Annotated in this window: 58 protein-coding genes and 1 pseudogene (2 of these 59 only partly in view); 15 read left to right on the forward strand and 44 right to left on the reverse strand. The window is 68.9% G+C overall.

The window, feature by feature from the left end:
* The 16 genes from GGQ61_RS17715 to GGQ61_RS17790 all read right to left on the reverse strand — a co-directional run.
* Positions 1-146, reverse strand: partial view of a hypothetical protein gene (locus tag GGQ61_RS17715; RefSeq protein ID WP_183775797.1) — the start only. It extends 403 nt beyond the left edge of the window; only the first 146 of its 549 coding nucleotides appear in the window; its start codon is at positions 144-146; its stop codon lies off the left edge, out of view.
* Positions 147-159: 13 nt separating this feature from the next.
* Complete coding sequence (locus tag GGQ61_RS17720; protein ID WP_183775799.1) at positions 160-657, reverse strand: GcrA family cell cycle regulator; 498 nt, start codon at positions 655-657, stop codon at positions 160-162.
* Between the two features lie 129 nt (positions 658-786).
* Positions 787-1197: an antirestriction protein gene (locus tag GGQ61_RS17725; RefSeq protein ID WP_183775801.1), complete on the reverse strand. Its 411-nt coding sequence runs from the start codon at positions 1195-1197 to the stop codon at positions 787-789.
* 79 nt (positions 1198-1276) lie between these two features.
* Entirely contained in the window at positions 1277-2005 is a 729-nt protein-coding gene (radC, locus tag GGQ61_RS17730) for a RadC family protein (protein ID WP_183775803.1), read from the reverse strand.
* A complete protein-coding gene (locus tag GGQ61_RS17735; RefSeq protein ID WP_183775805.1) occupies positions 1998-2366 on the reverse strand; it encodes a DUF7007 domain-containing protein in 369 nt (122 codons plus the stop codon). The genes radC and GGQ61_RS17735 overlap by 8 nt, the downstream gene beginning before the upstream one ends.
* A gap of 141 nt (positions 2367-2507) precedes the next feature.
* The gene (locus GGQ61_RS17740; protein ID WP_183775807.1) at positions 2508-4472 is read right to left on the reverse strand and encodes a DNA cytosine methyltransferase; all 1965 of its coding nucleotides are present in this window, start codon (positions 4470-4472) and stop codon (positions 2508-2510) included.
* The gene (locus GGQ61_RS17745; protein WP_183775809.1) at positions 4472-4792 is read right to left on the reverse strand and encodes a hypothetical protein; all 321 of its coding nucleotides are present in this window, start codon (positions 4790-4792) and stop codon (positions 4472-4474) included. Before GGQ61_RS17745 ends, GGQ61_RS17740 begins: the two co-directional genes overlap by 1 nt.
* A 115-nt stretch (positions 4793-4907) precedes the next feature.
* On the reverse strand, positions 4908-5204 hold the full coding sequence (locus GGQ61_RS17750) for a DUF4326 domain-containing protein (protein WP_183775811.1): 297 nt from the start codon (positions 5202-5204) through the stop codon (positions 4908-4910).
* Positions 5189-5680, reverse strand: a complete 492-nt coding sequence (locus tag GGQ61_RS17755) for a hypothetical protein (protein ID WP_183775813.1) — start codon at positions 5678-5680, stop codon at positions 5189-5191. The genes GGQ61_RS17750 and GGQ61_RS17755 overlap by 16 nt, the downstream gene beginning before the upstream one ends.
* A 90-nt stretch (positions 5681-5770) precedes the next feature.
* Positions 5771-6103: a zinc finger domain-containing protein gene (locus GGQ61_RS17760; RefSeq protein ID WP_183775815.1), complete on the reverse strand. Its 333-nt coding sequence runs from the start codon at positions 6101-6103 to the stop codon at positions 5771-5773.
* Positions 6100-6636 (reverse strand): hypothetical protein, encoded by a 537-nt coding sequence (locus GGQ61_RS17765; RefSeq protein WP_183775817.1) that lies wholly within the window; start codon positions 6634-6636, stop codon positions 6100-6102. The genes GGQ61_RS17760 and GGQ61_RS17765 overlap by 4 nt, the downstream gene beginning before the upstream one ends.
* 68 nt (positions 6637-6704) lie before the next feature.
* Positions 6705-7691, reverse strand: coding sequence for a phosphoadenosine phosphosulfate reductase domain-containing protein (locus GGQ61_RS17770; RefSeq protein WP_221221117.1), 987 nt, complete (start codon positions 7689-7691; stop codon positions 6705-6707).
* Entirely contained in the window at positions 7684-7923 is a 240-nt protein-coding gene (locus GGQ61_RS17775; protein ID WP_183775819.1) for a hypothetical protein, read from the reverse strand. The genes GGQ61_RS17770 and GGQ61_RS17775 overlap by 8 nt, the downstream gene beginning before the upstream one ends.
* Before the next feature lie 36 nt (positions 7924-7959).
* A complete protein-coding gene (locus tag GGQ61_RS17780; protein WP_183775821.1) occupies positions 7960-8940 on the reverse strand; it encodes a hypothetical protein in 981 nt (326 codons plus the stop codon).
* Between the two features lie 344 nt (positions 8941-9284).
* Positions 9285-9716 carry a type II toxin-antitoxin system PemK/MazF family toxin gene (locus tag GGQ61_RS17785; RefSeq protein WP_183775823.1) on the reverse strand — a complete coding sequence of 144 codons (432 nt, stop codon included), beginning with the start codon at positions 9714-9716 and terminating at the stop codon, positions 9285-9287.
* Positions 9713-9967 carry a hypothetical protein gene (locus GGQ61_RS17790; protein ID WP_183775825.1) on the reverse strand — a complete coding sequence of 85 codons (255 nt, stop codon included), beginning with the start codon at positions 9965-9967 and terminating at the stop codon, positions 9713-9715. The genes GGQ61_RS17785 and GGQ61_RS17790 overlap by 4 nt, the downstream gene beginning before the upstream one ends.
* 550 nt (positions 9968-10517) lie before the next feature.
* Between GGQ61_RS17790 and GGQ61_RS17795 the strand changes: the two genes are divergently transcribed.
* On the forward strand, positions 10518-10886 hold the full coding sequence (locus tag GGQ61_RS17795) for a single-stranded DNA-binding protein (RefSeq protein ID WP_183775827.1): 369 nt from the start codon (positions 10518-10520) through the stop codon (positions 10884-10886).
* Positions 10887-10948: 62 nt separating this feature from the next.
* On the opposite strand, the gene GGQ61_RS17800 is transcribed toward GGQ61_RS17795, so the two are convergent.
* Together GGQ61_RS17800 and GGQ61_RS17805 are read right to left on the reverse strand one after the other, a co-directional pair.
* Entirely contained in the window at positions 10949-11413 is a 465-nt protein-coding gene (locus GGQ61_RS17800; protein WP_183775829.1) for a hypothetical protein, read from the reverse strand.
* 239 nt (positions 11414-11652) lie between these two features.
* On the reverse strand, positions 11653-15909 hold the full coding sequence (locus tag GGQ61_RS17805; RefSeq protein WP_183775831.1) for a bifunctional class I SAM-dependent methyltransferase/DEAD/DEAH box helicase: 4257 nt from the start codon (positions 15907-15909) through the stop codon (positions 11653-11655).
* A gap of 198 nt (positions 15910-16107) precedes the next feature.
* Here GGQ61_RS17805 and GGQ61_RS22750 point away from each other — a divergent pair.
* The 3 genes and pseudogenes from GGQ61_RS22750 to GGQ61_RS17820 all read left to right on the forward strand — a co-directional run.
* A pseudogene (locus GGQ61_RS22750) lies at positions 16108-16203 on the forward strand (hypothetical protein); the annotation flags it as partial.
* An 84-nt stretch (positions 16204-16287) separates the two neighbouring features.
* Positions 16288-16632 (forward strand): DUF7673 family protein, encoded by a 345-nt coding sequence (locus tag GGQ61_RS17815; RefSeq protein ID WP_246371047.1) that lies wholly within the window; start codon positions 16288-16290, stop codon positions 16630-16632.
* 105 nt (positions 16633-16737) lie between these two features.
* Positions 16738-16965: a hypothetical protein gene (locus GGQ61_RS17820; protein ID WP_183775833.1), complete on the forward strand. Its 228-nt coding sequence runs from the start codon at positions 16738-16740 to the stop codon at positions 16963-16965.
* A 14-nt stretch (positions 16966-16979) separates the two neighbouring features.
* Here the strand turns inward: GGQ61_RS17820 and GGQ61_RS22320 are convergent, their stop codons facing one another.
* From GGQ61_RS22320 to GGQ61_RS17840, 5 genes are all read right to left on the reverse strand, one after another.
* Positions 16980-17135 carry a hypothetical protein gene (locus GGQ61_RS22320; protein WP_246371049.1) on the reverse strand — a complete coding sequence of 52 codons (156 nt, stop codon included), beginning with the start codon at positions 17133-17135 and terminating at the stop codon, positions 16980-16982.
* A complete protein-coding gene (locus tag GGQ61_RS17825; protein ID WP_246371051.1) occupies positions 17114-17386 on the reverse strand; it encodes a hypothetical protein in 273 nt (90 codons plus the stop codon). Before GGQ61_RS17825 ends, GGQ61_RS22320 begins: the two co-directional genes overlap by 22 nt.
* A 69-nt stretch (positions 17387-17455) precedes the next feature.
* Positions 17456-19471, reverse strand: a complete 2016-nt coding sequence (locus GGQ61_RS17830) for a ParB/RepB/Spo0J family partition protein (RefSeq protein ID WP_183775835.1) — start codon at positions 19469-19471, stop codon at positions 17456-17458.
* Between the two features lie 104 nt (positions 19472-19575).
* On the reverse strand, positions 19576-20463 hold the full coding sequence (locus GGQ61_RS17835; RefSeq protein ID WP_183775837.1) for a toprim domain-containing protein: 888 nt from the start codon (positions 20461-20463) through the stop codon (positions 19576-19578).
* Positions 20464-20583: 120 nt separating this feature from the next.
* Entirely contained in the window at positions 20584-20811 is a 228-nt protein-coding gene (locus tag GGQ61_RS17840) for a hypothetical protein (protein ID WP_183775839.1), read from the reverse strand.
* A 428-nt stretch (positions 20812-21239) separates the two neighbouring features.
* Here GGQ61_RS17840 and GGQ61_RS17845 point away from each other — a divergent pair, with 428 nt between their 5' ends.
* Positions 21240-21566 (forward strand): DUF736 domain-containing protein, encoded by a 327-nt coding sequence (locus tag GGQ61_RS17845; RefSeq protein ID WP_183775841.1) that lies wholly within the window; start codon positions 21240-21242, stop codon positions 21564-21566.
* 121 nt (positions 21567-21687) lie between these two features.
* Here the strand turns inward: GGQ61_RS17845 and GGQ61_RS17850 are convergent, their stop codons facing one another.
* The 7 genes from GGQ61_RS17850 to merC form a co-directional block, all read right to left on the reverse strand.
* Positions 21688-23109 carry an IS1182 family transposase gene (locus tag GGQ61_RS17850; protein WP_172274881.1) on the reverse strand — a complete coding sequence of 474 codons (1422 nt, stop codon included), beginning with the start codon at positions 23107-23109 and terminating at the stop codon, positions 21688-21690.
* Between the two features lie 143 nt (positions 23110-23252).
* Entirely contained in the window at positions 23253-24596 is a 1344-nt protein-coding gene (locus GGQ61_RS17855; RefSeq protein WP_172274878.1) for a dihydrolipoyl dehydrogenase family protein, read from the reverse strand.
* Positions 24581-25360, reverse strand: a complete 780-nt coding sequence (locus GGQ61_RS17860) for an alkylmercury lyase family protein (RefSeq protein WP_172274875.1) — start codon at positions 25358-25360, stop codon at positions 24581-24583. Before GGQ61_RS17860 ends, GGQ61_RS17855 begins: the two co-directional genes overlap by 16 nt.
* 34 nt (positions 25361-25394) lie before the next feature.
* The gene (merA, locus tag GGQ61_RS17865) at positions 25395-27035 is read right to left on the reverse strand and encodes a mercury(II) reductase (RefSeq protein ID WP_172274872.1); all 1641 of its coding nucleotides are present in this window, start codon (positions 27033-27035) and stop codon (positions 25395-25397) included.
* 12 nt (positions 27036-27047) lie between these two features.
* Complete coding sequence (gene merP / locus GGQ61_RS17870; protein ID WP_172274869.1) at positions 27048-27326, reverse strand: mercury resistance system periplasmic binding protein MerP; 279 nt, start codon at positions 27324-27326, stop codon at positions 27048-27050.
* A gap of 12 nt (positions 27327-27338) precedes the next feature.
* Entirely contained in the window at positions 27339-27689 is a 351-nt protein-coding gene (gene merT / locus GGQ61_RS17875; protein WP_183775843.1) for a mercuric ion transporter MerT, read from the reverse strand.
* A gap of 34 nt (positions 27690-27723) precedes the next feature.
* Positions 27724-28149 (reverse strand): organomercurial transporter MerC, encoded by a 426-nt coding sequence (gene merC / locus GGQ61_RS17880; protein ID WP_172274863.1) that lies wholly within the window; start codon positions 28147-28149, stop codon positions 27724-27726.
* Positions 28150-28290: 141 nt separating this feature from the next.
* Between merC and GGQ61_RS17885 the strand changes: the two genes are divergently transcribed.
* Both GGQ61_RS17885 and GGQ61_RS17890 read left to right on the forward strand, forming a co-directional pair.
* Positions 28291-28692 carry a MerR family transcriptional regulator gene (locus tag GGQ61_RS17885; protein ID WP_172274861.1) on the forward strand — a complete coding sequence of 134 codons (402 nt, stop codon included), beginning with the start codon at positions 28291-28293 and terminating at the stop codon, positions 28690-28692.
* Between the two features lie 424 nt (positions 28693-29116).
* Positions 29117-29458 (forward strand): hypothetical protein, encoded by a 342-nt coding sequence (locus GGQ61_RS17890; RefSeq protein WP_183775845.1) that lies wholly within the window; start codon positions 29117-29119, stop codon positions 29456-29458.
* A gap of 116 nt (positions 29459-29574) precedes the next feature.
* Here the strand turns inward: GGQ61_RS17890 and GGQ61_RS17895 are convergent, their stop codons facing one another.
* The 13 genes from GGQ61_RS17895 to GGQ61_RS17950 form a co-directional block, all read right to left on the reverse strand.
* Positions 29575-31002, reverse strand: a complete 1428-nt coding sequence (locus GGQ61_RS17895; protein ID WP_183775847.1) for a DnaA N-terminal domain-containing protein — start codon at positions 31000-31002, stop codon at positions 29575-29577.
* 1118 nt (positions 31003-32120) lie between these two features.
* On the reverse strand, positions 32121-32369 hold the full coding sequence (locus GGQ61_RS17900) for a DUF2274 domain-containing protein (RefSeq protein WP_183775849.1): 249 nt from the start codon (positions 32367-32369) through the stop codon (positions 32121-32123).
* 47 nt (positions 32370-32416) lie between these two features.
* Positions 32417-33676 (reverse strand): TraB/TrbI/VirB10 family type IV secretion system protein, encoded by a 1260-nt coding sequence (locus tag GGQ61_RS17905; RefSeq protein WP_183775851.1) that lies wholly within the window; start codon positions 33674-33676, stop codon positions 32417-32419.
* Positions 33677-33680: 4 nt separating this feature from the next.
* Positions 33681-34616 carry a P-type conjugative transfer protein TrbG gene (gene trbG, locus GGQ61_RS17910; protein WP_183775853.1) on the reverse strand — a complete coding sequence of 312 codons (936 nt, stop codon included), beginning with the start codon at positions 34614-34616 and terminating at the stop codon, positions 33681-33683.
* A complete protein-coding gene (gene trbF / locus GGQ61_RS17915; RefSeq protein ID WP_183775855.1) occupies positions 34613-35296 on the reverse strand; it encodes a conjugal transfer protein TrbF in 684 nt (227 codons plus the stop codon). The genes trbG and trbF overlap by 4 nt, the downstream gene beginning before the upstream one ends.
* Positions 35297-35310: 14 nt before the next feature.
* On the reverse strand, positions 35311-36621 hold the full coding sequence (gene trbL / locus GGQ61_RS17920) for a P-type conjugative transfer protein TrbL (protein WP_246371056.1): 1311 nt from the start codon (positions 36619-36621) through the stop codon (positions 35311-35313).
* A 254-nt stretch (positions 36622-36875) separates the two neighbouring features.
* A complete protein-coding gene (trbJ, locus tag GGQ61_RS17925) occupies positions 36876-37607 on the reverse strand; it encodes a P-type conjugative transfer protein TrbJ (RefSeq protein ID WP_183775859.1) in 732 nt (243 codons plus the stop codon).
* Positions 37600-37953, reverse strand: a complete 354-nt coding sequence (locus tag GGQ61_RS17930) for a hypothetical protein (protein WP_183775861.1) — start codon at positions 37951-37953, stop codon at positions 37600-37602. The genes trbJ and GGQ61_RS17930 overlap by 8 nt, the downstream gene beginning before the upstream one ends.
* Positions 37953-40424, reverse strand: coding sequence for a conjugal transfer protein TrbE (gene trbE / locus GGQ61_RS17935; RefSeq protein ID WP_183775862.1), 2472 nt, complete (start codon positions 40422-40424; stop codon positions 37953-37955). Before trbE ends, GGQ61_RS17930 begins: the two co-directional genes overlap by 1 nt.
* Positions 40425-40519: 95 nt before the next feature.
* Entirely contained in the window at positions 40520-40783 is a 264-nt protein-coding gene (locus GGQ61_RS17940; protein WP_183775863.1) for a VirB3 family type IV secretion system protein, read from the reverse strand.
* The gene (locus GGQ61_RS17945; protein WP_183775864.1) at positions 40783-41130 is read right to left on the reverse strand and encodes a TrbC/VirB2 family type IV secretion system protein; all 348 of its coding nucleotides are present in this window, start codon (positions 41128-41130) and stop codon (positions 40783-40785) included. Before GGQ61_RS17945 ends, GGQ61_RS17940 begins: the two co-directional genes overlap by 1 nt.
* 648 nt (positions 41131-41778) lie before the next feature.
* Positions 41779-41901, reverse strand: coding sequence for a hypothetical protein (locus GGQ61_RS22525; protein WP_281372729.1), 123 nt, complete (start codon positions 41899-41901; stop codon positions 41779-41781).
* Between the two features lie 113 nt (positions 41902-42014).
* A complete protein-coding gene (locus tag GGQ61_RS17950; RefSeq protein WP_183775865.1) occupies positions 42015-42473 on the reverse strand; it encodes a MerR family transcriptional regulator in 459 nt (152 codons plus the stop codon).
* Positions 42474-42731: 258 nt separating this feature from the next.
* Here GGQ61_RS17950 and GGQ61_RS17955 point away from each other — a divergent pair, with 258 nt between their 5' ends.
* The 6 genes from GGQ61_RS17955 (at position 42732) to GGQ61_RS17980 (ending at position 50576) form a co-directional block, all read left to right on the forward strand.
* A complete protein-coding gene (locus GGQ61_RS17955; protein WP_183775866.1) occupies positions 42732-43103 on the forward strand; it encodes a hypothetical protein in 372 nt (123 codons plus the stop codon).
* 37 nt (positions 43104-43140) lie between these two features.
* A complete protein-coding gene (locus GGQ61_RS17960) occupies positions 43141-44406 on the forward strand; it encodes a TolC family protein (protein ID WP_343056187.1) in 1266 nt (421 codons plus the stop codon).
* Positions 44403-45602, forward strand: coding sequence for an efflux RND transporter periplasmic adaptor subunit (locus GGQ61_RS17965; RefSeq protein ID WP_183775867.1), 1200 nt, complete (start codon positions 44403-44405; stop codon positions 45600-45602). Before GGQ61_RS17960 ends, GGQ61_RS17965 begins: the two co-directional genes overlap by 4 nt.
* A gap of 14 nt (positions 45603-45616) precedes the next feature.
* Positions 45617-48865, forward strand: a complete 3249-nt coding sequence (locus tag GGQ61_RS17970) for an efflux RND transporter permease subunit (RefSeq protein ID WP_183775869.1) — start codon at positions 45617-45619, stop codon at positions 48863-48865.
* Between the two features lie 66 nt (positions 48866-48931).
* A complete protein-coding gene (locus tag GGQ61_RS17975; protein ID WP_183775870.1) occupies positions 48932-49270 on the forward strand; it encodes a DUF190 domain-containing protein in 339 nt (112 codons plus the stop codon).
* Positions 49271-49310: 40 nt separating this feature from the next.
* The gene (locus tag GGQ61_RS17980) at positions 49311-50576 is read left to right on the forward strand and encodes a sodium:proton exchanger (protein ID WP_183775871.1); all 1266 of its coding nucleotides are present in this window, start codon (positions 49311-49313) and stop codon (positions 50574-50576) included.
* Positions 50577-50715: 139 nt separating this feature from the next.
* Here GGQ61_RS17980 and GGQ61_RS17985 read toward each other — a convergent pair whose 3' ends face one another.
* On the reverse strand, positions 50716-52653 hold the full coding sequence (locus tag GGQ61_RS17985) for a cytochrome c/FTR1 family iron permease (protein WP_183775872.1): 1938 nt from the start codon (positions 52651-52653) through the stop codon (positions 50716-50718).
* A 161-nt stretch (positions 52654-52814) separates the two neighbouring features.
* On the opposite strand from GGQ61_RS17985, the gene GGQ61_RS17990 reads away from it, so the two are divergent.
* Entirely contained in the window at positions 52815-53687 is an 873-nt protein-coding gene (locus tag GGQ61_RS17990) for a cation efflux transmembrane domain-containing protein (RefSeq protein ID WP_183775873.1), read from the forward strand.
* A gap of 69 nt (positions 53688-53756) precedes the next feature.
* A protein-coding gene (locus GGQ61_RS17995; protein WP_246371058.1) for a class I SAM-dependent methyltransferase crosses the window boundary here: on the forward strand, positions 53757-54617 show its beginning. 1353 nt of this gene lie beyond the right edge of the window; only the first 861 of its 2214 coding nucleotides appear in the window; its start codon is at positions 53757-53759; its stop codon lies off the right edge, out of view.

Consider the following 54617-nt stretch of genomic DNA (forward strand, 5'->3'; position numbering starts at 1 on the left):
AGCGCGCCCTGGCGATCGATCTCCGCCAGCCACGCCGCGAGGGTGGTGAAGGGCGGGACGATCATGCCGCTGCCGGGCGCCCGTGCCGGCGCGGCGGCCGCCACGGGCTCTTCCTGCGCGTACCGCAGGAGCGGGGAGGGAAGCATGGCCCAACCCCGCTCAGATCAGGCCGGCCAGGGCGCGGCGGACGACCGGGTCCCGGTCGGCGCGCCAGGCCGTCCCTGGACGGACGCCCTGGGTTTCGTGGGCAGTGCAGTAGCGCCCGTCGGCATGACGACCGCAGAAGCTGAAGTCCGGGCTCTTCGGATCGCCGATCGGCCACTTGCAGGCATGGACGCCGAGCCGCGCCATGTCGGTGACCAGGCCGGGCCCCTCGGGGGCAGAGGCCGGGGCCGCCACGGGCGGACGCGGCGGCGCCATGACCCGCGAGGGACGAGCGGCCGCGCGGCGGGGACGGGCAGGCCGAGGCGGGCTGACGCGCGAGGGGCGGCCTGGCGCCGACGGAGCGCCCCGGCCGCCAAGGCCCAGCCGATGGACCTTGCCGATGACGGCGTTGCGGGTGACGCCGCCGAGCTGCTTGGCGATCTGCGACGCCGACAGGCCGTCGAGCCAGAGCGTGCGCAAGGTGGTGATGCGGGGTTCGGACCAGCTGGTCATGGGAAGGACCTCCAAAGGCTCGGGAGCGAGCCCACCCCGCCGGTCCCTTCCTCCGTCCTCGGGCCCGCGCACCTCCGTTCGGGCAGCACAACAAGCGCCCCGACGCGGAGACGGGGCGCTCGGGAATGTTCAGTCGATCGCCTGCAGGATCGCCGAGCATTCGGCGTGCCCGGCCGCGTAGCGGTAGAGCCGCTCATAGCCGTCGGCGAGCCGATCGGAGCCATGGCGGAACGACAGGTGCGAGAAGGCGAAGAGGGTGACGATGATCCCCGCCGCCTCGGCCGAGACTTCGCCGCCGAACATCGTGATGTCCGGCTCGATGCGGAAGCGCGGCTTGGAGGTGGGCGCCATGAACAGCGGCGCCCCGCTGCGCTCGTAGAAATCCCACGAACCGCCGCCGTACTCGGCGGGGCTCAGCCGTTCCATCAGCGAATAGACCGTGTGCTCGCCGACAATCATCAGCGGCAGGCCGAAGAGTTTGGGTAGAAAGCCCTCGCGGCGCTCAGGCGCAACAAGGGTGGCCGGGGGTCTGGTGGTCATGATGAGGGCTCCGAACACGGCGCGGGGGCACATCCCGACGCGCTCGCCCGCTCCGGTCCCTTCCTCCGCCTCCCGCCGCCTACATCAGCCCCTGGGCCCGGAAGCTCAGCACCTGGTCGCCGGCGACGATGAAGTGGTCGAGGACGGCGATCCGCAGGACGCGGAGCGCCGCCACCACCTGCTTGGTCATGTCGATGTCGGCGCGCGACGGCGCCGGGTCGCCGGAGGGGTGATTATGCGCGAGCAGGACCGAGCTCGCCGACAACTCGAGCGCACGTCGCGCCACCTCGCGGGGATAGACCGGGGCGTGGTCGACGGTGCCGACGCCCAGGCGCTCATCGGCGATCAGCTGGTTGCGTTTGTCGAGGAATAGGACGTGGAACACCTCTCTCGGCGGGGCGGCGAGCCGGGCCCGGAGATATGTCGTCACCGCCTCATGGGAGCTGAGCAGCGTGCGTTGGCGCAGGGGGTGTTCCAGCAGGCGCACCAAGAGGCCGTGCAGCAGGACGAGCTCGCGCGCGGCCTCCCGGCCGACCACACGGGCCAGCTCCGGCTCCGGCGCGCCGAAGATGCGCCACACCCCGCCGAACCGCGCCATCAGCGCGTCGGCGGCGTAGCAGACGTTGGCCCCCGGGCGCAGGCAGCGGGCGAGGATCAGGGCGAGGGTGTCGCCCTCGTCCAAGGCCGCCGCCCCATGAGCGACGAAGCGCTCGCGCAGCTCGGCGCCGGGGTCGGCCGGCGACGCGATCGCCGCCGACGTCGAGATTTCGGACACACCGGGCGCGAAGAGATCGCCTTGCTCAACCATGGCCGGTCTCCCGGGCCTTGGCGACGCCGAGCAGGGCCGCATGCTGGGGGTGGTAGGCGCGGATCGTGCGCTCGGCCGCAGCGCGGAGCGCAGGGCCGCGCACGGGATCGTCCTCGTGCGCGTCGAGGCCCAGGGCGAGATAGGGCAGGGCCCAGTCGCAGTCCTCCTCGAACCAGCCGTTCGCGCTGTACGCGGTTTGGCGGGTCGCCGCGGGCATGCGCGCCAGCGCGTCCGGCGAGACGCAAAGGCCGCCATGCGAGGCGGTCGAGACTGCGACCGCATCGGGCCCGAGCGGCGTAACGGTCTGGATCGCACCCCAGGGCGAGGCGAATCCGCAGCGGGGCGGGAAGGGGTAGGCCATGGCCGGCTCCAACGCCGGCCCAGGACCCATTCCCCGGCCGGCTCACCCGGCGGGCCCCTTCCTCCAGCCTTTCCCAAGATGCGGGCGGCCGCTCAATCGCCGCCCCGCCACGCGATGATGGTCGCGGGATCGACAGCGGGCTCACGCGGCGATCTCCAGCGCGGGCGGCGGAGCGGTTCGTCTGCGCGGAACGGCGTCGGCCATCAGCGCCATGACGCACGCCTTCATCTTCCGCACCGAGACGGCGTTGCCGATCTGCTTGATCTGCTCGGTCTTGGTGCCGACGAAGGTGTAGTGGCGGCCGTCGCCGTCGAAGCCCATGGCGGCCGCCAGCTCGTGCGGCTCCAGCATCCGGAATAGGATGTCGTAGCCCTCGAGCCCTTCGACCCCCTCCACCAAGTTGACGTGGCCGGTGGCCGCGATGGTCGGCGTGGGGGCCTCCACGCTGTGGGTCCTCGGCGCCTGGCCCGGCCGTTCGCCGAACTGGGCGGCGATGAAGGCCAGTTCGCCACGGTTGGCGCCGGTCGGGGTCGGGATCGGCTCCTGGTTGACGTCCCGGCTCCGGTTGGACCCGTCGTGGTGGGTCACCGGCATCACGATGGCGAACTCGCCGCCCTTGGCGGTCGTCGCCGTCGGGATAGGCTCCTCGGTCGACCGGGCGGTGTTCCCGCGCTTGCTCTGCGTGACGGGGACCACCACCCCGAAGCGGCCCCTGGTCGTGATCGGCGGCACCGGGTCCTCGACGGTGTAGCAGGGCGGCGGCGAGCCGGACTGCTGCTGCCAGCCGTTGCTGTAGTAGGGCGAGATCAGCGCATGGGCGCCATGCGTCGGGATCGCCGGGATCGGCTGGATGGTCTGGCGCGCCACGCCGCCCGCGCCCTGGCTGAGCACGAAGGGCTCGACCATGGCGAACTTGCCGCCGCCGGCGTGAACCGTGCCGAGCGGATCGTCCAGGCTCTTGCACCGGCGGCTGTCGGCTGTGGAGTCGCCCTGGCTATTGCCGTGGGCGACGCTGGCGATGAAGGGCTCCACCACCCAGACGCCACCCTTGGTGTCCAGCGTCGGAATCGGCGCCCGGCCGGCCGGCGTGGCCTTGTTGCCCCTGCGCCCATTCATGACCAAAGGCTCGGCGGTGAACAGGCTGCCCTGGGTGGTGGGGCTATGCAGGGGCTCGCCGGCGGTCCGGGGGTCGCACCCGGCCTTCATGGTCCCCACGAGTGGCTGGGCGAGGCCGATGTGCGTGCCGTTCGCCATGATCGACGGGATGGGCACGTCCAGGCCCTGGCTGGCCATGTGGTTGCGCAGGATGACCAGGAAGGGCTCGGGCCAGCGGTGCTTGACCGCACCGGCCCAGATGCGCTCCAGGGTCTTGGCCGCCAGCGGCTTGTCCCGGTTGAAGATCGACCGGCCCCTGATCTCCCAGTCGATGATCTCACGCGCCGGCCGCCAGGGCTGCAGGGTCGCGAACAGGTCGGCGCTGTTGGGCCTGCGGGCGTGGGTCGCCGCCGGGAACTGCACCGGCTTGCGGTCGCTGCGGGCCATCAGGATGAACCGGCTGCGGGTGGTGGCGTCGCCGTAGTCGGCCGCGTTCAGCTTGCGCCACTCGATCTGGGTGAAGCCCAGCGCCTTGATGGCGCTGATCCAGGCCCAGAAGTATTCGCCCTCACGGCGCTTGATCGGCCGGCCGGTGCGCCGGTCGACCGGACCCCATTTGATGAACTCCCAGACGTTCTCGATGATCAGGCGCTTGACCCGAAGCTCGGTCAGCCAGGTGATGATGTGCCAAGGGTCGCTCCGCTGCTGGTCGGAGGTGGGCTTGCCGCCCCGCGCATTCGAGTGGTGCGTGCAGGTCGGCGACGCCATCAGGAGGTCGAGGTAGCCCTCGGGGACCAGCAGGTGCGGCCGCACCGTGGCGATGTCCTGCACGTAGTGCCGGGCGCGGGGATGATTGATGGCGTGGGACTGGATCGCCGTCGGCCAGTGGTTGACCGCGACGAACTCGATCTCGTCCAGGCTGAACCCCAGGTCGAGGAGGGCGCGCTCGCAGCCCTCGGTCGAACCGCCGGCGCCGCACAGCAGGTCGGCGACGAGGATTTTCTTCGCCATCACCGCGCCCCCGGCGCCGGGGGCGCACCATCGCCTTCCGGGCCGCGCCAGCTGCCGGCGTGTTCGACGGCGTAGCCGAGGGTCTGCAGGCCGGCGATGAAGCGCTCGCGCGCGCTGTCGGCCCAGGCGATCCAGGCGCAGCGGCCGGGCTCCCAAAAGTACCCGGCCTTGGTGGCTGCGGCATGGATCTGGGCGACGGCGGTGTCGTCCAGATCAACGGTGTCGTAGAGTCGGAAAGCGCTGCGCGCACCGTCGAAGCGGCCGTAGTTCTCGCTGCGCCAGGTGACGGTGAGCGTCGGGGCGATGGGGGAGTGGGGCATCTGGGCCTCCTCTGCTGGGGACGCCCGTCCGCACCCTTCCTCCTCCTTTCCCCCGGGGCCGCTTCCGCCGCCGCGGGGAGCATCGGCCGCGCCGATCCCTGGGGCGGGGGACGCCTTATCCCCCTCGCCACCAGGCGATCATCGCCTCGCGCGAGCCGTTGGCGAGCCGCAGCAGGAGGTCGCCATGGCAGGCCGCCGGGGCGCAGAAGCACACCAGGTCCTTGCCCCGCAGGCTCGGCACCGCCCGCAGCAGGTGATGCTGACCGCGCAGCCAGGCCTCGTGCCTGGCGATCACCGCCGCCCGATCGCCGTCCGGGCCGATCCGGAACGGATTGCCCCACGGACTGCCGCGCCCGATGTAAACCGCACCCTCGGGGACGCCCGCCGCCCGCTTGTTCAAGACCTTGCACACCCGCGTGCTCCTTCGACCTGGCCGCTCCCTACGAGCGGCGACGGCGTCTCGGGTCGCGTCGGGGCCCCGGTTGTCACGGGCGCGCCGACGGCGCGGACGGGAACGGCGCCAGCCGTTGACAAGCGGGGTGACGCGCCACGATGGGACGACGCCGCGCCGGCCTCACGGCCAACACGACCGCCACGCCCCTCGCGGCCGACGGCGACCAGGACCCGGCGGATGTGCCGGGCGTAGACGCTGACCGCCTTCCAGTAGGCGGCCATGATCCCCTTGTTCTGAGCCCAGCTGCGCTGGGCGCGCGCGGCGGCGTCGGTCCCGAGATCGGCCAGGACCTCGGCCAGCGCCGCTCGCGCGAGAGGATCGAGATCCATCAGGGCGCGGGCGGCCGGCAGGCCGAGCACGGGATTGGCGATCTGACGCCGCATCGGGCCCCGGGGAGAGGAGGCTCCGCGGGTCGGCGGGAAGGGGTAGAGCATGATCGGCTCCTGCGCCGGCCCAGGAACCATTCCCCGGCCGGCTCGACCGGCCTCTCCCTTGCTTCAAGCTCCCCAGTGGGCGTGGGCGCCTTACGGCCCAGCCGGCAGCGGCTCGTCCATGCGGGGCATGTCACCCGATGCGAACAGCGGCATGGCGGCCGCCTCCTGCCGGCGCCGCTTGTTTTCAAGCCCACACCAGCCGAGCGGGCACGATCCGTAATGACCGGCCTGGTCCGCGGCTATGTCGCGTTCGGCGTGGGGCTCGCCGCCCCAGGTGCGGTGCTCGGACGGGCGGGCGCAACCACGGCCGATGGGCGCGCGGCAAGTCGGGCAGGCGACCTCCAGGGCCGGGTCTCGCGTCCAAGTCTTGCCGCAGCCCTCTCGCCGGCAGTGGATGTTGGCGGCGGTCGTCGGACTGGTCATCGCGCCCCTCCGTCCATCTGCGCCCAGGCCCACTCCAGGACCTTGTCCACCCAAGCGTCGGGCGCTTCGGTGCGCCGGGCCGCGGCCAGGGCGGCCGCGCCCTCGCAATCGAGGTGAAGCAGGCGGAGGTTGGCGGCGAGCCGGTCAAGCTCGGCGGGGTAGGACTCCGCCTCGCCGAGCGAGATGATCAACGCCGCGAGCGCCGAGCTGGTCGCCAGCACCGCCGTTCGGAACGCCGGACCCGGCCAGAGCGGGGCGTCAGGGTCGAGCGACACATCCGCGAAGATCGGATCCTGGTCGTCTTCCTGCAGGGCGACGATGCGCAGGCTATGGGCCCCTTCGGGCTCTCGCTCCGTCAGCATCCCTGCCTCGGCGAGTAGCATGGCCTTGGCTCTCGCCAAGGCGGCGTCAGGATCGGCCGCCTCGACGGTGAAGGAGCAGTAGAAGGGCATCTCCTGGGCGGCGACGACCTGGAAGGTCCGCAAGGTCTCGGTGTCCGATGGGTCGGCGTCAGCAGTAGGGGAGGTCGACATGGCAGGGCTCCTGCGCCCGCCGAAGACCTATTCCCCGCCGGGCTCGCCCGGCCGGTCCCTTTCTCCCCCTAGCTCGGACCCGATGCCTCCCCGAACGCCCCCGCCGGCAAGCGCCAAGGCCGTTCGGTCACCGGCAGGGTCCAGCGGTCCGAGGCCGCGAGCGCCGCCAAATCCGGATCGGCGAGGGCGGCAGGGTAGGGGACGCCGCGATCCGCCAGGGCCACCACGCTCGCGGTTCGCTGGATGGTCCGACCCGAGACGGCCTCGCGCGCGGCGATCTCGGAGAAGACCTCCGGATAGAGCGCCCGGATCGTCGCCCATTGGGCCGGCGAGCCGAAGATGCAGCACCGGCAGCTGAGGCGCGACCAGCCGAGGCTATAGGCCGGATGCGGCCGGATCGACGCCGCGGCGATGGCGTCCCAGACCTGGGCCTCGGGCCAGGCGAGGATCGGCCGCCAGTGGTCGACATGTCGCCGTGCGCAGGCCGTGCGGTGCGGCTCGAACGGGCGGTAGCGCGCCCGCGCCGGGCTCTCCTCGGCCCGCTCGCCGGTCACCACCAGGGTCCGGCCGTCCTCGAACCGCGTCTGGCCGCGGATCGCTGAGGCCAGCACGTCGATCTTCAGCGCCGGGCTGCACCAGCGCACGGAGAGGTCCGCCGAGACCTGCGGGAAGCGGCCGCGCACGCCGGGCGGGCCCGCGCCGCCCGTGCGGCCGAGCTGGCCGCCGGGCGTCTCGAACAGGACCGGCGCGGTCGGGTCGCCGTCCCGCTCCATCTCGCGACGGAAGCCGCCCTCGCGCCAGGAAAAATAGAGCGGCAGGCCGAAGTGATCGGCCAGGGCGGCGACATAGGCCGGCGTCACCGGCCAGTCCATGAAGCTCGCGCCGCGCCCGTCGACCTCGTGGTGATGCAGCTCGATGCGGCTCGGATCGACGCCCAGCGCCAGCAGGTGGAGCAGGCAAGCCAGCGAATCCTTGCCGCCGCTAAAGGCGATCAGGATTCGGTCGTAGGCCGCCAAGGCGGCCATGTCCGACCGGCGACAGCGCAGGCTATCCATCGGCCGGCTCGCCGATCGCCGAGACGTCGGCCTCGTCGACCAAAAGCGCGCCGCCGTCCAAGCCCTGGCAGAGGGCCTCGATCTCGCAGACGTCGAACGGTTCGACGGGTCGGCCGTCGGCGAAGACATCGAGGATAGCCGGGTTCTCGTAGCCGTCGGCAGCATGGTCCTGCAGCAGGCGCAGGCCGGCGAGCAGCGCGCCGAGCTGGCGCGCGTCGATCTTGAGCAACATGGTGGTCTCCTTGGACAGGGGGGCGAGGGCGGCCGCTCAGGGCCTGGCGACCAGGCCCGCGTAGAGGCCCGGGTCGCCGTCGATCCGCCGGGGGTCGGCGGCGAAGGCGTCGAACAGGGTGAGCCAGCGCGCCATCTCCGGGCGCGGCTCCGCGCCGGCGGCGGCGACCGCCGACTGCCAGCGCAGGAGGCTCTCCGGCGCCAGGGCGATGATGGCGTCGATCTCCTCGGCCTGGAGGAGACGCTCCTGCCGGATGAACGCCGTCATCGACCCGGGCCGGGGGGTGGCGCCCCGCGCGCCCTTGACCGACTTTCGCCACAGGCCGTCGACGGTGCGTAGCCGCGGCGCGGCGCGGGCCTCGATCAGGACGATCTGGCGGAGCAGCGCGCGGGGAAGGGCGCGGATCTCCTCCGGGCGAGCGGCAGTGCAGAAGAAGCACGCGCTCTTGGGCGGCACCGGCAGGCCGGCGGCGGCGATCCGCCGGGCGCAGTCCGCCCGCGTCCAGCCCCACTCGCGCAGGGGGTAGCGATGTTCGTAGAGCGGATCGTCCAGATCCTGGACCGCCCGGTAGCGGCGCTCGTCGGCGGGACTGGCGTCATAGCCGATCAGCTTGATCACCTTGCGCCCGGCGGCCCAGGCGGCGATCGCCGGCGGCCAGGCCTTGGCCCAGGCATGCTGGGGCGCCGCCTTCCACTTCTGGCTGCAGGTGCCGCGGCCGAAGGCGATCCCGGGCAGGGTGCCGTTGGTCAGCAGGTTCTCGGTCAGAGTCCGATAGGCCGGCCAGTTCTTGAAGTTCTTCGGGACGTAGCGGACGATTTCCGAAGGGACGCCGCGTTCGGCCAGCCAAGCCTGGAAAATGGGGATGAAAGCCACGGTCTCGGGCTTCTCCGGGACCTCGGCGAGCAGGACCTGATCGACGGGCTCGCCCCGTTCGACCAGCTCGACGAGCATGCCTGTGGAATCGACGCCGGCGCCCCAGGCGGCGAGGACGGGCGAGCGAAGGGGTGTGGGGGACAAGGCGGCCTCCGGACAACACCGGCGGCGGCCAATTCCGCGTCCGGCTCACCGGGACCGGCCCTTGCTCCTCCCCTCCACCTCTGTGCGGATGGGCTGGAACGAGACGTTTGGGATTATCCCACCGGCCTGCCGCGATCGGCGGACCCTGGCGAGATTCCCTCTCAGGCGCCGGATTTGGTCCGGGCGGCCGCCCGGCGCTGGTGCGTCTGAACGAGGTTGAAGGGGTGCGCGCCGGGTCGGGCGGGGAGCAAGGACCGTCGGCGCGGCGGGCGCCGGCGAACGCCTGGGACGCCTATGCTTCTGGCCGGTTCGACCGGCCGCGCCCTTCCTCTAGCCTTTGAGCGTCAATCGCGCTTCTGGACCTGCGGACGCCTGTGCAGTCGCCGCGACCGGATGGCGGCGCGCAGCCGCTCGTAGATCGCCTTCGGCAAAAGGCCGTAGGCGTAGGCGTCGGCGCGGCCCGGTATCGGCCGCAGGTCGTAGCCGGGCCAGATGAACTCGTTGAGTTCATCGACCCGGATCCAGTGATCCGCGCCATCGAGGCCGAGCGCGCGCGCCGCCTGCGGCGGAATGGGGATGGAATCATCCTCCTCGGGAAGCGCATGGGTGATCGGTGCGACGAGGACGGTGATATCGCCGGTCTCCCCGAGCGCCGCGGCGACGACGATGGCGCAGGGTCGATCCTTCGAACCCTCGTCGGCCCCAGCCTCGGCCTCATGGCTCCAGAGAAAGCTGTATCGAACGACCAGGCCCGGCTCGGGAGCCGGCAACGTCATTTGGGGGCGACGCCATACTCAGCCGCATCGATCGCGGCGATGAGATGATCGGGCAGCTCCTCGGTCTTGTAGACTTTTCGCTCCCTGGCCTTCAGGCGCTGATAGTGCGCAAGCTCCTCGGCCGACAGATAGCCCCCGACCACGCGGTCGTGGCTCGTGACCACGATCACCTTCTCGCGGATGGCCTCGTCCTGATAGCGGGCGAAGTGCCGGGCGAAGGTCGTAGCCTTGACGGTGGCATGGGCGGTCATCGGAATCTCCAGATGTGTAAAACGCGCGTTTTTCGCTTTTTGTCAAGGCGGACCGCCCTAGCCGTCGCTTGGGACGGCCGCAAGGTCGATCGAAGGCGCCAAGCGTAACCGTCTGGCCTCCAAGGGCCACAGGTGGCCGGGCCAGGTACGGGCGCGGGGGTGTCTCTGTTCTCGCGTCGCGGCAGCGCAGATGGGCCGGCCTGACGAGCGCGTCAACGCCCTGAACCCCGCGCGCGGCTTGGCGCGGTGAACCTCAAGCACTGTCCGTGGCGCATCGACGTTGCGGTGCTCCCCTTGTGGTGGGTCCAAGGCGGCGGGCGGGTCCCGCGCGATCAATCACGCAAACCTAGGCCGGGTCGCTCGGGGCGAAGCCGACCTGGCGTGGCCAGGCGGCCGGACCGGACCCTCCGGTCTTCGCTGGGCTGCAGACCGGTTTCCAGCCTGGCCGGGCTTCACCCCCTCGCTGATCCCCGACCTGGGCGGTGGCGTGATCGCGGCAGGGACCGCGAGCCGCCCGGGCTCCTCCGGGCGGAAGATCTGGAGAACGACGATGCTGAACCAAGTCCAACTGATCGGCTTCACCGGCGCCGAAGCGGAGATCCGCACCACTCAGGACGGCAAGAAGGTCGCCAGCCTGCGGGTCTGCACCAGCCGCTACACCAAGAAGAACGGCGAGCGGCGCGACTACCCGACCTGGCACCAGGTGGAGATCTGGACCCCGGCGACGGTCAACTGGCTGGCCTCCAAGGGCCTCTCGAAGGGCGCCAAGGTCTATGTCCAGGGCGAGATTCGCCACGACCGCTACACCGACAACGAAGGCGTCGAGCGGTTCTTCGCGAAGGTGGTCATCGCCATGCCCGGCCACGAACTGAAGTCCCTCGACCGGCCCGAGCACGATCAGCCCGAAGGCGAGGATTGACGACGAAGCCCCACCCGGGCGACCGGGTGGGGCCTCTTCCTACCAGCGGGCGACGCCAAGCCTCACGCCGGCCTGCCAGAGTCCTCGATCTCGACGGGCGGCACATGCGGGTCGGCGAACAGGCGCAGGTGCTCGAGGATGGCGTCGACGTCCGCGAGGCCTACGAAACGAATGTCGTCGGCGTTGAGCGAGCAGGTCACGCCGTCGCCGGCGTCGCCGGGTCTGCGGACGCGGCGGGCCGGACCCCATTCGCAGCCGTAGCCGTCGTAGGTCAGCACATAGGTGAGCCCGACCTCGACGCAGTAGGCCGCCAGCTCGTCGAACTCCCCGCCGGAAACCTCGCGGCCGTAGAAGGTGACGCCTTCGGCGCCGTCCTGCAGATAGGCCAGAAGCTCGTCGCGGCTCTGGAAGCGTTCTTCCCAATCGCGGCCGAGCCGCTCGCTCTCGATGACATCGAGCAGCTCTTCCAGGCGGTCGGCGGGCACAGGGCCGCCGATGGTGATGGTGGCGTCGACACGGTCTGCCATTGGCCTTCTCCTTTCCAAGGGACGCCCAACACTCCCCTTTCCCCACCTCCCTACACCGCCGCAGCAACCCGCCACCCTGGCCGGCAGACCCACAGTGGTTCGCAGAGGCGCACCGGCCCGCGGTCAGCGCCGCCCTCGCGCGCCCGCGACCCTCGCGGAGAGCCAGCACACGGCGAGTCGCTGGCCGAACGGCCAGCGGCTCGGAAGGTGACGCGGAACCTAGAGACCAAGGGCCGGCGTCAGGCCGCCTTCGGCAGCACCGATTGCGGCGGCCATTTGGCCAGCACGGCGGCCAGGACCTCCGGCTTGTCCACCGGCACGAACACCCGCGGCGTATAGGCGATGATCTCGACGAAGCAGCCGAGCGCAGTGAACGACGAGCGCTGCGAAGCCGCGCCCACCACCTCCATCCGGTAGCGGTCCATCACCTTGGCCCGACGCAGCCAGAGGCCGCCGGCCAGGGCGATGGCCGCGCCGTCCTGCCGGACCAGAACGGACACTTGATCGGGATCGCCGTAGGCGCTGGCGACGTCGGACAGACCCAGTGCGACCTTCAGCGCCGGGACCTGGCCGGGGTCGAGCAGACGGCCGAGCCAGCGGCGGCCGTCCGGCGCCTTCAACCGCCGCACCGAGGTTCCCTTGTCAGGGAGGTGTGTCCAGATCGGCAGCAGGAGGCCCGATACCAGCACCAGGTCGCGGGTGATCCAGGGGTCGGCCTCGGCGACTTCCCGATCCCAAGCGGCGCGCCAGCTCGCTTCGTCGGTCGCCTCCCAGGCCGACTCCTCGAAGCCCTTCAGCGAGGCGATCGTGCGCTTCTCCGGCCGGATCAGGCGCACCGCCGGGATCAGACGGTCATCGTCATTGGTCGTGGTGAGCCCCTGGACGACGAGGGCTGCGCGTCCAGACTTGGAGTTCACTGCGAAGATCACGCCGTCCGGATCCAGGCCTGCAAGGGCGGTGTCCGCGGCCGTGAGCTCGCGCGCGGTGCGGACCTGGAAGCGCAGGAGCTTGGTCTCCGCCCCGGTCACCGCGTCCTTGCGCACCACCTCCTCATCCAGGATCGCCACGTCGTCGGCGACGATGTCCTCCATCCCCCGGTCCAGGGCGGCGGACTGGGCCGCCCGCTCCAGGATCGAGGTGAGGATTTCGTCGAAGGCGGCGAACAGGGCGTTCTGGTCTTCGATCCGCAGCGCCAGGAGGCGATTGAGGAAGGTGTTCATCGGCGGCATGTCGTCGGACGTCTTCAAGTCCCCGTCGCCGTCGACCAGCCGCAGGCCGGTCTTCGCCTCGAAAGTCTCCCGGTCCATCGCCTCGACGTTGCCGAAATGGAGGGCGATGTAGAAGGCCTGCAGAGCGCGGTGCGCCCAGGGGCTTTCCAGATTGTCCTCGGCGCGGAAGAGGCCGTTGCCGGCGGTGCGCCGCTCGCCCCGGGTGAGCGCGCCCAGGCTGTCGAGCCGGCGGGCGATGGTCGAGGTGAACCGCTTCTCCCCGTGGATATCGGTCGTCACCGGCCGGAACAGCGGCGCGCAGGCCTGGTTGGTGCGGTGTGAGCGACCGAGCCCCTGGATCGCGGTGTCCGCCCGCCAGCCGGGCTCCACGAGGTAGTGGACCCGGCGCTCCTGGTTCTGGGCGGCCAAGTCCGCATGGTAGCTGCGGCCCGTGCCGCCAGCGTTGGAGAACACCAGCACCCGCTTTTTGCCGGACATGAAGGCGTCGGTCTCGGCCTTGGCCGCGGAGGCGCTGCGCCGCTCCACAACGCGGCGGCCGTCGCGGGTGACCACCCGGCGCGAGCGGCCGGTGATCTCGGCGACCTGCTCGGTCCCCAGCGCCTCGATCACCGCGTCCAACACACCGTGGACGGCCGGCAGGCAGGCGAGGTGGGTGACCAGCTCGTCGCGCAGCCGCAGGGCCTCCTGGCTGACGACCAGACGCCCGTCCTCGTCGGTCACCGGGACCATGGTGACGGCGCCGTCCTCGTCCTCGATCGCGTCCATCGCCATCACCGGGAAGGCGCCCATCAGATAGTCGAGCACCTGGTCCTTCGGCGTCAGATCGACGGCGAGGTTGTTCCATTCCTCCGGCGGGATCTCCGCCAGGCGGCGTTCCATCACGGCCTCATTGGTCGAAACGACCTGCACCACGGCCGATCGGCCGACGGCCAGGTCTTCCCGGATCGAGGCCACGAGGGAGGGGGCCTTCAGCCCCGACAGCAGGTGGCCGAAGAAGCGCAGTTTCGCCCCCTCGAACGCCGACAGGACCGCCGAGGCGGCCTGGCCGGATTTGGGCTTGCCGTCCTCGGTGACGCCGACGGCCTCCAGGGCGGCGCGCAGGTTGGCGTGGATCAGCTGGTAGGCGTCGGCCCAGGCGTCCCAGATGGCGATGTCGTCCTCCGTGAGCGGATGACGCAGGGGTTCGTACTCGACGCCTTCGAACGACAGCGAGCGGGCGATGTAGAGACCCATGGCTTTCAGCTCCCGCGCGATCAGCTCCATCACCGCCACGCCGCCGGTCTCCACGGCGTCCATGAAGGCCTCGCGCGTCGGGAAGGGCGCTTCCGGCCCGCCCCAGAGGCCAAGCCGGGCCGCATAGGCGAGGTTCTCCGGCGTGGTCGCACCGGTGGCCGAGACGTAGAGGATGCGGGCGTTCGGCAGGCGGTTCTGAAGGGCGAGGCCCGCCATGCCCTGCTGCGAGGCCTTCTTCGGGCCGCGCGCGCTCTTGCCGCCCCCGGCGGCGTTGGCCATGGCGTGGGCCTCGTCGAAGACGATCACCCCGTCGAAGTCGGCGCCCAGCCAGTTGACGACCTGGTCGAGGCGCGAGGGTCGGTCGCCCCGCGCCGGCTGCCGTAGGGTGGCGTAGGTCGTGTAGAGCACGCCCTTGTCCATGCGGATGGCGTCCGCCTGCTTCCAGGCGCCTTGCGGGGTGATGTCCGAGACCGCCCCGCCGATGGCGGTCCAGTCGCGCCGCGCGTCTTCCAGCAGCGCATCGTTCTTCGACAGCCACACGGCGCGCTGACGGCCCTGGGCGAGGTTGTCGGCGATAACGCCGGCGATCTCACGGCCCTTGCCGCAGCCGGTGCCGTCCCCCAGGAAGAAGCCCTTGCGGAAGCGCACGGCGCCCGGATGGTCGTCCTTGACGAGGATGACCTGATGCGGCGCCTCGCCGAGGATCCAGGATCCCGGCAGGACCTGGGCGTGCGCCTCGCCGGCGTAGATCACCGTCTCCAGCTGCGCGTCGGAGACCAGCTCGCCGGCGATCTTCGCCGGCAGCACCGGGTGATAGGTCGGCGCCGGCGGGGCCACCGAGGCCATCGGCCCGGATTCCACGAGCGGGGAGGGGTGGGGCGTGCTCTGGGCGAAGCGGACGCGCCCGAGCTGGTAGGCCTGATAGAGGCCGACGTCGTGGCCTTCGCCCGACCAGGCGCAGGTCTCGTAGGCGACCGACGCGGTGTCTGCGAGGAAGGCGAGGCGGCCGGCCGGCGTCGCCAGCGCCCGGGCCCGGGGCGCGAGGATCGCCACGGAGTTCACCGCCCGGAACTGACGCGCCTGTGCGGTCGGGCGAGCGGCGACAGCCGCGGCCGCCTTGGCGGCGTCGGCCAAGGTCTCCGATGCGGCCACCGGCGGGATCGTCCCGTCCGGACCGGCGCGATCGATGACCAGCAGTCCGGTCTCGACCGAGGTCCCGTGCTTGGCATAAGCCCGCGCGGGAAAGGCGAGCCGCAGGACGATGCGCCCGCGCGACGCCAGGGCGCGCATGATGGCCGGGTCCTCGAACACCCGCGTCGGGACGATCGCGGCGAGACGGCCGCCATCGGCCAGGCACGCGAGCGCCGCCTCCAGGTGGGCCTGCAGATGCTGAAAGGGCGGGTTGACCAGGGCGACGTGGAACGAGCCGGACGTCGGCAGCACATCGCAGAGGTGGACGGCGTCGTGCTGGCCGCGCGTGGCGAACTGGAAGAGGCCCTCCAGCAGCCCTGCGCGGCCCGTGGCGCGCTCGTTGAGCGTCAGGGCGCCGCCGCAGGCCTCGGCCAGGATGGCGAGCAGACCCGTGCCGGCCGAAGGCTCGAGCACCTGGTCGCCCGGGCGCACCTGGGCGGCGAGCACCGACAGGGCGCCGAGTTCGGGCGGGGTGGAGAACTGGTCCATCGCCACCTGCTCCTCGGAGCGTCGGGTGTGGGTCAGGCTCAGCGCCGAGAGATTGGCCAGCAGGGCGACGATGTCGGCCGGGGCGTCCTCGAGTCGGCCGATCTGCGGGGCGAGGCGGCGCAGCTGCAGGACGAGCGCGGCCTCGATGGCGTCGTAGGCGTCGCGCCACAGCCAGGCGCCTTCGGCGTCGGAGGCGCCGAAGGTCGTGGTCATCACGCCCGAGACCAGCTTGCGGTCCAGCGGCCGCGATCGGTTGAGGTGCGGGGTCAGAGCCCGGGCGGCGGCCAGGAGATTGGCGGCCTTCTGGTCGGCGGCGTCGCCGTCGGCGGCGAGCAGGGGGAGCAGGGCGTTCATAGGCAGGGTCCAGATCGCCCGCCGCGGAGGGCTCCTCCCTCCAGACCCGACGGGCTCGCCCGTCCGGCCCCTCCTTCTCCTTCGGCCGACCCCCCGCACGATCAGGACGCCCGCTTGCCGTGCCGGTCCCGAGGTCGTACCTGGGACGCGCAGGAGCAACGCCATGTCGGGTTCCCCGGATAGACCGCCGCCGATCAGGCGGCCTTTTTCGGCGCCCTGGACCGGCCGGCGGCGCCCACGTCGAACCTGAAGACGGCAGCCGAGCGTCATCGCAAGACCGTGGAGTCCCGATGACCGGGTCGGCGTCCGAGCGGCGGAACCGAGGCCACGGCCGCGGCGTCGGGGCCTCGACCCCAGATGGCCGGAGCGGGGCGACCCATGGGTGATCTCGTTCCGATGATGCCGGCGGCGACCTTCGCCGCCCTGGAGCGGCTGCTTGAGGTGGCGCGCGCCGACACCCATCAGGCCCGCTACGTCGGCAACTTCCTGCTGGCCTGGTGGAATGCGCCCGATCTCGGCGGATTCGACCTGACCGACGCCTGGGGCCTGGACGAGAGCCTGCGCGAGGACTTGGTGACGCTGTTCGGGTTCATCGCCCGCAATAAGGTCTATCCCAGCGCCTACAGCTTCCGGACCGAGTTCGAGGACCTGGTCCGCCGCTGGCGACCGGAGGCCTCGCCAAGGACGCCTGACCGGCGGCCGACATGCGAGGCGAGGGCGTAAGGTTACGCATCGTCGTCACGAACCTGATGGCGCCAATATGCCGCCGCCGCCGGTGTCCGTGGACGGCGCGCCCAGGGGCGGCGGGCCCCGCGTGAGGAGGTCCCCATGATGGAGATGGAGACGGAGACCAGCGACCTGGCCCAGGCGACGGGGCTGGCGATCTCGCTTATCGGCCTGCTGCTGGAGGGCCGCGCGATCCTCCCCAAGGGCGAGTTCGGCCGGCACCTCGCCAACCTCGCCCAGGTCACGGCGGAGGTCGACGTCGGGCAAGGCGACATCCTGGAACACTGGGCGGCGATATTGGCGCAGATGAGCCCCCGGCCGGCGCACTAGCCGCCGGCGAGCGGCTACGCGACGGGCGGGGCTGGAAGCTGACGGGCCAGCCAGTCCGAGCAGTCGATCCAGGTCAGGCTCTTGCGCGCACCCAGGTCGAGCAGCTGGGCGCCGCCGCCGAAGGCGTCGAGGCGGGGCCGGGAACAGGTCAGGCCCAGCAGAAGCCCCACCGCCCCTTGAGGTCGAAGGTCTCGGCGCAGAGCAGCGCGAAGGCGATGACGTGCTCTGGCTCGCCGCAGTCTTCGTCGCGCAGCCACAGGGCTGACGAGGACCCGGTCGCCGCCTGGGCGACGAAGCCGATCGACAGCCCGTCGTCGGCCTCCAGGTCCTGCGCCATGCGCGCATAAAGCGCGAGCGCCGGTTCGATATTGCCGGCCCCGACCTCGAGCAGGCACGAGAAGTGCGTGAAATAGTCGGCCATGTCGGCCTCCCGAAAGGGCGATAGCCCGGCCGTCGGCCGGGCTATCGCTTAGGTGAGCAGGAAGGGTGGTCAGGCGGCGATCTGGACCGCCGCCTCGTCCGGGCCGGGGGCGGCGGTTTCGCCGGCGTCGTCATCCGCCTCGACCTCGACGCTCCGATCCCAGGCCAGGGCCGAGGGCGCCCATTGCCGTTCGGCGGCGCATTCGGCGACGAAGGCCACCAGGTCGTCCTTCTTCAAGGTCTTGGCCCGGTCGTCCTCGACGCCCATCTCCTCGAGCAGCGCCAGCAGCTGCTTCTTGGAGTGGACCGCCAGATATGCGGCGTCCGGGGTCCAGTGGGCCGAGATGTCGGCCCCGCAGAGCGCGGCGATCTCGGCCGCCTCGGCGCGCGCGGCGTGGCGGATCAGCGAAGTGCGCCCCTCGCGCAGGTTCAGCGAGACGGCCGTCAGCTCGGCCAGCAGCGCCATCTTGTCCCCGTGAGCCAGGGTCTCCACCCAGGTGATCGGGCGCAGACCCGACGCCTTGTAGGCCGCCCGCCGCGCGTCGAGCCGGTCGCGGACCTCCCCGTCGAGGGCGGGGATGGGGGCGGTCGATCCCCGGCTGTAGCGCACACCCGAGATCTGCAGGGCGGCGGTGTCGAGGCTGCCGGCCGAGTGCAGCGCCAGCTGCTTGAACAGCTGCGCCACCAGCACCGTCAGCGCCGCGCCCGGATCGTCGGCCAGGTCGCGGATCAGGCCGCGCGTGGCGACGTCGGTGCGGGTCTCGTGGAAGACGTGGCTGGAACCCTCCACCTCGACATCGGCCTTGGGGACCTCGACGTCGGCCGAGCTGCGGCCGTAGCGGCCACCGACCTCGACGCCGTCTTCGTCGTCGTCCTCGTCGGCCTCGCCCTCGATCTCCTCCGGCAGCTCATCGGCCGGCAGGGGAACCGCGTAGAAGGTGGCCGAGAACCCGTAGTCGGAGTCGGCCGGCGACAGCATCACCGCGCCGATCTTGTCGCGGCTGAGCGGGGCGCCGGCGACGGCCGCCATGGCCGAGACCAGCGGCCCGAACACCGCCGTCGTCTCCTCGCCCTGCGGGTCGACATCCTGCAGCGCCGAGGAGAGCTGGGTGACCCGGTAGCGGGCGTCGTCCAGCGCCTTGACCTGGGCCTCGGTCAGGTCGGGCCGGTAGACGTAGGGCAGGCGGGAGAAGCCGTCCGGCGCGCCGAAGGCGCCGTCCTCGCCGAGATAGACCGCCAGGCCCTCGACCTTCAGATGATCGATCATCGGCTGGACGCGCTCGCGCCACGCCGCCTGGAGGATCTCCGGATCGAGCACGGCGTCCGGCAGCTCGCCGAACAGGTCCGAGGTCACCCGGCCGCCGGCGGCGAGGTAGCGGTCCATCCCGACTAGGGTGAACCGCGGATCGTCGGCCGTGGCGCGGCCGCGCTCGACGACGGCGCGGATCTGATAGTCCTGGAAGTAGCCGTCCAGCGCGGTCTGGGCGATCTCGGCCTGCTGCTTCTTGTCGGGCAGGCGCGCGAACAGGCGCACCTGCTTCAGGGTCAGCTTGCCCTTGCGCAAGGCGGTCAGCACCGACGGGTGAACGGCGGCCAGAGCCTCGAGCCGCTTGATCTCCAGCTCGGCGTAGCCCAGCGCCTTGGCGATGGCGGCGGTGTCCATCTTGGCCTTGCGCAGCCGGCCGATGGCCACGATCACGTCGGCGACGTGGACCGGGGCGTGCTCGGTGTTGGGCAGGACGATGGCTGCGGCCTGCTGGGCCTTGGTCTCCGCCAGCAGGCACTCGACCTGGTAGTCGTCGGTGATGTCGCCGCGGTCGCGCAGCAGTAGCAGGCCCAGCCGCCGGCGGCGGCCGTCCAGCGCCATGAACGGCTCTTCGCCCTTGCGACCCGGGCGGACGATCGGCGGGATCACCACCCCGGCGGCGAGGATGGTGTCGGCAAGCTGCGGCACGCCCTCGTCGGCGGGCTCGGCGTAGCGAAGGTTCTCCTTCGCCAGACCCAGGTCGCCCAGGCGGACCTGGACGCGGGCCATGGCGACGGGCGCGGCGGCGGTTTCGGGAACTTCAGAGGTGAGGTCGGTCATCGGTATCAGGCTCCAGCGCCTGGGCGAGGGTCATCCTGCCCCTGGGCGCGCCCACCCCAGCCCTTCCTCCGGCCTTTGGCGGGGTCGGGCCAGACGCCGGCCCCTCAGGCGGGCCGCGCCGCCTCGTTCCAGTCTCCATGCGGCTCGGGCGGCAAGGCGATGGTCGGCGCCACGCCCTGGCGGCGCAGCCGCGCGGCCAGGATCTCGGCCGACGCCTCGCCGTCCTTGCCCCGGTCCGCGGCGATCAGCACGCGCCGCACGCCCTCCGGCGCGGACCAGCTCCTCAGGTTCCGCGTCGAAAGCAGGGCCCAACCGGGCAGGGCGAACCGTTCGGTCGCCGACAGGGCGGTGAACACCCCTTCGGCGACCAGCATCTCCGGCGCGGCGGGGTCCAGCCGCACGGCGCTGCCGGGCGGGACCGGGCCCACGGTCTTGCGCGGCAGCCGCAGGTCGAGGGCCCGCTGACCGTTGGCGGCGAGATAAGTGACCTCCACGGCGCTGAAGGATCCGTCGGCGGCGCTGATCGCCACCAGCAGGGCAGGGCGGCGATAGCGGCTCTCGGCGTAGGCGGAGACCGGGGTCTCACCGGCGTGCCGCAGGACCTGCGGCCCCGGCAGCGCGCGTTCGATTTGGCGCAGTCGGCAATGCCGCTCGGCCAGAGCGCCAGCGACCGGCCGGCCGGCCTCCCACAGACGCCGTGCGGCATCGAGTCGGCGGACGTCCGGCTTATGCGCGCTCGCCTGGTCGACCCCCTCGCCGAACGACACCGAGCGGGGCGCATTGTCGGCGTCGATCAGCCGCTTGGCGCGCAAGTCGTCGAGCACGGCCTGCCAGTCGCCGTCGCCGAAGGTGTGGACAATCACCCGATCGTCCTTCAACAGCAGCGAGACGGAACGGTCGGCGCGGCTGTGGCCCGGCGCCGGGATATTGGCGCGCCGGCCGCCGTCATAGAGGTCGCCGCCCAGGACCTCGACGATCGCCCTCAAGGACATGGCCGGCTCCCGGGCCGCAGGGGTTGCGCAGATCTCGGCATGGTCTCGGCTCCTTGGCGTCCGCGACGCTCCTCTGTTCGCCCCCCGCCGCCCTTCCCCAACCTTTGGCTCGACCTTGGGCTAGGTCCGATCCTCACCCCCGCCCGGAAAGGCCAGGTAGAGCACGATGGCGGCCCCGGCCACGCCCAGCGCCCACCAGGTCAGGGGGCCTGGCTGCTCGGGATCGGCCAGAATGTCGGCGACGGTCACGCCGACCATCAGCATCGGCACGGCCAGCAACAGCTCGCGGGCGCGTCGCCAGATGCGCCCGAACCGGGCGCGGCGGGTCGTCGACGTCGGGCCGTTCATCGTGCCTCCTGGAGCGTCCGGTCCGAGCGAGGACCGGCGTCGGGCAGGCCGAGAGCGGCGACCCATCGTCAGGCGTGCCGCAGCACCGGATAGAGCATGGCCCTTTTCGGTTAGAAAGTCACCTGTCGCACCCCTGGAAAGCTCCGCTCGGAGACGGCGTGGGGGACATGGTTTGCTCCCCGCTGAAGCCCGGCCGATAGGCGGTCTCTTCGTCTGGCGTTCTGGCCGGCGACGGCTTGCAGCCTCGTCCGGCGCCGCAACGCGCGGCGGCTAAGGCTTTCTTCCCCGGCGCGATGCGCCTCCTCGCGCGGCAACAAAGCCGCCGCCGGCGTCTGACGCCCTGGCGGGTGCGGCGCCGCTCCGCGCCGGCCTCCTGAGCGCCATCGAGACCGCGATCGGCGCGGTCGAGATCAGACAGGAGCAAGACCATGGCCACCATCGGAACCTTTACCCGCCGCGGTGACACCTTCCACGGGGCGATCCGCACCCTCAGCCTCGACGTGGAGCTAGATATCCGCAGAGCGGACAAGGCCAGCGACAACGCGCCGGATTACCGCATCTTCGCCACCGGCACGGGCCGGGGACCGGAGGAGACGGACGCCGAAATCGGCGCCGCGTGGAGCAAGACCAGCGCCCAGCAGCGGGACTACCTCTCGGTGAAGCTCGACGATCCGGCCTTCGCCGCCCCGCTGTTCGCGACCCTGGTCGAAGACGCCGGCGGCGATCGCTTCAGCCTGATCTGGACCCGGTCCTGACGGTCGTGGCGCCGGGCCTGTCGCGGCCGGCGCCACCTTCCCTTAGGGGGCGTTGCGGGGCAGGCTGTGCCAAAACTCGGCGGCACAGAGCACCGGCGACTGCAGCGAAGCGCCGTGCGGCTCAGGCCGCTGGCGTTAGACGCTCCGCACCGAAGGCGTTCACCGCGTGGAGGATGTTGAAAGCCAAGATCGAGAGCGCGGCCTCCGCTTTCACCGCTCTGAGCCCTCGTGTGAGGAATCTGCCGCCGCCCGACATTCGCTTAATCGTGCCGAACGGGTGCTCAACAGTACATCGGCGCGTCACCATCAAGCTCGGATCGGCGTAGATCCTAGCCTCCATCCGATCGAGGGCCGCCTGATCGAAAAGTCGATGGATCGTCCTCTGGGCGCCGGGCGTGCATCGGGATTTCAGTCGACAGTCCTTGCACGTGGACGTTCGGTATCGGATGGCGCGGTTGCGCGTGTGCTTGCCCGACGGCCTCAGGGTCTCGCCGGCCGGACATCGGATGGTGTCGGACACTTCATCGTAGGTAAACTGGATCGGCCGGAAGAAGTCGGAGCTCATCGCGCCACGCTTGATCGGCGCAGCCACCTCGATGTTGTCACGCTCACATTCGGCGACAGCCTGGGCGTTCGAGTAGCCGCCATCGGCCAGGATTTTGAGCCGGTCGATCTCCAACACCTCCATCGCCGCCAGCGACATGGGGTGAAGGAGTTGGCTGTCGTTCGCCTCGTTGGCGACGTCGTGATGAATGATCAGTCCGCTGTCGACATCGACGACGCTTTGCATGTTGTACGCAGGGAACTTGGGCGCGCGGCCGTAGCCCATAGGCTTGGCGTCAGGCTCGCCGAAAACGAGCACCTTCTCATCGCGATCCGCCAAAACCTGCTGGCGGCGCACAAGACGATCCTTTCGGCGGCGCAGAGCGGCGATTGCATCCGTAAACGCCTGGCGGTGCTTCGGCTGATCGTCGAAGCCCTTGGCCGACGCCTCGTCCATGATGTCGAGCCGGTCCAGGTAGTAGCCGATCTCCTTTTCCGTGTGCGCCAGGTCGCGCGCAAGCCGATCTGCGCCGGCGATATTCTTGGAGCTGGCGACCGCGCGCATCTTGGTCCCATCCAGCGCGACGAGACGGCCGCTGATCAGGCCGGCTTCCCTGCAGAACTGAATAAAGGCGGCGCTCGAAGCGATGATGGCTTCCGGGTTGTCGTGCCGGAAGGCGGCGATCGTGCGGTAGTCTGGGGCCAATCGGCGGAGCAACCAGAGCGCTTCAAGGTCGCGAGTGCATGCGCGTTCCAGATGGCGCGAGGATCGGAGCTGGTTGAGATAGCCCCAGATATAGAGCCTGAGCATGTCGCCCGGGCGGTAACCAGGACGGCCGGTGGACGCGGCGACGGTGCGGCCAAAACCCAGTTCAGTCAGGTCGAGACTGGCGACGAACGCATCGACGATGCGCACGAGCGCGTCCGGGGCGACATAATCGTCGAGGCAAGGCGGAAGCAGGCTGGCCTGACCGCGTTCTGTTCCTTCGATAAAGCTCACGAACACCTCAGGGCAGGCCTGAATCAGGTGTAGATTCTAGTAGTGTTCGCGCCTCTCGGACAGACGTAGTCACAGTCTTGCGTTCGTACACTGAGATTTTCCTACATCGGCCGAGGGCCTTCAGTCTAAGGCATTGGCGAGCGCTACAGCATGTAACCCAGGTCCGATGCGCCGGTCGGATAGGCGAACATGGTGGAGCGAAGGTCGGCGGCGGTCAGGCCGTGGCGGATCGCCAGGCCGAAGAGGTTGATCACCTCGTCGGCGCCCGGCCCCACAAGATGCGCGCCGAGGACCAGGTCACTGTGCTCCTCGATCAGCACCTTGTGGCCGTAGACCCGCTCGGCCAAGCGGCGGGCGGTGAACCAGTCCGGCGTCGAGGCGGCGTTGATGCGGAACACCAGCCCGCGGCGACGGGCCTCCGCCTCCGAGAGTCCGACTGCGGCGATCGGCGGCACGGTGAAGGCAACGCTCGGGACCCCGCGATAGTCCGGCTTGCGCGACGTGCCGTCCAACAGGTTGGCGGCCACCACCCTGGCGTCGTGGCTGGAGACCGGCGTCAGGGGCGGCCCGACGCCGGCCGCGTCGCCAGCGGCATAGACCCGCGGGTTGGAGACGCTTTGCAGATGGTCGTTTAGCTGCATGCGGCCGTCGCGCACGGTGACCTGGCCCGCCGCGAGGTCCAATGCGTCGAGGTCGGGCCCGCGGCCTGCGGCGTGCACCACCAGTTCGGCCGGGACAGCGAGGTCCGGCGCGCCCGGACGGCTGGCATGGACTAGCAGGCCGCCCTGGACCGGCTCGACACGGGTGACCGTAGCGCCGGTCTCGACGGCGATGCGGAGTTCATGGAAGCGCGGCATGAGCCAGCCGACCAGGTCGGGATCGAAATTCGGCAGCAGCCGCGCAGGCCGTTGCAGGATGGTGACCTCGGCCCCGGCGCGCGCCGCCAGGTGCGAGAATTCGGCGGCGACGTAGCCGCCGCCGATCAGCACGATCCGGCGCGGGAGGCGTTCAAGCTCCATGAAGGTGTCGCTCGTGACGACCAGTCCCTCGCCCGGGATGCCAAGCGGGATCGGCCGCGCCCCGGTAGCGATCAGCACGTGGCGGGCCTGCAAGGTCCGGCCGTCCACCTCGATCGTGTCTGGGGCGGCGAAGCGGGCGAGCCCGTGGACGGCGTCGACGCCCAACTCGGCGTAGCGATGTTCTTGTTTGGCGGGGATGGGATCGGTGAAGGTCCGCTTGAACCCCATCAGGCCGGGCCAGTCGATCGCTAGGGCGCCTTCGACGCCATGCCCGGCCATGCGCCTGGCCGCGTCGATCGCTTCCTCGCCGCTTACCAGCATCTTCTTGGGATCGCAGCCGCGGAGCGCGCACGTGCCGCCGAACGGCCGGTGATCGATCACGGCGACGGACCAGCCGGCGGCGCGGACCTTCGCAACGGCAACCTGGGCCGCCGTGCCGCTGCCGATGACGATCAGGTCGTAGGCCATGGCCGCAACTCCATCCGCATCGGCGCGAAGATCGCGCGGCCGACCTCCAGCGCTTCGGACAGGCTCAGGCGCACCCCGTCCTGACCGGCGGCCAGGCTGTTCGTGCGCCAGGTCTCCAGGTGAGCGTCATCGCAGAAGAAGGCCTGCAGGGTGCAGAGCGAAGACGCCGCGCAACCGGCGGCGTAGCGATGGCCGGACCAGACGACGATCCCCGAAGGCTCGACCTGATCCAGTTGGCGGCCGTGGCTCCGTGTGTGGATGGCGAGCGCACGGGCGCACTGACGGCACGCCGAGCGGACGGTGATGTCGCGCTCCAGCATCGCCCCGACGCCGAGCGCGTCGATGGCGCACATGGCGCCCACGGAGAGCCCGCCGGTCTCGACGTGATGCTCAGTCGGACCATCGGTGAACGGATAGGCGCCGCCTATCCGGCCGGCAACGTTGAGAATGAGGAGGTCGCGCCCGGCCAGACGCCGCAGCACGCTGTCGGTCTCAGCGATGGCGAGTCCGGCCCCGGCGGCGACGTCCGCGGCCTCCGGAGCGTGCCCGCTCATGGCGTAGGCGCTCAGGACGATGCCGTGGATTCGGCTCTCGGTCTCATCCAGCCCATCCCACTTGGGGCCGATGAAGGCCTCGACGACGGCCCTCAGGGCGTTTTGGGCCTGTGGTGTCGTGACCGCTCCCCAGTCTGGGATGATCACGCCGCCTCGAAACTCGACGGCGGGCCATCCGGTGGCTTCAGCGTGTGAGGTGGGCGTCGTCATCACGCGCGCTCCGCTCGCCACCCAAACTGAACCTTCAACCGGCGCAGCAGGAAAGCTGTTTCACATCCTTGGAGAAGGTCTGGGCCGCGAGCTTCAGGCCTTCCACCATGGTCAGATAGGGGAACAGCTGGTCGCCCAGCTCGCCGACGGTCATGCGCGCCCGGATGGCGAGCGCGGCCGTCTGGATGATCTCGCCCGCCTCCGGCGTCACCGCCTGGACGCCAATGAGCCGGCCGCTACCAGCTTCGGCGACCAGCTTGATGAAGCCGCGGGTGTCAAAGTTGGCGAGCGCGCGCGGGACGTTGTCCAAGGTCAGGAGCCGGCTGTCGGTCTCGATCCCGGCGCGGTGGGCCTCCGCCTCGCTGAGCCCGACCGTGGCGACCTGCGGATCGCTGAACACGACCGCCGGCATCGTGGCCAGGTCCAAGGCGGCCTCACCGCCGGTCATGTTGATCGCCGCCCGGGTTCCGGCCGCCGCCGCGACATAGACGAACTGAGGCTGGTCTGTGCAGTCGCCGGCGGCGTAGATGTGCGGCGTGCTGCTGCGCATGGCCGTGTCGATCACGACGCCGCCCTGCGCGTTGACGGCGACGCCGGCCGCCTCCAGGACAAGCGTCCGGGTGTTGGGCGCCCGGCCCGTCGCGACGAGCAGCTTGTCCACGCGCAGTTCGCCCTGGCCGGTGGCGAGGACGAACTCGCCATCGGCGTAGGCGACCTTGCTCGCCTGGGTGTGCTCCAGCACCTCGATGCCCTCGGCGCGGAAGGCGGCCGTGACCGCCTCGCCGATGGCCGGGTCCTCACGGAAGAACAGGGTATGGCGCGCCAGGATCGTCACCTTGCTGCCGAGCCGAGCGAAGGCCTGGGCCAGTTCGACAGCGACGACCGATGAGCCGATCACCGCTAGGCGCGATGGGAGGGTCTCGCTCTCAAGGGCCTCCGTCGAGGTCCAGTACGGCGTATCCGACAACCCCAGAATGGGCGGCTCGGCCGGGCTGGCGCCGGTGGCGATTAGGCAGCGTTCGAAGGTCACATGTTGCTCGACCCCGTCGGACTGGCGCACGAGCAGGCTGTGGGCGTCCGCGAAGCGGGCCTCGCCGCGCAGCACCGTGATGGACGGGGTGTCGGCCAGGATGGTCTCGTATTTCGCCTGCCGCAGCTCATCGACGCGCGCCTGCTGCTGGGCCAGCAGCTGCTCGCGCAGGATCGCTGGCGTACAGGCCCCGATCCCGTCATCGAACGGGCTTTCGCGACGTAGATGGGCGATATGCGCCGCGCGGATCATGATCTTGGACGGCACGCAGCCGACGTTGACGCAGGTTCCGCCAATGACGCCGCGCTCGACAAGGGTGACCTTCGCGCCCTGCTCGACGGCTTTCAGCGCCGCCGCCATCGCCGCGCCGCCGCTGCCGATGACGGCGATGTGCAGCGGGACGCCGCCGGCGCCGCGTTGCGCGCCGCCCGCGTCGGCGACCGAGGCGCGATAGCCGAGCGTCGCGACCGTGGCCGCAAGGGCCTCGGAGCTAACCCCCGCATCGGCCGCGATCTCCGCGCGCGCCTTCAGATAGGAGACGGCGGCCGAGCGCACGCCTGGGACGCGCTCCAACGCCTCCCTCACGTGCGTGGCGCACGAGTCGCAGGTCATTCCGTCAATGCGCAGGGCGATCGCGGCGGTCACGGGGCAGGCTCCTCAGCGCTTCACGGTGGACGGGTAGCCCGCGCCCGCCGTCGCCTTGGTCAGGGCGGCGACCGTGGTCTTGGCGTCATCGTAGGAGACGACGGCCTCGCGCTTTTCGAAGCTGACCTCGGTTTTCTCGACGCCGTCGACCTTGGCAAGCGCCGTCTTGACGGTTATCGGGCAGGCCGCGCAGGTCATGCCGGGCACCGCCAGGGTGACCGTCTTCGTCGCGGCCCACGCGGGCGAGCTGAGCGCGCCCATCAGGGCGATCAGGGAGACGAGCGTCTTCATGGGGACTTCCTTTCAGTAGAACAGGGGCAGGACGTAGGGGAACGCCAGCGCGACAAGGACGAGCGCTGCGACCGCCCAGAAGATGACCTTGTAGGTGGTCCTGACCTTGGGCACGGCGCAGACTTCGCCGGGCTCGCAGGCGCGGGCCGGGCGAAAGATTCGGCGGTAGGCGAAGACCATGGCGATCAGCGCTGCGCCGATGAACAACGGACGATACGGTTCCAGCGCGGTCAGGTTGCCGATCCAGGCGCCGCTGAACCCGAGGGCGACCAAGACGAGCGGGCCGAGGCAACAGGTCGATGCCAGAATGGCGGCTACGCCTCCTAGCGCCAACGCACTGCGGCCGCTTTTGGGTTCTGACAAGTCGACTCTCCTTCCGATCAACTCCGCCATCACGTTAGGAAACAGCCCTTTCGCGGGGTGGCGCGGGCGCATTGCGAGGCGGTGCAGCGAGATCCCAGATCGCGACGACCACCATCAAGGTCAGTCCGGGATAGAGGAGCCACGCCGTCGGCCAACCGCGGGTGGCCATGAGCAAAGCCGCCGCCAGCACCAAGATCGGCCCGATGACGCTCAGCGCCATTCGCGGCCACCGGCGATGGCGAAGTCCGCCGACCACGTTGGCGACGAGGGCGATCACGGCGAACAGCGGCAGGAGGTAACGAATAAAGACGCCTTCGTACTGGCTCAGAAACCCGAGGCCCAGCGCGGCGCCAAGGCTCGCAAGAGCCGGGAAGCACGCCGCGCAGCCCATGGCGGTGACGATCGAGCCGATGACGCCCGCCTTGTCGGCCGCGCGGGTGAGGGGATTCTGGATGGGCATCGCAATAGCCTCGGCGACTTCGTGGAACCGTCAGAGCGACGCTACAATCAGGACTGCAGCTTGCCCGTGGGGGCTGAGGATCACTACATACGATCTGTAGCGACTACAGACTCAAGCCCAAAATTGAGAGGCGCGAACAGCATGGCGGATACCGCGATTCCGATTGGCGAACTGTCCCGGCGCACGGGCTGCAACATCGAAACGATCCGCTACTACGAGCGGATCGGCCTGATGCCGGCCCCGCCCCGGCGGGGCCGCTACCGGAGCTATGGCGCGGACGACGTGGGCCGCCTCGGCTTCGTGCGACGGGCCCGCGAGCTGGGCTTCACGCTGGACGAGGTGCGCGCCCTGCTGGGCCTTGCAGGCGGCGGGCACGCGTCCTGCGCCGAGGTGCGCAACCTCGCCGCATCGCATCTGAAAGACGTGCGCACGCGCATCGCCGACCTGAAGCGGATGGAGCGGGTGCTGGCCGACTCGGTGCGGGCTTGCGACGCGGGGCAGGATCCAGGCTGTCCGCTGATCGAGGCGCTCCGCGCCGCCTGAGCGGCTGCGATATGATCGTGGCGGCTGCGACTTTTAGCACAGCCTGGGGGTCCTCCCCGCTGGTGGGGGTCGCCGCAGACATCTCGGGGCTGCGGCGCAGGGGGAGGGCGCTCCCCCACAAATGTGAATTGCCCAACCGTCAGGCGCCCCGCTACTGTGCCAGTCCAAACGTCAGACCGTGCCCTAACGCCACGTTTGAGAGCATTAGGCTCTAGTCTTCCCTCTGCGTCTGTTCTTGGTTCGGCGAACACCACTCTTACTTGATCGCGCTGGAAGTGTGGGCTGTCCAATATTCTACTCTGGCGATCATCCACTTCAGGCGCTGCAATAAAACCCCGGCGGCGCAATCATATCTGTACGGCGCGCCGGCTCGTTTCCTGATACGGATTCACGGGATTCGCGATGCTTAACGGGGCTATATCCATTGCCGAAGAAGGACGACAAGCGGGCGGCGCCGGCAGGCCGTGACGACGAGGTGTGGATCGCCGCCCACAATCCCGAACACGCCATCCGCGTGCGCAGTCTCACGGCCTATCTACAGAACGGCGGCGGCCTGAAGGATGTCCGCTTGGTGCAGGGGGAGGACCGCTGCTGGACGATCTTCGTGCGCCTGAGCAGCCGACCCGGCGAGCACCGGGTCAATATGTTCAAGTCCGACAAGCCCAAGACCTACCGCGACGTGGACCTGGCGCTCGCCTGCGTCCGCGAGGACTTCGGCTATTATGGCCCGGTGACCCTGGTCACGGAGCTCACCGCCCCGACTTGAGGGCGAAGCCGGATCCTCGCAGGACCGGGCCCGCCCTTTCCTTCGCCCCGCCAGCGCTGCGCGCGGCAGCCTGAGGCTGGCCCATCCTGGCGGGTCTGTCGCGGATGCGGGCGCGGTCATCGCTTGCGCACCGTCACCACCACCCGCTCGACCCACACGCCGACCCGGTCGGCGGCCAGTTTTACCGCCTCGACGTAGTCCCGCTTGATCTTGTCGGCGGCGATGCCGGTCGGGGTCGAGAGGGTCAGCACCCCGTCGGCGATGCCGTGGAAGCCGATCCGGCCGAACCAGCTGCCAAAGGCGCCCTCCTTGATCAGCCGCCGCAGCTCGGCGCTGATCTCCGGCCATGGCGGGTCCTCGCTCCCCGGCGCGAACATCAGCGGTGGCGGATCGTCATCGACGGGCGGTTGGGTGAAGTCGGCGGGCTGCAGGGCCGTCTCCAGCGGCGGTAGGTCGCCCTTGCGGCGCAGGATCCGCGCGAGGTTCAGCCGCAGGTCGGCCGCGCCCTTTTCCTGGGTGGCCAGCTTGCCGAAATAGGAGCAGGCGCTGCGCACCTCTGGGTCCTCCAGCGCGATGGCCAGCATGACCACCACGCGGATACCATGCCGGGCCCAACCCCAGGCGACGGTCTGTTCGTTGTTGCGATCCGGCTCGGGAAGCAGCTCCCCGGCGGCCATGGCGATCCGGGCGGCGTCTTCCGGTGTCGCCGCGGCTGGGTTGGCGAGCACCTCGGGGCGTACCAGCGGAGCTAGGCGCGGACAGGCCTGGACGGCGCTCCGCAGCTCCTGGCGCACCATTTCCGCGTACGCCGACGGCGCCGAACTCGCGCCGCCAAAGCCGCTGGCTCCCTCCGAGGAGCCAATGGCGCTGTCCTGTCGGGTGCGCTGGCGTTTGCCCGAGTTGGTTCTGGTCTGTCCGAGCTCAGGCCGCGTAGCGGGCTGACTTAGTGAACCATGTCGCGGCGCAGCCGCGTCCTTCTCTTGTACAGGAGAACTAGAGTTCTTATGGGACTGTTCTAGGCGCCGGGATTCCGGCGCCCGGGCGCTATATTTCATCGGGAAGGCGACCGCCTCCGAATACATCGCCCTGCGGGCGGCCGCCGCCTCGCGGATCGCCGCGTCCACCGCCTCCAGCTCGTCGAGACGCGCCATCAGCGGGCGCAGGTCATAGGCCTCGAGCCCGGCCGGCCGATTGGCGCGAGTGTAGTCGCGCACCATGAAGCCGGCGGCCTCCAGGGCGCGCCGGTTGGCCCGGGCCTGGCTCTCGCTGCAGCCCAGATAGTCAGCCACCAGGCTGGTCGAGGGCCACACGCAGGCGATGTCCTGTTCCAGGCGGTCCTGGTTCAGGTGCTCGACATAGAGCAGTAGGGTCAGGCGCTGCGGCGCGCTGAGCTCAGGGGTGCCTTTCAGCACGGCGGCGGCGACACGGGCGATGCTCTCGCCCGGGCGCCAGCGCCAGGCCTCGGCCTGGGCGCAGACCTGTTCGAAATTGTCTGCGCGCTTAGCGAAGCCTGGCCGCCATTCCTCGGAATGAGCGGTTTGCAATGGTTGTCCCTTCAATGGGACGAGCCCGGCCCGACGCGGAAGTCTGCGGACGAGAAGACAATAGGTCTCCTGTTCGGGCCCTTGACGACGCGAAAAACGCCGCCTAGATTCAACCCGATCTTGAGCCGCCTCTCACAACGGCCGTCCGAATTTTCCGAGAGCCTCCAGCGCCAACTGGGGGCTTTCGTCGTTTTGGGATCTCGTCGCTAGGTCAAGGTGTGGTCCTCATTGGATGATGCGGCCGAGCTCGATCGGCCGCAGGGCGGCGTCCGGCAAGTCGCGTCCAGGCCGAAGCCTCAGGCGTGAGCAAGCAGGCAGAAAAGCGGGTCAGGTTGGTTTCACAGGTCGTCCTCCGGTCGGAAGACGAGGCGCGTAAACGGTTGAATCCCGGCCGTGAAACCGGCCGCACTGCGCCGTTTGGGGCCTTGACGACGTCAGGAACGCTGCCTAGGATTTTCCCCATCGAACGCCGCGCCCAGCGACACATCGAAATTTCCGAGAGCCTCCAGCGCCAACTGGGGGCTTTCGCCGTTTTAGAGCCTCGACTTTAGGTCATGCTTGAGTCCTCGTTCGCCGCATCCCGCTGATTCGGCACGTGATTCGGCAGAGATGGAGCGTGGGGTGAGTCTGTCCGCGGCCCAAGGCCTCGCCCTCGGTCAGCGCCGGGCGATCCCGGGCCGGCGCCTGCTCAATCCGGCCCCGGCGCCGGCTGTTCACCCCGGCGATGTCGGTCCTAGTGATAGCCAGCGGGCTTGGTCGCCCGCTGGCCGACCGACCTCAGGCCTGATCGCAACGTGGAGACTGACCGCCACGGTTCTGACCTGCGGTATGCATCTTGTCCTGCTGCCTGGCTCATCGCGTTGCCGCAGACGCCGCGTCGCGGCGCTGTCGGCCGCCAGACTTCTGACCGGACGCGGCCCTCGTGCAGTGGGCGCGTCGCCAGCTGCTGGCTAGCGGCGCCCCGGCCTGGCTGGATTGGTCGGCGTGGCGAATGACGACATGCACCTGCGCGACATTGGCATCGTCGGCTACGCGGCGAGTTCCCCGCAGCGATGCCGATATTGTTTCGCCGGACCGCGGCCGCCAAGCTGGCGCAGCGATAGGCGATGTCCCGCCCGCTAAGAGCGGCGCTCTCCGCCGCGCGCGCGCCGCCACGCCTGAAAGCCCTTATCGCCCTCGATGAACGTCGCCAGGATATGCGCGGCGAGGATGTCGAGTTCGATGGCGCCGTTCTCTTCGGCGTACGCCGCCTGATATTCAGCAAGATCCACGGCCGCCTTGCCCTTCAACTTGAGCCGCAGATCGACCACCTTCTCCTCGGTGTCGATCTTCGGCAGGGCCAGGCTGGTCTTGGCTTCACGCGCCATGTCGCTCTCCAGGTCTCGAGGATTAGAATGGGGGCATGCCGCGCCGCTCAGGGGTAGGGCGCGAGGATCATGTCCTTGCTGACCAAAACACGCAGCGGCCAGCCAGCGCGCACCATCAGCGTTGGCTGGCGGTTGAGGTCGCGGCCGGTGATCTGCTGGCCCACTATCTGAGCGGAGTTGGCCACGCCGCTGCCGACGCTGTTGATCACCAGTCCGCCCGAGCTGCGCGTGCCCGCGTCCTGGGCTGCGGCCGCGCCGACGCTGAACAGCGTCGATAGCAGAACGCCACGAGCGAGCTGGCCGAAGTGGCCATCGCGGCGGTCCTGCAGGCCCGCCGCCCCGCTCAGGTCCGCGCCGGTCATCGACCCGATGTTGATTGAGCGGCCGTCGGGCATGATGATCCGGTTCCAGGCCACCATCAGCCGGTTCTGACCGTAGGCGATCTGACTGTCGTACTGGCCGATCAGCCGCGATCCCTGCGGGATCAGGACGGTGCGGCCGGTGCGGTGATCGTAGACCGGCTCGGTGACCTGGGCGATCACCTCGCCCGGCAGATCCGAGTTCAAGGCCGTGATCAGCGCCGCCGGGATGATGGCGCCCGCCTTCACCTCCCAAGGGCTGGCCGCCGGTCGAAGGGGGTTGAGAAGATAGTCTTCGGCGCGAGAACTCTGCGCGAACTGCACCTTGGCCGCTTGGCCATTGCCGGGCTGGACCTCGCCCGGCGCGGCCGCACCGCCGACCCCGCCGCCGGGCGCTGTGGCCGCGAGGGTCATCCCCGGGGCTGACGCCTGCGCTTGCGGCGGCGCCCCGCCGAAGAAGGGCCCCGATGCACGGGCGGCGATCGCTTGCTCCTGGGCGGCCTGCACCTGCGGATCGACGGGTGGGGGAGGGGGAGGGGGAGGGGCTGCGGCGACCGCCCCGCCCGCTGCAGGATCCACCGCCCCGGGGGCGAGAGCAGGCGGCGGCAGCCTGGCGAAGCCCGGCTGGCCAGGCCCGGCCTGGACGGTCGGATCGCCATAGCCGGCCGCGTAGCGGCCAGCGATCGCCGGGATCTGCGACGTGTTGGTGTCGATATTGGCCTGCTCGTCGACCGGGCGGGTCTGTGGGCGATGGGCGCCCCCGAACCCGACATAGAAGCCGAGCCCCACCAGGCCGGCCAGGACGGCGGCGCCGGCCAGCAGATAGCGACGGTTCCACCGGGTGACCGGCGCGCGCGGAGCGGCGAGCACGCTCTCGGAAGACGCCTTCGGCTCCACGAGCGGCGGGGCCTGCGATTCGAGCGGCGGATCAGGCGGAAGATGCGACATGACGTCAGCTCCGCTTGCCGGTGCGGGTGATGCGGACGACGGTCTGGCGCTTTTCGCCAAGCCGCAGCTCGGCGACGTCGATCAGCCGGTCGACGACGTAGTAACCGTTCAGGTAGCGGTAGTTGACGAGCTGGGCCTGCCTGTCCGCGCCGATGACGAACAGTGGCGGCGCCTCGCTGGCCCCGAGGTTGGTCGGAAACTGGATGTAGGTCTTCAGGCCGTCATCGAAGACCCGCAGCGGCTGCCAGTTGGGCGACTTCGATTTGATCGGTCGGATGTCGTAGTCGAAGTGAAGCTGGTCCACGGCGAGCCCCGACGCCACCACCCCCCGCGCGTCGGCGGCCTTGGCCGCCTGGGCCTCGCGCGCCTCGTCCAGCGCGTAGGTCCAGTTGACCACGCTGGTGTAGGCTTCGCCCTCGCGGCTGACCGCCTCGAGCAGATAGGTCCGCTGGTCCGTGGTGAGGATCACATTGGTGCGCAAACTCCCGCGCGTCGGTTTCAGCATCACCAGCACCTGCTCGGAAACGCCCGAGCCCTGCACAGTCTCGCCGAGCACCCAGCGCACCGTGTCGCCGGCCGCCTTCGAGATGAGCTTCTCGCCGGGCCGCAGGGCGATCACGGTCAGGAATCGCGGGCTCGTATTCACCGTGTAGAGCCGGCCGGGCTCGAAGGCGTAGTAGAGCGCGGCGTTGACATAGGCGCCGCTGGCGGGGAGGTCGCGGCTGTGCGCATTGGCGGAATAGACCGTGCGATATCCAGGCGCCGGCCGGGACCGCGCTGGACGGGGCGCTGGCTTCGCCGCCACCGGCGGGGCCGCAGCTGCCGCCGCCGGCGCGGCGGGACGCTGGACCTGGGCCAGCGCAGGACCGGCCAGGGGCGAGAACGCCAGAACGGCCATGGCCGCGAGGGCGACGCGAGAATGCGGGTGAGTGAGGGTCATAGCTCGCGACTCCACTGAAACGCGGTGATGTAGATCCCCAGAGGATTGGCCCGTAGCTCCGCCTCGTTCTTGGGCGGGTTGACCTTGGTAGTGAAAAGGCCGGTCCAGTTCTCGGTGAGGCCGCTGGCGCCGGCGTTGAACGTCGTCTCGCGCCACTGCACTTGGTAGGTGTTCGGACTGCGGGGAAGCACGGAGACGATTTCGACATTGACCGCCTGCGTGCCGGCGTTGGCAAACGGGTCGTTGGCCTTGGCGTAGTCGTTGAGCTGGCCGATCGCGCCGCCGGCGACGAAGTGGTAGGCCCCCGTCCAGTTGTCCCGGATGACGATCGGATCGATGCTCTTGGATCGTGTCCGCCGGACCCAGTCGGCGAGGAAGTAGCCGATCTCGGCGGTGGCCGGCTGATAGGTCCGGCCCGCCAGCTCAATGCGGCCGGGGCGACCGTATTTGTCGATCGGCACGACGTAGGTGGCGATGTTGGTGTTGGTCGATTGCCAGATCAGGCCGCCCACCGACAAGGCGGTGATCCCCATGCAGATGAAGGCCGCGAGCCGCCAGTTCTTGGCCTGAACGGTCGCTGAGCCGAGGCGCATGTCCCATTCGCGGGAGGCGCGGAGATAAGGGGTCTCCACCGGAGCCGAGCTGCCATAGCGGTCGTTGGGGCGCTTGAAGGGGTTCATCAATCCAATCCGGTTCAGGCTTCGCGATCGGGATCGTCACCCCGCCGCGTCGCCGTTGCGGGCATCCCCGGCGTGATGTCGTTGGCCGTACTGGTGGCCGCCGCGAAGCTCCCCTCGGCTGCGGCCCGCACTCCGCTGCGGCGTTCGCGGGTTCGCGCCACGGTGTCGGCCGCCGAAGGGGCTGGGGGAGGTGGCGGCGAGCCTTCGCCGCCGCCGTCGGCTTCTCCACTCGAGCGATTGGCGAACCGGCGAGCCGAAGCGACGGCGCTCGAAACGGGGGCCCGCGCGAACTCGGCCGCGGCGCCGCCGAAACCGCCACCACCGCCGCTACCGCCGCCGCTCGGACCGCCACCTCCGCTCGGGGACCCACCGCCTGGCGGGATTGCGCCTGCGGCGGCTTGAGCGGCCGCAACCTTCTGGCCTCCAGCCGCCCAGCCGCCTGCCACGGCGCCGCCGATTGTCCGACCAGCGAGCGCAACACCGGCCACACCTGCCGCGACACCGGCCGCGCCCATGAGGCCGCTGCCGGCGCTGAGTTGCGGGCCGCCAGAAACTAGCGCCCCAGCGATCGCCGGGACTTTCAGCGCGAGCATCATCAGGAAAATGGCGGAAAGGAGCAGTCCGCATTCTTCGCCGATTGTAGGCTCAGCAGAGAGCGTGAAGGTCTTATAGATATTGATGCCGACGCCGAGGATTACACCGAGGGCCATCATCTTAAGGCCGACAGATACGACGTATCCGATAGCCCGCTCCGCCATAAACGACGTCTGGGTGAGCACCCCAAACGGTACCGTGACAAACGCAATCAGAGTGACGAGATGGAACTCTATGATCGTGACCGCGATCTCGATCGCCAGAACAATGAAAGCAAGCAAAATGCCGATAGCCGCGACGGCGGCGATTAGTATGGCGTCAATGTGCTGGAGAGCGCCGAAGCCAGCATTTTGCGAGGCAAGCTGGCCAATATAGTCGACCAGCTTCACGACAACCTGCATGCCAGCGTCGACTGCTGTCGTCGGAGCGTTTTTGAAATCGCTAAACGTCGAAGGCCCGCCGCCGGCCCTTAGGCCGAGCATGGCGAAGCCATTCACGACGGTGGCGCTCAGCGTCTGCCAGGAACTCACTAGCCAGGCGAAGAAGCCCACAAGCAGTATCTTGCGAACAAAGCTCGCCATGATGTTTTGAGTTTCATCAATGGCCCAGAGGATCGCCGTCAGTGTGATGCTGATGACAACTAGCGTCGCCAGGATCGCCTGGACATCGCCAGCGATCAGGCCAAAGCCACTATCAATTTGACCCGTGAAGCGACGAATAAACTCGTCCAACGCGGCTGGACTCGCGGTTGCCATATTACGTACTCGTAGATTTGACTAAACCCCCTTCTCCCCCTTGAAGCCTCCTTGAACGGGCTTGTAGTAGTTGGGCGAGCAGGGATTTGTAGAGTCGTGAATACTGGGGTCCGGACACTTCTTATCCGTAACGGCTGGCTTGGTTGATTTCTCCGAAACCTCAGCCGGGCGTCCGCAAGAAGCCATCAGCGCGGCCATCGCGAACATAAGAAGGAGACGGCCGCGCAACATCACAGGCCCTTGTCGCCGGCAAAGGAGCCGCGGACGGGAGTGTAAGCATTGTGGCGCTGTGACTCTGCGCGAGCGGCCACCGAGCCAGCCTGCTGCTGCGCTAGGATGGTTTCCTGGGTCCTAGCCTGCGCGATAAGGATGGTCTGCAGACCTTCCAGCTGGCCGCTCAGGGCGGCGAGAAGTTGGTTCGTGGCCTGGATGGCCGCGGTCTGGCCGGCCGCGCTCTGAGACGCAGCGACGGCGCTGGTCACGGCGTTGGCGGTCGTGGGCTGCGAACGGACCAGCTGGTTCTGGACCGCCATCGAATCCTGGAGGGTCAGGCGGCTGTTGTCTTGCCAACTGCCATAGCGCTGCAGGATCTGCTGAAGGCTGTTGCCGGACAGGCTCGACGGATAGAGCTGCTGGAATTGCTGGCCGATGTTCTGGCCATTGTAGCCGATCGCCTGCGCCTGCTGGAGGAGCTGGGTGGCCTGTTGGCTGAGCTGAGCCAGCGGCTGGGTTACGTCGGTCCCAAGCTTCTGAAGCATGGCCACCTGGTTGGTCAGCTGCGCCTGCAACTGCTCGATCTGCCGCAGGCTGTTGCTCACCTGAGAGACCATTTGGGCGATCGCCGCCGGATCATTGACGACCACACCCGGGAAAATCTGCGCCTGGGCCGGGGGCGGCGCGACCACCGAAGCGGGGAGCGCGAGAAAAGCGACGGCCGCGGCCGTGGTGAGAAGCCTACGCATGTGGAAACTCCCTTTGGCGCGAGGGCGGAAATGACTCCGGCGGCCAGATGTCGGCCGCCTCGGCGCGGACGAAGAGCGGCTCGGACACGGCGCGGAAGAGAACGGCCGCCCCGAACAGGACGAAGCCGGCGACCAGCACGAAGAAATTGTGGTGGAGCGTGGTGGTGAACACCGCCAGGAAGCCCGGCGCCGCGAGGCCGAGGAACATCAAACGGCGACGACGCACGGTTAGCAGCCAGCCGGACGGAAGACGACGTGTAACGACGGTCAAGCGGGCAAGCTCGCGCTCGCTGAGGGGACGAGCGGCGATCAGCGCTGGAGCGTCTTCCGGGGTTGCGTTTTCCATCAGGCGACCCTCGCGGCCGGCGGGGACGCCGATTCATCGAGGTAGGTCGCAACCTCGGTCAGGCCCCGAGCGGCGTAGAACCGCGCCGCGAAGCCCTCCCGGTCCTCCTGAAGCGCCGCCGTGATCGCCTGCTGGTCGCCGGGCGACGATGCTCCAACGGCCGCCAGCGCGATGGGGCCCAGGCCGAGCTCGAAGAGCCGGTTCCCGGCCGTCGACTGATAGTAATATTCGCGCTTCGGCGTGGCGCTGGCGATGATCCGGATCTGCTGGGCGTTGAGGCCGAAGCCTGTGTAGAGATCGGCGATCTGCGGCGTGGGCGCATCCGGGTTCGGCAGGAAAATCCGGGTGGGACAGCTTTCGATCAGCGCCGGGGCGATCGAGGACCTCGCCACGTCGGCGAGGCTCTGGGTCGCAAAGACGACGGCGACATTGTATTTCCGCAGCGTCTTCAGCCACTCGCGGATCTTCGCCGCGAAGGCCCCCTGGTCGAGGAACAGCCAGGCCTCGTCGAGCACCAGCAACGTGGGCCGCCCATCGAACCGGCGCTCCAGCGTGCGGAAGATGTAGGTGAGCACCGGCGCCAGGGCGGCCCGGTTGGCCATCAGCTCGACCATCTCGAAGGTCTGCCAGACCGCCGCCTGCAGGCTGTTCTGGTGGGCGTCGAGCAGATGGCCGTGCGGGCCGCTGAGGGTGTAGGGCGCCAGAGCCGCCTTCACCGCCTGGTCCTGGACGGTGGCGGCCAGGAGCGTGAGGGTGCGTTGCTCGCGTGGGCCCGCGGCGAGGTTGCGCAGCCCGCTCCAGATCTCCTCCTTGACCTGGGGCACGATCGGTACGCCCTCAGCGGCGACGAGGTCCTCAACCCATTCCTGGGCCCAGGCGCGGTCTTCCGGTCCGTCGATGTCGGCGAGCGGCTGGAACGCCAGTTCGCTGGCGTCGCCGCCTAGAAAGAAGAATTGGCCTCCGGCCAGGAGGGTCGCCGCCCGCGAGCTCGCGCCCTTGTCGAAGAAGAAGACCTGCGCTTCGGGATAGCGCAGCCACTGCATGGCGATCGTATTGAGCAGAACCGACTTCCCAGACCCCGTCGGGCCGACCACCATGGTGTGGCCGACGTCGCCCTGGTGGAGGTCGAAACGGAATGGCGTTGTGCCGGCCGTCCGGGCGAACATGAGGGGAGGCTGCGTGCCCTTGTGGCCCCGCTTGAGGCACTCCTCGGTCAGATGGGCGTTGCGGGTCGGGCCTGGCCAGATCGCCGACATCGGCATCATGTCACAAAGGTTCAGGGACGAGACGAGCGGCCGGCGCAGGTCCGCGTAGGCCTGGCCGGGAAGGCTGCCGATCCAGGCCTCCACGGCGTTGACGTCTTCGACCTTACAAACGAAGCCGGCGCGGTTGATGGCGCCTTCGACTTCGCGGACGCGGTCGGCGAGCCGATCGGCGTCCTCGTCCATCAGCGTGACCGTGGGCGTGAAATAGCCGATCGAGGCGAAGTCGCCGCCGAGGATGGCCAGGGCCGCGTCGGCGTCGGCCGACTTGGCCGCCGCGTCAGGGTCTTCCAGGAGAGAAGGCTCGCGGGTGATCGCCTCCTTCAGCAAGGCGAGGACGCCCTTGCGCTTGGCGAACCAGCGCTTGCGGACTGTGGTCACCGCCCGCCGCGCATCTTCCTTGTCGAGCGGCAGGTAGCGACAGACCCAACGGTAGCTGATCCCCAGTTCGTTCAGGCGATCCAGCAGGCCGGGCGATGAAGTGGTCGGGTAAGCCCGCACGGAGATCGTGCGGATGTAGCGCTTGCCGAGCCGAGGGAAGAGCCCGCCCTGGAAATCGTCATCGGTCAGGAAGGCGTCGAGGTAGGCCGGTGTTTCCGGTGCCCGCACATAGTGGCGCTTGGTCGAGATGCAGCCGTGCAGGTAGGTCAGGGTCTCATCGTCGCTGAGCTCGCGGACCTCCGGCATGATGGCCGTCAGGATGTCGGCGATCTGGCGGACCGTGCCCTGGAAGTCGTTCAGCGCGGCGCGGTACATGCCCGCCGCGCCGCGACCGGAGGGGGCGTTTTCGAGAAGCAGGCTCTCGGCCGTGCTCACCGCCTCCTCTGGCGGCAAGTAGGTGAAGGTGAGGAAGTAGCGGCTCTCGAAATGGCGCTCCTGGGACTCGAAGGCGTCGCGGCGCTCGTTGTCGATCAGGTCCGAGACCGGATCCGGGAAGCTGCTGGAAGGATAATCCTGGGAGGCGGCGCGGAGCGCCTCGATGTGAAGACACCAGCGCGATCCGAGCCGGCGCAGCGCGTTGTTCAGTTGGGCGCGAACCGCCACCAAGCCCGCTTCGGTCGAGCTGGCCAAATCGGGGCCGCGGAACGCGAGCGTCTTCTGGAAACTGCCATCCTTGTTGATCAGGAGGCCCGGCCCGATGAGCGCCACCCACGGCAGATGATCGAAGAGGCGGTCGGCTTTGGGACGGTATTCACGCAGGTACAACATCGGGGCCTCAAGGCCTTGCGGTCAACAGACCTGCGCCCATCGCCGAGGCGGCGAGTCCGGACGTAGGCAGGGGGGAGGGGAGGGGCGGTCAGCCATCAGGCGTCCAGATACGGTCGCTGACGAATGTGCCGCCCGAGGGCGTCGAAGAAGTAGGGATCGCGCTTGTTGAGCCAGTAGCAGACGGCGTGGATCGCTAGGCCGAGGGGCACGCCGATCAGCGGAACCTGGAGGCCGAGAGCAAGAACGGCGGTGAGCGTGCCGTTGAGGACCGCGATCATTCGCGGGACGCCGGCGATGGTCACCGGCTCGGCGAGCGAGCTGTGGAACCCGATCTCGAACCCATCCACGAGCGAGGCCATCAGAATGCCGCTCCGGCGGTCATGTTGAAGAACGAGGTGATGAAGGTCGTCGCGGTGAAGGCGATGGCCAGGCCGAAGACGATGCCGATGCCGCGGCGCAAGACCGAGCCGCCCTCTGAGAAGGCGAAGCCCAGGCCGGTCAGCACGATGGCGATGATGCCCACCGCCTTGGCCACCGGCCCCGACAGCGACTGCATGATCGTCTCCAGCGGCGTCTCCCAGGGCATGGCGGTGCCGCCGCCGGCGGCCCAGGCGGGACCGGCGACGAGCATTGCGATGCCGGCGACCATGACCGCCGTTCGCAGATTGCAGCGGCCCTCGGCCGCGCTGAATGAAGTGAAGGCCATCGTCGAGCGCTTTCCTGAGCGTAGCCCCGAACAACTCGGGCTACCCAGGATTGAGTCGCAAAGCGCGGGTGGTCAAGGACTCTTATGCCACTAACCGCCCACGAGGTGCGTTTTTATCCATAAACGCCCATTGCTAAGCTTATGACGATGGGCAAGGCTCGGCGCGCGGATTGCTCCGATTCAGAAGAGGGCCGGTTGTCCGAAGACATTATGACCGAAACGGGGCAGGAATTCCAACCAAAGGCTAGTCAGCGCCCCTAAGCTTAGCCGTTCACGCATCACAATGTCCCGCCTTTATTATATAGTTAAAGCTCGATAACCAGCATCAGGGCAGGGTAGGCCTCAAGTGCTCACCTATCTGTAGTGCTTCCCATGATTAGAACCTTCGATCGGCGTTCTCCGGCTCAGGGGAGTAACCGAGACCATCTGAGCCTCAGGGCCCCACAACGAAGCTCAGCCTCGGCCTGGAGGCCCTGGCGAAATTGAAGTTGTTGCGGGCCCGCCGCTAGGTTCTGGCCTCTGCCCGGCGGCGCCGGAAGCCGACCAGGATCATGAGCAGGGTGGCGAGCTGAGCACCCATCCCCTCGAGGGTGGGCAACACGCCCAGCACCTCGACGCGCGGGACAGCCGCCAGCGGTTGGATGTCGATCAGGCCAGCCTCCTGGAGGGCGGCGACACCTTTCCGGCCAGCACCACCGCCAGGGCTGAGATGAGCATCGAACTGTAGCTGAAGAACTGCGAGATCGGCAGCCGCTTGCTGTAGCTCAACACGGCCCAGGCGATCAGCCCCAGGGCAGCGACGGCGACGCCCGCCCCCGCCAGGATCGCTGAGCTTCGCCGCTAAGAACCTGGCGCCCACTCTGGCGAGACCTCGGCGCGCGGGATCAGGCTAAAAGGCCAGTCGAGTCGTCGTCTCCGCCAGACGCGGACGTGTCGCGAAGGGGCGCCTGGTCGGCCAAGGCCTCAATCACACGACAGCCGCCGGGGCTTCCCTCACATCCCGACGCGACCATCCTTTCCAGCACCGACCGGAGCGAATCGAGCTGCACGATCTTGGTCTCCACGGTGGCGAGTTGCTCGCGAGCGAGGATGTTCGCGTCGTCGCACGCCCGCTCGGGATGGTCGGAGAGGTCGAGCAGCGTCCGGATAGCGTCGATGGGGAAGCCAAGCTGGCGGGCACGTTTGATGAAGGCGAGCCGGCGGATCGAAGCCTCGTCGTAGAGGCGACGATCGCTTTCGGTTCGCGGCGCCAGCGGCAGCAGGCCGATCTGCTCATAAAACCGTATCGTGGGAACCTTCACGTCCGCCGCCTTGGCCAGCTTGCCGATTGAAAGGGTCGCCATCGTCATCTCCGCCCAGAACGACAACTGTAGCCGCGACATCCTCTAGTAACTAGAGGGCGCGAAAACGAGCCTCTTGGGCGCCTCGCAAACCGCCACGCGCGGGGGACGAACACAGACAGGTGCAGGCTAAGAAAAAAGAGCTTGATCCTCTAGCTACTAGAGGAAGCAACATGCCGCTGCTTCAAGGCGCGACTTCTCTCGGAGAGCGCCTCCAGTGGCGTGCGCCCGCTCATGGCGTTCGAATATCTAGGGTAGGCCGTGGACGCACTGAAGGCATGGGGGAGGGGGTTGGCGCGGCTGGCGATCGCTTGCGCGGTAACCTTGCTTGTCCTCGCCCCGAGCCTCGATGCCGTGCTCTGCTCAGAGGCCAAACTGGCGCCCACGATCACGTCGGCCGAGCCCGGCCCGCATATCAAGATGGTCGCGAGTGGAGAGCAGGGCAAAACATCTCCTGCTCTGGTCGGGCTTCGCCTCTACGGCCACTGCCACTTCGGGGTGGGCTTCCTGCCGCCCGTGACGGTTGATGACGCGTTCGTCGGCGACCGGCCAAACGAGCGCCACGCGCTGTTGAACGCAGCTTTGCCCGTGTCTCATCCCGAATTCGAGCTGAATCGACCGCCTCGCGCCTGAGCCGCTCCGCGCCAGTGGTGCGTCCGCCTCGTCAATCGTGAGAAGGTCCATGTCCCTACCTGTTGCTCGAAAACTGCGTCGCACGCTGCTATTTGGGCTTTCGCTGCAAGCGCTGCTGGGCAGCGCCGCGCTCGCTGAACCCGCCCCGCCCTTCAAAGAACTGCTGCGCCAAGCCCAGGCGACGGCGCCCCGTCTGGCGGAAGCGCGGGCGGAAATCGCGCGCGCCGAAGGCTTGGCGCGCCAAGCCGGGGCCTTCCCGAACCCGACCGTGGGGGTGCAAGTGGAAAATTTCGCCGCCAGCAACGGGCTGCACATGGCGGAGACCACGGCTTCGATCGAACAGACGATCGAGCTCGGCGGCAAGCGACCGGCCCGCATCGCCGCCGGCCGCGCCGACGTTGAGGCCGCGCGACGCCGCGTGGCGCGCGTCCAGTCCGAGTACGCCTTCGATCTGGCGGCGGCTTATGCTGAGGCTGAGGGCTCTGATCGCAGACTGCAGTTGGCGGCCGATGGTCTCGAACTCGCCCAGGAAGACGCCCGCATTGCAGGTGTCCTCGTCGAAGCCGGCCGCGAGGCGGATCTACGACGGGTGCAGGCGCAAGCCGCAGTGCAGGCAGCGCGCGCGGCGGTCGACCAAGCCAAAGCCGCACGCGCCACGGCCTTCGCCAATCTCACCGCCATGGTGGGCGCGCCGGCGCCCATCACCTCGATCCCGGTCAGCTTGCTCGACGAAGCCGCCAAGGCCGTCCGGACCCCGGATCCGAATCCCCTCGCGAGCCCCTCCTATCTGGCTGCGGAAGCCGAGCGCGAAGCGGCGGCGCGGCGGGTGCGGGTGGAGCGAACCCAAGCGACTCCCGACGTCACCGTCTCCTTCGGCGTCCGTAAGACTCAGGAGAACAACGCCACCGCCATGTTGGCTGGCGTCGCGATGCCGTTCCCCATCTTCAACCGCAATGGCGGCAACATCAGTGCGGCGCGCGCGGAGTTGAGCGCCGCCGAGGCCCGGCTCCATGCGGCCCGACTTGATGCGGAGGCGGCGGCCCGGTCTGGCATTGCCCGTGTGAGCGCCGCCGAAACCCGTCTGGTCGCCGCGCGGGGGGGCGAGCAAACCGCCGAGGAAGCCTACCGCCTGACCCGCATCGGCTACGAAGGCGGCAAGCTGGCTTTGGTGGAACTGCTCAGCGCGCGCCGCGCGCTGACCGAGGCGCGCACCCAAACAATCGAGGCCGCCACCGAGCGGCTGAGCGCGCAGGCCGCGCTCGCCCGGCTCGCCGGCGTCACCCCCTTTGGAGACCAACCATGAAGCACGACACCAAGCAGGTCTCCGCAGCGCCGGGGGTCAGCCGAAACGCTCTCCTTGGCGGGATCGCCGTGGCCGTCATCTTGGCCGCAGCCGGCGGCTTTGGCCTTGCGAAGCTGACCAGCAAAGCCGCGCCAGAGGCCGCTGCCGAGGCAGGCGAAGCGAAGAAGCCAGCCGGCGCCCCCGACGCGGTCGAAATGGACGCGAACCGCATCGCCGCGAGCGGGCTTCTCGTCCAGCCAGTGTCTTCCACGGGCTTGGCCTCCGAAATCGTCGCGCAGGCCACGGTCGAGGCCGCGCCCGGCGCTCAGGCTGTGCTCACCGCCCGCGCCGCTGGCTCTGTCAGTCGCATCAACAAGCGTTTGGGCGAACCGGTGCGCGCCGGCGAAGTGCTGGCGCTCGTGGAAAGTCGCGAAGCCTCCCAGATAGCCGCCGCCAGAAGCGTGGCCGCGGCCAAAGCCGACTTGGCGGCCAAAGTCCTCGCGCGCGAACGCCACCTCTACGAACAGCGCGTCAGCGCCCGCCAGGACCTCGAGGCCGCCCAGGCCGAAGATGCCTCGGCACGAGCGGAGGCGCGCAGCGCCGCTGCCGCCGTGAGCGCCGCCGACGTCTCCCGCGATGGTCGCTATGTCATGGTGACCAGCCCGATCAACGGTCGGATCACCTCGGCGCCGGCGAGCCTTGGCGCCTTCGTGCAGTCGGAGACCGAACTCTTCCGCGTCGCTGACGCCAGCCGCTTGCAGGTCGAGGCGGCCGTGACCGCCGCCGACGCGCGCCGGATCCGGCCGGGCGATCCCGCCGTCCTCGAGCTGAACGACGGGGTCACCGCCAACGCGGTCGTGCGGTCCGTGACGCCGGGTGTGGACGAGACGACGCGCGCGGCCACCGTCGTGCTCACGCTGACGGGCGGCCAGGGACAGCTTCAGCCTGGACAGGCGGTGCGCGCGCGCATCACCGCGCGGCAGTCGATCAGTCCGGGCATCGTCGTGCCTGAGGAAGCCGTCCAGACCTGGGAGGGGCAAGACGTGGTGTTCGTGCGGACCAAGACGGGTTTCGTGGCTCGGCCGGTCCTCGTCGGCATCCGCGCGGCAGGCCGAGTTGAGGTCGCTTCGGGCTTGCGAGCGGGCGAAAACATCGTGGTCAAGAACGCCTTCCTCTTGAAAGCCGAACTCGCCAAGGGCGAGGCGGAAGAAGAATAGGTGGGAACAGCAGCATGATCGCCCGCCTCATTTCCCTCGCGGTGAGGGGACGCTGGTACGTCGTCACCCTCACCTTGATCATCGCCGCTCTGGGCCTGTGGCAGCTCACGCAGCTGCCGGTCGACGCGGTGCCGGACGTCACCAACAAGCAGGTCCAGATCAACACGGTCGAGCCGTCGCTCTCGCCCGTTGAGATCGAAAAGCGGGTCACCTTTCCGATTGAGACCGCGCTCGCCGGCATCCCAGGTCTCGAGACCACCCGCTCCCTCTCGCGCAACGGGTTCTCGCAGGTGACGGCGGTCTTCACCGACCGCACCGACCTCTATTTCGCCCGTCAGCAGGTCGCAGAGCGGCTGGCCCAGGCCAGCGCCTCGCTCCCGGCAGGCGTGCAGCCCCAGGTGGGGCCAGTCTCCACCGGTCTGGGCGAAATCTTCATGTACTCGGTCGAGTTCGTCCGCCCCGGGTCTGGGGCTCGGATTCGCGACGGGGCGCCGGGATGGCAGACCGACGGCACCTATCTGACGCCGGAAGGCGAGCGCTTGGCTGACCCCATCTCCCAAGCGGCCTACCTGCGGACGGTTCAGGATTGGATCATCCGGCCCCAGCTGCGCACCGTCAAAGGCGTGGCGGGTGTGGACTCGATCGGCGGCTACGAGAAGCAGTACCTGGTCGAACCCGACCCCGCGAAGCTGGCGGCCTATGGCGTCTCCTATGCCGACCTCGGCAAGGCGCTCGAAGCGGCCAATCTCTCCGTCGGCGCCAATTTCATCCAGCGTGCGGGCGAGGCCTACCTAGTCCGCGCGGACGCGCGGGTGTGGCGGCTCGACGAGATCGCCGCGGCGGTGATCGCCACCCGGGGTGGCGTGCCGGTCCATGTCAAGGACGTGGCGGCCGTCCGCATCGGCGGGGAGCTGCGGACAGGGGCGGCCAGCAAGAATGGTCAGGAGATCGTGGTCGGCACCTCGCTCATGCTGATCGGCGAGAACAGCCGCACGGTGGCCAAGGCGACGGGCGAGAAGCTGGAGCAGGTGAAGGCCTCGCTACCGCCCAGCGTGGTCGTACACACGCTTCTCGACCGCTCCGCCCTGGTGAACGCCACGATCGGCACGGTCGAGCGCAATCTGACCGAGGGCGCTCTGCTCGTCGCCGCGACACTCTTTCTGCTGCTTGGCAACGTCCGCGCGGCCCTGATCGCGGTGCTGGTGATTCCGTTCTCCTTCCTGATGATGGCCATCGGGATGAACGGGCTGAAGGTCCCCGGCAATCTGATGAGCCTCGGGGCCCTCGACTTCGGCCTCATCGTCGACGGCACGGTAATCATCATCGAGAACTGCCTGCTGCGGCTTGCCCAAAAGCAGCACCACCAGGGTCGTCTGCTCAACCTGCCGGAACGCCTGGAGACGGTGCTCCACGCAACACAGGAGATGATCCGGCCGACGATCTACGGACAGGCGATCATCTTCCTGGTGTTCACACCTCTGCTGACGTTCACCGGCGTGGAAGGGAAGACCTTCTATCCGATGGCGGTCACCATCATGCTGGCGCTGGCGGCGGCCTTCATCCTTTCGCTGACCTTTGTCCCGGCCATGGTCGCCATCCTCATGCGCGGCAAGGTGGCGGAGAAAGAGGTCAGGGCGGTCCAGGTGGTCAAGGTTCGCTACGAGCCTGTCCTGCGCCGCGCGCTCGCGCGGCCGTGGCCCTTCATCGGCGGTGGCCTGGCGGTCTTCGTCGTGGCAGCGGGGATCTTCACGACCATCGGCCAGGAATTCATTCCCACCCTCGACGAAAAGAACGTCCTCCTGGGCTCGCTGCGGATTCCCTCCACGGCGATGGAGCAGTCGCGCGATATGCAGCTGCATGTCGAGCGCGCCGTCACGGGCTTGCCGGAGGTGGAGATGATGTTCTCCAAGACCGGCACCGCGGAAATGGCCGCCGACCCCATGCCGCCCAACCAGTCCGACGGCTTCGTGATCCTGAAACCGCAGAAGGACTGGCCGAAGGGCGTGCATACGAAGGCACAGGTCGTCGAGCGCATCCTCGGCAAGGGGGAACTCCTGCTCGGCAATAACTTCGAGGTCACCCAGCCGATCCAGATGCGCTTCAACGAGTTGGTGGCCGGGGTGCGTGGCGATGTCGCCATCAAGCTCTACGGGGATGATCTGGAGAAGATGAGCGCCGCAGCGGCCAAGATCGGCGCCGCGGTCGGATCCGTTCCCGGCGCCTCAGGCGTTCGGGTGGAACAGACCTCGGGCGCGCCAACGCTCGACGTCCGGTTCGACCGTGCCGCCATCGCGGGCTACGGCCTGACGGTGGAGGAGGTGGCCGATACCCTGGCCAGCGCGCTTGGCGGCCGCGAGGCCGGCAATGTGTTTGAAGGCGACCGGCGCTTCGACATCGTCGTGCGGGTGCCCACGGCCGAACGCAACGACGTCGAGGCGCTCGGGGCGATGCCCGTCATGCTCCCGGGCGGTGAAGGGCAGGCGCGCCAGTCGGTCCCGCTGCGTCAACTCGTGGAGTTCCGGTTCACGGACGGCCTGAATCAGATCAGCCGCGAAGACGGCAAGCGGCGCGTTGTCATCCAGGCCAACGTCCGCGGCCGCGACGTCGGCTCATTCGTGACCGAGGCGCGCGACAAGGTGGCGGCCATCCCGCTCCCGCCCGGCTCCTGGATGGTCTGGGGCGGGCAATATGAAAACCTCAAGGCCGCGACGGCGCGGCTCTCTGTCGTCGTGCCGCTTTGCTTCATGGCGATCTTCCTGATCCTGTTCTTGGCGCTCGGCGGCTTCTGGCCCGCCCTGGCGGTCTTTGCGGCCATTCCGCTGGGGCTGTCGGGCGGAGTCTTCGCCCTGGCCCTCACGGGGATCACCTTCTCGATCTCCGCGGCCGTCGGCTTCATCGTCCTTGCCGGCGTCGCGGTCCTGAACGGCCTCGTGGTGATGACGAGCATCCGCCAGCGACTGGATGAGGGCAGGAGTGTCGTCGAGGCCATCTATGAGGGTGGGATGGAACGGGTGCGGCCCGTGTTGATGACCGGTTTGGTGCCGGCGATCGGCTTCATCCCGATGGCCCTCGCGCACGGTACGGGGGCGGAGGTGCAAAAGCCGCTCGCCATGGTCGTCATCGGCGGCTTGATCACCGCCACCGCGGTCACCCTCCTCGTGCTGCCGGCCATCAGCAAGCTGCTCCTGACGGTCGGCGAACGCCGCAACCGGGAAACCTCGGCCTTTCCCCCCAAGGCTGCGGACGCGCCCGTCGGTGAGTGAGCCGAACCAGACCATGGAGCTGAATATGAACCTTGATCTCCAATCCACCTGGCCAGGAGCGGTCTAATGGTTGCGCCTGGTTCGGCGGTCCTGCTGAGGATCTACACAGACGAGGACGCGCTCCACGGCGCCGAGGCGCTCGCGGCGGTCATCGTTAAGCGAGCCCGCGAGGCGCAGCTCGCCGGAGCCACGGTCTTGCGCGGCAGCTTGGGCTACGGCCACTCCACCCGGCTGCACACGCACCGGCCGTTTCGGCTCGATGACAACATGCCCGTGGTGATCGAAATCGTCGACGACGACGCGCCGCTTCGCGCCTTCGTCGACACCCTCGGCGAGTTCCACGACATCGGTCTGATCACTTTCGAGAAGGTCGAGGTGGTCCGCTACGGGAACCAGACAAGCTGACCACGCCGCCGCGCGCGCCGCGCGGCAACTGGAGGGCGGAATGCGCCGGTTCGTGCTGCTCGTATTGATGACCCTGCTTGCGGTCGCGCCGGCGATGGGCCTCCGGCTGACCGGCTGGCGACCCGACCCGGTGACGGACGCGCTTCTGTTCGGTGTTGCGGTTCTGGCCGCGGGCTTCATGCTGTCCTGGGGCGCGGAAGCCGCTGAAAAGCACATTTCCCAAGGCCTCATCGTCGCCTTGGTCGCCCTTGTCACCGTGCTGCCGGAATACGCGGTGGATCTCTATTACGCTTTTCGCGCCGGCCAGGCGCCGCAGTCGAACTACGTCCACTACGCCGCCGCCAATATGACCGGCGCCAATCGCCTCCTGGTGGGGCTGGCCTGGCCCCTGATGGTGGGGCTTCACTGGCTGCGGACGCGCAATCGGGCGGTCGAACTCTCGCCGGTCAACGCCGTCGAGATCGCCTTCCTTTTGCTGGGCAGCCTCTATGCCTTCATCATCCTCCTGAAAGGCGCCATTGCACCCCTCGACTTCGCCGTGCTGTTCGTGATCTTCGCGGGCTATCTCTACCGCGTCAGCCAATTGCCAAAAGCCGGCGGGGACGACGACGAAGACGAGGAGCCGGGTCCTGCGGCGGCGCTGAACGCGCTTCGACCTGCCGCGCAGTGGGCCTGGATGGGCGGGCTCACTCTGATCGCCTTTGTCGTGATCGCGGCCTCGGCCGAGCCGTTCGCCGAAGCCATGGTAAGCTCGGGCCGGATCCTCGGCATCGACGAGTTCCTCCTCATCCAGTGGCTTGCGCCGCTCGCCAGCGAGGCGCCCGCGGTGACAATCGCGATCCTCTTCGTCCTGGCCGGTCGGGCAGTGAGCGGGCTGACCGCCATGATCAGCGACAAGATCAACCAGTGGACCCTCTTGGTCGGCATGCTGCCCCTCGCCATGAGCCTCGGCGCGGGGGGCTTGGTCGGCCTGCCATTGGACGCGCGGCAGAAGGAGGAATTCCTGCTGACGGCCGCGCAGTCGCTGTTCGCCATCATGCTGCTGATGCGCCTTCGACTCTCGCTTCTGGCGGCCGGCCTATTGTTCGCACTCTTCGCCGTGCAGGTCGGACTGGCTTTCCATTTCCGCGAGGACGAGGCGGCGACGATCAACAGCCTCACCACCCTGACCTGGATCTACTTGGGCTTGGCGGCGGTCCTCATCCCCTTCAATGGACGACAGCTCGCGACCATCCTCCGCGATGGCCTCTTACGATCTCATCGCGGCCTGGAAGCCGCGCCGGGGCAGGCCAGGAGGGGCGAATAGACCTTGATCGCGGTGTGGCGACGCAAAGCCCGGCGACGCCCGTTGGCCAATCTCTGCTGGCCACCAGAGCAATCGTGATCCTGGCGGTATGGCTGACTCAAGCTCGATTTTGGCTCGAGGAGTTGGACGCCAACCTGCCCTAAGCGTTCGCCTGTCCTTCGGCGCGGCGTCCCGCGGTCCAGAACCCAATCACCACAACGGTCAGCGTCACCAGCTGAGCGACCAGCCCCTCCCACGTCGGGAAGATGCCGAGCACCTCGATCCTGGGCAGCGCCGGGAGCGGTCTCACATCGAGCCAACCCGCCTCCTGCAGCCCAGCAACGCCCTTGCCGGCGAGCACCACGGCGAGGGTGGCGATCAGCAGGGAGCTGTAGGAGAAGAACTGCGCGATCGGCAGGCGCTTGCTGTAGCTCAAGAGCGCCCAGGCGATCACGCCGAGGCAAGCCACCGCCAGCGCGGCGCCGGAAACCATCGCGACCTGTCCGCCTTGGCTCCAGAGTGCAGCGTAGAAGAGGATCGTCTCAAAGACCTCCCGGTAGACGACGATGAACGCTAACAGGAACAAGAACCACGCCGAGCGCTTCGAAAGCGCGGCCGAAAGCTTGTCTCGGATGTAGGCCTGCCAGGCGCCAGCCTGCGCCTTGCCATGCATCCAAACCCCAACCGAGATCAGCACCACGGCCGAGACCAGTGAGCCCACGCCTTCAGTAAGCTCGCGGCTGGCCCCGCTGATGGAGATCAGGTAAGTCGCCGCCGCCCAGGTCAGGCCCCCACCCGCCAGGGCCGACGCCCACCCCGCATGAACATACGGCAGCACGTCGTGGCGTTCGGCCTTCCGCAAGAACGCGATCATCGCGATGACGATGAGCAACGCTTCGACGCCTTCCCGCAGGAGGATCGTGAACGCGCCCAGGAAGGTCGAAGCTGCGCTGGTTTGATCGGGGGCAAGCGCCTTCGCCGCCTGGTCGAACAAAGTCTCCAAGGTACGGACCTGCGTCGCAACTTCGGTCGCTGGAGCGCCTCGGCTGATGCTCGCGCGCAGCTGACCCATGCCGGCCTCGACCTTCGCCATGAGGCCACCGTCGCGGGCGCGAAGCATCGGCTCGACCGGCTCGAACCCATCGAGATAGGCAGAGAGGGCGAGCTCTTCCGCGCGCTTTCGGTCGCCGGCCTGGTAGGCCGTCAGGCTCTCGGCGAGCTTGCGACGCGCCACATCCAGCCCGCCCGCCGACTTCGTTGCGATGACGTCCGGGTTCCGTCTTAGATAAGCGACGAGCTGACTGGCCTGCGGCTCGCCGACACGCGAGGCGAACGCGGCGGGTGTGGTCTGCACCAGCGCTTGCAGGTCCGCAACGTCGGCGCGCAGTTCCGGGCGATTGCGCCATAGCTCTCCGCCGGCGCGCGCGTCGCCCTGCGGATAGGCGAAGCTTCCGACATGGAACGCCAGGGCCCAGCGGTCGTCAGACGACAGATGGGCAAAGCTTGGCATGGCCGTACCGTCGAGCCCTTGACCAATCACCTGGTAGAGCCCGAACAGGCTACGTTCCTTGGCCCTGGCCACATCCGTGAACGCGACGGGCCGCGGGTTCAAATCCTTGGCGTTGGGGCCATCGCCACGGCCGCTGGCGCCGTGGCAAGCCGCACATTGCTCGGTGTAGAGCGCGGCGCCACGCGCAAGGTCCGGCGCCTGGCGGGGCGCGAGGGGCACGGGGTAGGCTTTGAGGAGGTCGCTCCCGAGGCTCCGGGCCTGCAGCGCCACGGTCTTGGGCTCGGCGCGCCGGTCCACGGCGGCGACAAGCGCGGTGGATTCGGCGAGGAGCTGGGACTTGGCTGGGCCGGCGGGCAGGGCGTCGATGCGGCTGCGCACGGATGCGGAGAATTCGCGCATCTCGGCGTACTCCGCATCACTGACGATGCGCCCGCCTGAGACCGCCCCAGGGTAGTCCACGGCAATGTAGTCGAGAAGCCGCCAGGCGACCGCGGCCGGGGAGGCGGCCTCCTGGGACATTGCGGTCACGGGGAGCTGGGCGACCACCAAGAGGGCGGCCGCAAGGAAAAGGCGGGCGAGCGCCGGCATCGAAACGTCCTGACTGCGACTGAGAATGGATCTCAGTAGCAGAATACATGCTCAAGCCACTAGAGGATCAAGGGCGCAACTTTCGCATCTCACGGGTTCGCAATGGCTTGATCCTCTAGCCGCTAGAGCAAGTAGGCTCATCGCTTAGAGGAGGATTTCGCATGCCGAACACGCCGGCCGTCGCCGAGACGCTGCGCTACCGCGTCACCGGAATGGATTGCTCGAGCTGCGCCGAGAAGATCCAGTTCGCGGTGACGAAACTTCCTGGCGTGGAGGCGGCGCGGGTCTCGATCGCCTCGTCGATGATGACGCTGAAGGTCGACAAGGCCGAACGGCGAACGCCCGTGATCGAGGCCACCGTAAATGAGCTGGGCTACCAGCTGGATCGGGAAGAGGCTGTTGCGAACGACGACGAGCGCGCGATCACGAAGGACCCCAGCCACGTCACGCCGTCGTACCGGCGCGCGCTCTGGGCCGTGGTCCTGATCAATGTCGGCTACGGCCTGGTGGAAATCGTCGCTGGCTTCGTCGCGCGGTCTCAAGCCCTGAAGGCCGACGCCTTGGACTTCGTGGGCGACGGGTTGATCAGCTTGCTGGGGCTGCTGGCGATTGGATGGTCCCTTGCGTGGCGGGCCAAGTCCGCCCTGATCCAGGGCTACTTCCTGGCCGCGCTCGGTCTTGGCGTACTCTTGAACACCGGCTACCGCGTCCTGGTCCTGAACCAACCTGAAGCCGAGCTCATGGGGGCCTTCGGCGTCGTGGCGCTGGTGGCCAACGTCACTGCTGCTCTGATCCTGATTCCACACCGGAAAGGCGACGCCAACGTCCGAGCCGTCTGGCTCTTCTCGCGCAATGACGCCCTCGGCAACTTGGCGGTCGTCGTGGCCGCGGGCCTGGTCTTCTGGACCAAGACGGCCTGGCCGGACCTCGTGGTGGCGGTGATCATTGGCGGGCTCTTCCTGCAGTCAGCCTGGTCGATCGTCCGCGACGCCCGCGCCGACCTGCGCGAGGCGCACGCGCTGAGCCCGGCGTAGCAGCTTATGAGACGGCCGCCGCCACCTCTGCTGCGCCGCCCGCCAGCCGCCGCGCCACCGCCCCAGGTTATGGCGGACCTGCAGCGCGCGGTCGCGCTTGTGAACGGCGGCCAGTGGGACCAGGCGCAGCTTCACGCCGAACGCGTGCTCGCCGTCAGGCCAGCCGATTCGTCGGCTCTGAATGTCCTCGGAACCGTGGCCATGAACACAGGCCGGGCCGAGGGCGCCGTGACATGGTTTGAACGCGCCGCCGCCGGCCAGCCTCGCAATCCGTTCATCCAGTTCAATCTGGGAGAGGCGCACAGGCGCCTTCAAGCCTATCCGAGAGCGGCGAAGTTCTTCCAGCGCGCGGCGGCGTTGAAACCGGACTTTGCAGAAGCTCACGCCGCTGCGGGCGATATCTTCCGGATCATGGGGCAGGGGGCTGACGCGGAGCGCAGCTACCAAGCTGCATTGCGCCAAGCTCCGGCCCAGCTCAGCGCCCTCAACGGGTACGGGCTCTTGCTGCTGCAGCGGGGAGATCTCGGCTCCGCAGCAACACACTTCCAGGTCGGCTGCGCAAATGCGCCCGTCGGCCATCCCATAAGGCCGACCCTTCTCACCAACCTCGGTGTCGCCTTGCTGCAGCTCGGGCAGGGGCTCCCGGCCCTTAACGCCCTCGCGCAGGCCGTGGAGACCGCACAAGAGGACGACGAGAGCTGGCGGCGACTAGCCAGCGCGCTACGCGATACCCGGGTCGCGCCCACCACCGCCGCATTCCGCGGAATCCTGCATCGCCTCTTCGACCGGGAGGACATAAACCCTCGGAATCTGGCGACCGCAGCCATAGCCGTCTTACGCCAGGACGAGGGCATTAACGCCCTCCTGGACGCGATCGGCGCCGCGCCGCGAGCGCTGGGGCGGACGCTCGATCAACGGGCGAACGCCGCC

Origin of the sequence: Phenylobacterium haematophilum (assembly GCF_014196295.1) — a bacterium.
GTDB lineage: Bacteria > Pseudomonadota > Alphaproteobacteria > Caulobacterales > Caulobacteraceae > Phenylobacterium > Phenylobacterium haematophilum.

Bases quoted from the DNA above. Each gene is read 5' to 3' on its own strand.
- GGQ61_RS17835 (WP_183775837.1), bottom strand. From the start codon at position 20,463: ATGTCCTTGAGGGCGATCGTCGAGGTCCTGGGCGGCGACCTCTATGAC.
- trbF (WP_183775855.1), bottom strand. From the start codon at position 35,296: ATGAACCCCTTCAAGCGCCCCAACGACCGCTATGGCAGCTCGGCTCCG.
- GGQ61_RS17765 (WP_183775817.1), bottom strand. From the start codon at position 6,636: ATGTCGACCTCCCCTACTGCTGACGCCGACCCATCGGACACCGAGACC.
- GGQ61_RS17775 (WP_183775819.1), bottom strand. From the start codon at position 7,923: ATGTTGCTCAAGATCGACGCGCGCCAGCTCGGCGCGCTGCTCGCCGGC.
- GGQ61_RS17825 (WP_246371051.1), bottom strand. From the start codon at position 17,386: ATGGCCGACTATTTCACGCACTTCTCGTGCCTGCTCGAGGTCGGGGCC.
- GGQ61_RS17965 (WP_183775867.1), top strand. From the start codon at position 44,403: ATGAAGCACGACACCAAGCAGGTCTCCGCAGCGCCGGGGGTCAGCCGA.
- GGQ61_RS17950 (WP_183775865.1), bottom strand. From the start codon at position 42,473: ATGGCGACCCTTTCAATCGGCAAGCTGGCCAAGGCGGCGGACGTGAAG.
- GGQ61_RS17990 (WP_183775873.1), top strand. From the start codon at position 52,815: ATGCCGAACACGCCGGCCGTCGCCGAGACGCTGCGCTACCGCGTCACC.
- trbE (WP_183775862.1), bottom strand. From the start codon at position 40,424: ATGTTGTACCTGCGTGAATACCGTCCCAAAGCCGACCGCCTCTTCGAT.
- GGQ61_RS17745 (WP_183775809.1), bottom strand. From the start codon at position 4,792: ATGCCCCACTCCCCCATCGCCCCGACGCTCACCGTCACCTGGCGCAGC.
- trbJ (WP_183775859.1), bottom strand. From the start codon at position 37,607: ATGCGTAGGCTTCTCACCACGGCCGCGGCCGTCGCTTTTCTCGCGCTC.
- merP (WP_172274869.1), bottom strand. From the start codon at position 27,326: ATGAAGACGCTCGTCTCCCTGATCGCCCTGATGGGCGCGCTCAGCTCG.
- GGQ61_RS17805 (WP_183775831.1), bottom strand. From the start codon at position 15,909: ATGAACGCCCTGCTCCCCCTGCTCGCCGCCGACGGCGACGCCGCCGAC.
- GGQ61_RS17740 (WP_183775807.1), bottom strand. From the start codon at position 4,472: ATGGCGAAGAAAATCCTCGTCGCCGACCTGCTGTGCGGCGCCGGCGGT.
- radC (WP_183775803.1), bottom strand. From the start codon at position 2,005: ATGGTTGAGCAAGGCGATCTCTTCGCGCCCGGTGTGTCCGAAATCTCG.
- GGQ61_RS17830 (WP_183775835.1), bottom strand. From the start codon at position 19,471: ATGACCGACCTCACCTCTGAAGTTCCCGAAACCGCCGCCGCGCCCGTC.
- GGQ61_RS17800 (WP_183775829.1), bottom strand. From the start codon at position 11,413: ATGGCAGACCGTGTCGACGCCACCATCACCATCGGCGGCCCTGTGCCC.
- GGQ61_RS17945 (WP_183775864.1), bottom strand. From the start codon at position 41,130: ATGGCCTTCACTTCATTCAGCGCGGCCGAGGGCCGCTGCAATCTGCGA.
- GGQ61_RS17940 (WP_183775863.1), bottom strand. From the start codon at position 40,783: ATGGCCTCGCTCGTGGATGGGTTCGAGATCGGGTTCCACAGCTCGCTC.
- GGQ61_RS17980 (WP_183775871.1), top strand. From the start codon at position 49,311: ATGCGCCGGTTCGTGCTGCTCGTATTGATGACCCTGCTTGCGGTCGCG.
- GGQ61_RS17725 (WP_183775801.1), bottom strand. From the start codon at position 1,197: ATGACCACCAGACCCCCGGCCACCCTTGTTGCGCCTGAGCGCCGCGAG.
- GGQ61_RS17840 (WP_183775839.1), bottom strand. From the start codon at position 20,811: ATGAACGGCCCGACGTCGACGACCCGCCGCGCCCGGTTCGGGCGCATC.
- GGQ61_RS17985 (WP_183775872.1), bottom strand. From the start codon at position 52,653: ATGCCGGCGCTCGCCCGCCTTTTCCTTGCGGCCGCCCTCTTGGTGGTC.
- GGQ61_RS17720 (WP_183775799.1), bottom strand. From the start codon at position 657: ATGACCAGCTGGTCCGAACCCCGCATCACCACCTTGCGCACGCTCTGG.
- GGQ61_RS17885 (WP_172274861.1), top strand. From the start codon at position 28,291: ATGGCGGATACCGCGATTCCGATTGGCGAACTGTCCCGGCGCACGGGC.
- GGQ61_RS17770 (WP_221221117.1), bottom strand. From the start codon at position 7,691: ATGGATAGCCTGCGCTGTCGCCGGTCGGACATGGCCGCCTTGGCGGCC.
- trbG (WP_183775853.1), bottom strand. From the start codon at position 34,616: ATGACCCTCACTCACCCGCATTCTCGCGTCGCCCTCGCGGCCATGGCC.
- GGQ61_RS17930 (WP_183775861.1), bottom strand. From the start codon at position 37,953: ATGGAAAACGCAACCCCGGAAGACGCTCCAGCGCTGATCGCCGCTCGT.
- merC (WP_172274863.1), bottom strand. From the start codon at position 28,149: ATGCCCATCCAGAATCCCCTCACCCGCGCGGCCGACAAGGCGGGCGTC.
- GGQ61_RS17970 (WP_183775869.1), top strand. From the start codon at position 45,617: ATGATCGCCCGCCTCATTTCCCTCGCGGTGAGGGGACGCTGGTACGTC.
- GGQ61_RS17790 (WP_183775825.1), bottom strand. From the start codon at position 9,967: ATGACCGCCCATGCCACCGTCAAGGCTACGACCTTCGCCCGGCACTTC.
- GGQ61_RS17855 (WP_172274878.1), bottom strand. From the start codon at position 24,596: ATGGCCTACGACCTGATCGTCATCGGCAGCGGCACGGCGGCCCAGGTT.
- GGQ61_RS17815 (WP_246371047.1), top strand. From the start codon at position 16,288: ATGGGTGATCTCGTTCCGATGATGCCGGCGGCGACCTTCGCCGCCCTG.
- GGQ61_RS17860 (WP_172274875.1), bottom strand. From the start codon at position 25,360: ATGACGACGCCCACCTCACACGCTGAAGCCACCGGATGGCCCGCCGTC.
- GGQ61_RS17735 (WP_183775805.1), bottom strand. From the start codon at position 2,366: ATGGCCTACCCCTTCCCGCCCCGCTGCGGATTCGCCTCGCCCTGGGGT.
- GGQ61_RS17900 (WP_183775849.1), bottom strand. From the start codon at position 32,369: ATGGCGCGTGAAGCCAAGACCAGCCTGGCCCTGCCGAAGATCGACACC.
- GGQ61_RS17820 (WP_183775833.1), top strand. From the start codon at position 16,738: ATGATGGAGATGGAGACGGAGACCAGCGACCTGGCCCAGGCGACGGGG.
- GGQ61_RS17755 (WP_183775813.1), bottom strand. From the start codon at position 5,680: ATGCTCTACCCCTTCCCGCCGACCCGCGGAGCCTCCTCTCCCCGGGGC.
- GGQ61_RS17795 (WP_183775827.1), top strand. From the start codon at position 10,518: ATGCTGAACCAAGTCCAACTGATCGGCTTCACCGGCGCCGAAGCGGAG.
- GGQ61_RS17975 (WP_183775870.1), top strand. From the start codon at position 48,932: ATGGTTGCGCCTGGTTCGGCGGTCCTGCTGAGGATCTACACAGACGAG.
- GGQ61_RS17760 (WP_183775815.1), bottom strand. From the start codon at position 6,103: ATGACCAGTCCGACGACCGCCGCCAACATCCACTGCCGGCGAGAGGGC.
- GGQ61_RS17785 (WP_183775823.1), bottom strand. From the start codon at position 9,716: ATGACGTTGCCGGCTCCCGAGCCGGGCCTGGTCGTTCGATACAGCTTT.
- GGQ61_RS17845 (WP_183775841.1), top strand. From the start codon at position 21,240: ATGGCCACCATCGGAACCTTTACCCGCCGCGGTGACACCTTCCACGGG.
- GGQ61_RS17905 (WP_183775851.1), bottom strand. From the start codon at position 33,676: ATGTCGCATCTTCCGCCTGATCCGCCGCTCGAATCGCAGGCCCCGCCG.